47 protein-coding genes and 2 pseudogenes (2 of these 49 only partly in view) are annotated in these 56,837 nt (G+C 73.7%); 27 read left to right on the forward strand and 22 right to left on the reverse strand.

Annotated elements, in window-relative coordinates; genetic code table 11:
- Positions 1–1,665, reverse strand: partial view of an ABC transporter ATP-binding protein gene (locus tag AC5RWQ_RS17905; RefSeq protein ID WP_494283841.1) — the 5' portion only. It extends 63 nt beyond the left edge of the window; only the first 1,665 of its 1,728 coding nucleotides appear in the window; it begins with the start codon at positions 1,663–1,665; its stop codon lies beyond the left edge, outside the window.
- Positions 1,662–3,473, reverse strand: coding sequence for an ABC transporter ATP-binding protein (locus tag AC5RWQ_RS17910; RefSeq protein WP_494283842.1), 1,812 nt, complete (start codon positions 3,471–3,473; stop codon positions 1,662–1,664). Before AC5RWQ_RS17910 ends, AC5RWQ_RS17905 begins: the two co-directional genes overlap by 4 nt.
- 102 nt (positions 3,474–3,575) lie before the next feature.
- Here AC5RWQ_RS17910 and AC5RWQ_RS17915 point away from each other — a divergent pair, with 102 nt between their 5' ends.
- Together AC5RWQ_RS17915 and AC5RWQ_RS17920 are read left to right on the forward strand one after the other, a co-directional pair.
- Positions 3,576–5,285 carry a bifunctional 3'-5' exonuclease/DNA polymerase gene (locus AC5RWQ_RS17915; protein WP_494283843.1) on the forward strand — a complete coding sequence of 570 codons (1,710 nt, stop codon included), beginning with the start codon at positions 3,576–3,578 and terminating at the stop codon, positions 5,283–5,285.
- A gap of 272 nt (positions 5,286–5,557) precedes the next feature.
- Complete coding sequence (locus AC5RWQ_RS17920) at positions 5,558–6,898, forward strand: nicotinate phosphoribosyltransferase (protein ID WP_494283844.1); 1,341 nt, start codon at positions 5,558–5,560, stop codon at positions 6,896–6,898.
- Positions 6,899–6,984: 86 nt separating this feature from the next.
- Here the strand turns inward: AC5RWQ_RS17920 and AC5RWQ_RS17925 are convergent, their stop codons facing one another.
- A complete protein-coding gene (locus AC5RWQ_RS17925; protein WP_494283845.1) occupies positions 6,985–7,680 on the reverse strand; it encodes a L,D-transpeptidase family protein in 696 nt (231 codons plus the stop codon).
- 483 nt (positions 7,681–8,163) lie between these two features.
- Here AC5RWQ_RS17925 and AC5RWQ_RS17930 point away from each other — a divergent pair, with 483 nt between their 5' ends.
- Positions 8,164–8,757, forward strand: coding sequence for a nucleotidyltransferase family protein (locus AC5RWQ_RS17930; RefSeq protein WP_494283846.1), 594 nt, complete (start codon positions 8,164–8,166; stop codon positions 8,755–8,757).
- Positions 8,758–8,804: 47 nt separating this feature from the next.
- On the forward strand, positions 8,805–9,872 hold the full coding sequence (locus AC5RWQ_RS17935) for a phosphotransferase (RefSeq protein WP_494283847.1): 1,068 nt from the start codon (positions 8,805–8,807) through the stop codon (positions 9,870–9,872).
- Between the two features lie 4 nt (positions 9,873–9,876).
- Here the strand turns inward: AC5RWQ_RS17935 and AC5RWQ_RS17940 are convergent, their stop codons facing one another.
- The 6 genes from AC5RWQ_RS17940 to AC5RWQ_RS17965 all read right to left on the reverse strand — a co-directional run bounded on the left by AC5RWQ_RS17940 (position 9,877) and on the right by AC5RWQ_RS17965 (position 18,724).
- Positions 9,877–10,764 carry an amidohydrolase family protein gene (locus AC5RWQ_RS17940; protein WP_494283958.1) on the reverse strand — a complete coding sequence of 296 codons (888 nt, stop codon included), beginning with the start codon at positions 10,762–10,764 and terminating at the stop codon, positions 9,877–9,879.
- Between the two features lie 5 nt (positions 10,765–10,769).
- Positions 10,770–11,579, reverse strand: coding sequence for a metal-dependent hydrolase (locus AC5RWQ_RS17945; protein WP_494283848.1), 810 nt, complete (start codon positions 11,577–11,579; stop codon positions 10,770–10,772).
- A 101-nt stretch (positions 11,580–11,680) separates the two neighbouring features.
- Positions 11,681–13,285, reverse strand: coding sequence for a serine/threonine-protein kinase (locus tag AC5RWQ_RS17950; RefSeq protein WP_494283849.1), 1,605 nt, complete (start codon positions 13,283–13,285; stop codon positions 11,681–11,683).
- Between the two features lie 91 nt (positions 13,286–13,376).
- Positions 13,377–15,236 carry a serine/threonine-protein kinase gene (locus AC5RWQ_RS17955; protein WP_494283850.1) on the reverse strand — a complete coding sequence of 620 codons (1,860 nt, stop codon included), beginning with the start codon at positions 15,234–15,236 and terminating at the stop codon, positions 13,377–13,379.
- Between the two features lie 73 nt (positions 15,237–15,309).
- On the reverse strand, positions 15,310–16,641 hold the full coding sequence (locus AC5RWQ_RS17960; protein ID WP_494283851.1) for a glycosyltransferase family 4 protein: 1,332 nt from the start codon (positions 16,639–16,641) through the stop codon (positions 15,310–15,312).
- A gap of 142 nt (positions 16,642–16,783) precedes the next feature.
- The gene (locus AC5RWQ_RS17965; protein WP_494283852.1) at positions 16,784–18,724 is read right to left on the reverse strand and encodes an amylo-alpha-1,6-glucosidase; all 1,941 of its coding nucleotides are present in this window, start codon (positions 18,722–18,724) and stop codon (positions 16,784–16,786) included.
- Positions 18,725–18,770: 46 nt separating this feature from the next.
- Between AC5RWQ_RS17965 and AC5RWQ_RS17970 the strand changes: the two genes are divergently transcribed.
- The 5 genes from AC5RWQ_RS17970 to AC5RWQ_RS17990 all read left to right on the forward strand — a co-directional run bounded on the left by AC5RWQ_RS17970 (position 18,771) and on the right by AC5RWQ_RS17990 (position 25,028).
- On the forward strand, positions 18,771–21,479 hold the full coding sequence (locus tag AC5RWQ_RS17970) for an MGH1-like glycoside hydrolase domain-containing protein (RefSeq protein ID WP_494283853.1): 2,709 nt from the start codon (positions 18,771–18,773) through the stop codon (positions 21,477–21,479).
- Between the two features lie 99 nt (positions 21,480–21,578).
- A complete protein-coding gene (locus AC5RWQ_RS17975) occupies positions 21,579–22,277 on the forward strand; it encodes an HAD family hydrolase (RefSeq protein WP_494283854.1) in 699 nt (232 codons plus the stop codon).
- 22 nt (positions 22,278–22,299) lie between these two features.
- On the forward strand, positions 22,300–23,088 hold the full coding sequence (locus AC5RWQ_RS17980) for a DUF4184 family protein (protein WP_494283855.1): 789 nt from the start codon (positions 22,300–22,302) through the stop codon (positions 23,086–23,088).
- Between the two features lie 466 nt (positions 23,089–23,554).
- On the forward strand, positions 23,555–24,232 hold the full coding sequence (locus AC5RWQ_RS17985) for a L,D-transpeptidase family protein (RefSeq protein WP_494283856.1): 678 nt from the start codon (positions 23,555–23,557) through the stop codon (positions 24,230–24,232).
- Positions 24,233–24,320: 88 nt separating this feature from the next.
- Positions 24,321–25,028 carry an AMIN-like domain-containing (lipo)protein gene (locus AC5RWQ_RS17990; protein WP_494283857.1) on the forward strand — a complete coding sequence of 236 codons (708 nt, stop codon included), beginning with the start codon at positions 24,321–24,323 and terminating at the stop codon, positions 25,026–25,028.
- A 52-nt stretch (positions 25,029–25,080) separates the two neighbouring features.
- Here the strand turns inward: AC5RWQ_RS17990 and AC5RWQ_RS17995 are convergent, their stop codons facing one another.
- The 5 genes and pseudogenes from AC5RWQ_RS17995 to AC5RWQ_RS18015 all read right to left on the reverse strand — a co-directional run bounded on the left by AC5RWQ_RS17995 (position 25,081) and on the right by AC5RWQ_RS18015 (position 27,350).
- A complete protein-coding gene (locus AC5RWQ_RS17995) occupies positions 25,081–25,356 on the reverse strand; it encodes a hypothetical protein (RefSeq protein WP_494283858.1) in 276 nt (91 codons plus the stop codon).
- A gap of 47 nt (positions 25,357–25,403) precedes the next feature.
- Positions 25,404–25,835, reverse strand: coding sequence for a RusA family crossover junction endodeoxyribonuclease (locus AC5RWQ_RS18000; RefSeq protein ID WP_494283959.1), 432 nt, complete (start codon positions 25,833–25,835; stop codon positions 25,404–25,406).
- A 213-nt stretch (positions 25,836–26,048) separates the two neighbouring features.
- A complete protein-coding gene (locus AC5RWQ_RS18005; RefSeq protein WP_494283960.1) occupies positions 26,049–26,456 on the reverse strand; it encodes a VOC family protein in 408 nt (135 codons plus the stop codon).
- A 21-nt stretch (positions 26,457–26,477) separates the two neighbouring features.
- Positions 26,478–26,718: pseudogene (locus AC5RWQ_RS18010) on the reverse strand (VOC family protein); the annotation flags it as partial.
- A gap of 53 nt (positions 26,719–26,771) precedes the next feature.
- Positions 26,772–27,350, reverse strand: coding sequence for a DsbA family protein (locus AC5RWQ_RS18015; protein WP_494283859.1), 579 nt, complete (start codon positions 27,348–27,350; stop codon positions 26,772–26,774).
- A 229-nt stretch (positions 27,351–27,579) separates the two neighbouring features.
- On the opposite strand from AC5RWQ_RS18015, the gene AC5RWQ_RS18020 reads away from it, so the two are divergent.
- From AC5RWQ_RS18020 to AC5RWQ_RS18035, 4 genes are read left to right on the forward strand one after another with little or no spacing between them, the layout of a single operon-like run.
- Positions 27,580–28,872, forward strand: a complete 1,293-nt coding sequence (locus AC5RWQ_RS18020) for an ABC transporter substrate-binding protein (RefSeq protein ID WP_494283860.1) — start codon at positions 27,580–27,582, stop codon at positions 28,870–28,872.
- The gene (locus AC5RWQ_RS18025; RefSeq protein ID WP_494283861.1) at positions 28,869–29,864 is read left to right on the forward strand and encodes a carbohydrate ABC transporter permease; all 996 of its coding nucleotides are present in this window, start codon (positions 28,869–28,871) and stop codon (positions 29,862–29,864) included. Before AC5RWQ_RS18020 ends, AC5RWQ_RS18025 begins: the two co-directional genes overlap by 4 nt.
- Position 29,865: 1 nt before the next feature.
- Positions 29,866–30,699: a carbohydrate ABC transporter permease gene (locus tag AC5RWQ_RS18030; RefSeq protein ID WP_494283862.1), complete on the forward strand. Its 834-nt coding sequence runs from the start codon at positions 29,866–29,868 to the stop codon at positions 30,697–30,699.
- 9 nt (positions 30,700–30,708) lie between these two features.
- Positions 30,709–31,914, forward strand: coding sequence for an ABC transporter ATP-binding protein (locus AC5RWQ_RS18035; RefSeq protein ID WP_334492604.1), 1,206 nt, complete (start codon positions 30,709–30,711; stop codon positions 31,912–31,914).
- A gap of 68 nt (positions 31,915–31,982) precedes the next feature.
- Here the strand turns inward: AC5RWQ_RS18035 and AC5RWQ_RS18040 are convergent, their stop codons facing one another.
- Positions 31,983–33,044, reverse strand: coding sequence for a winged helix DNA-binding domain-containing protein (locus AC5RWQ_RS18040; RefSeq protein ID WP_494283961.1), 1,062 nt, complete (start codon positions 33,042–33,044; stop codon positions 31,983–31,985).
- 356 nt (positions 33,045–33,400) lie between these two features.
- Between AC5RWQ_RS18040 and AC5RWQ_RS18045 the strand changes: the two genes are divergently transcribed.
- The 3 genes from AC5RWQ_RS18045 to AC5RWQ_RS18055 are packed head-to-tail and all read left to right on the forward strand — an operon-like array spanning position 33,401 to position 34,971.
- Positions 33,401–33,802 (forward strand): hypothetical protein, encoded by a 402-nt coding sequence (locus AC5RWQ_RS18045; protein ID WP_494283863.1) that lies wholly within the window; start codon positions 33,401–33,403, stop codon positions 33,800–33,802.
- A 45-nt stretch (positions 33,803–33,847) separates the two neighbouring features.
- Complete coding sequence (locus AC5RWQ_RS18050) at positions 33,848–34,606, forward strand: HipA family kinase (protein ID WP_494283864.1); 759 nt, start codon at positions 33,848–33,850, stop codon at positions 34,604–34,606.
- The gene (locus tag AC5RWQ_RS18055) at positions 34,603–34,971 is read left to right on the forward strand and encodes a DUF3037 domain-containing protein (RefSeq protein WP_494283865.1); all 369 of its coding nucleotides are present in this window, start codon (positions 34,603–34,605) and stop codon (positions 34,969–34,971) included. The genes AC5RWQ_RS18050 and AC5RWQ_RS18055 overlap by 4 nt, the downstream gene beginning before the upstream one ends.
- A 178-nt stretch (positions 34,972–35,149) precedes the next feature.
- Here the strand turns inward: AC5RWQ_RS18055 and AC5RWQ_RS18060 are convergent, their stop codons facing one another.
- Entirely contained in the window at positions 35,150–35,638 is a 489-nt protein-coding gene (locus tag AC5RWQ_RS18060) for a GNAT family N-acetyltransferase (RefSeq protein ID WP_494283866.1), read from the reverse strand.
- An 85-nt stretch (positions 35,639–35,723) separates the two neighbouring features.
- Here AC5RWQ_RS18060 and wrbA point away from each other — a divergent pair, with 85 nt between their 5' ends.
- On the forward strand, positions 35,724–36,341 hold the full coding sequence (wrbA, locus tag AC5RWQ_RS18065) for an NAD(P)H:quinone oxidoreductase (protein ID WP_334492636.1): 618 nt from the start codon (positions 35,724–35,726) through the stop codon (positions 36,339–36,341).
- A gap of 78 nt (positions 36,342–36,419) precedes the next feature.
- On the opposite strand, the gene AC5RWQ_RS18070 is transcribed toward wrbA, so the two are convergent.
- On the reverse strand, positions 36,420–38,345 hold the full coding sequence (locus tag AC5RWQ_RS18070) for an anthranilate synthase family protein (RefSeq protein WP_494283867.1): 1,926 nt from the start codon (positions 38,343–38,345) through the stop codon (positions 36,420–36,422).
- Positions 38,346–38,610: 265 nt separating this feature from the next.
- Here AC5RWQ_RS18070 and AC5RWQ_RS18075 point away from each other — a divergent pair, with 265 nt between their 5' ends.
- From AC5RWQ_RS18075 to AC5RWQ_RS18085, 3 genes are all read left to right on the forward strand, one after another.
- On the forward strand, positions 38,611–40,014 hold the full coding sequence (locus tag AC5RWQ_RS18075) for an FGGY family carbohydrate kinase (RefSeq protein WP_494283868.1): 1,404 nt from the start codon (positions 38,611–38,613) through the stop codon (positions 40,012–40,014).
- Between the two features lie 99 nt (positions 40,015–40,113).
- Positions 40,114–42,660 (forward strand): sensor histidine kinase, encoded by a 2,547-nt coding sequence (locus tag AC5RWQ_RS18080; RefSeq protein ID WP_494283869.1) that lies wholly within the window; start codon positions 40,114–40,116, stop codon positions 42,658–42,660.
- Positions 42,660–43,079: a roadblock/LC7 domain-containing protein gene (locus tag AC5RWQ_RS18085; protein WP_494283870.1), complete on the forward strand. Its 420-nt coding sequence runs from the start codon at positions 42,660–42,662 to the stop codon at positions 43,077–43,079. The genes AC5RWQ_RS18080 and AC5RWQ_RS18085 overlap by 1 nt, the downstream gene beginning before the upstream one ends.
- Positions 43,080–43,123: 44 nt before the next feature.
- Here AC5RWQ_RS18085 and AC5RWQ_RS18090 read toward each other — a convergent pair whose 3' ends face one another.
- Complete coding sequence (locus tag AC5RWQ_RS18090; protein WP_494283871.1) at positions 43,124–44,635, reverse strand: GH1 family beta-glucosidase; 1,512 nt, start codon at positions 44,633–44,635, stop codon at positions 43,124–43,126.
- 868 nt (positions 44,636–45,503) lie between these two features.
- On the opposite strand from AC5RWQ_RS18090, the gene AC5RWQ_RS18095 reads away from it, so the two are divergent.
- Together AC5RWQ_RS18095 and AC5RWQ_RS18100 are read left to right on the forward strand one after the other, a co-directional pair.
- The gene (locus AC5RWQ_RS18095) at positions 45,504–48,410 is read left to right on the forward strand and encodes a glycoside hydrolase family 48 protein (RefSeq protein ID WP_494283872.1); all 2,907 of its coding nucleotides are present in this window, start codon (positions 45,504–45,506) and stop codon (positions 48,408–48,410) included.
- A 368-nt stretch (positions 48,411–48,778) separates the two neighbouring features.
- The gene (locus AC5RWQ_RS18100) at positions 48,779–49,666 is read left to right on the forward strand and encodes a phosphatase PAP2 family protein (protein WP_494283873.1); all 888 of its coding nucleotides are present in this window, start codon (positions 48,779–48,781) and stop codon (positions 49,664–49,666) included.
- On the opposite strand, the gene AC5RWQ_RS18105 is transcribed toward AC5RWQ_RS18100, so the two are convergent.
- Entirely contained in the window at positions 49,663–50,115 is a 453-nt protein-coding gene (locus AC5RWQ_RS18105) for a YbhB/YbcL family Raf kinase inhibitor-like protein (RefSeq protein WP_494283874.1), read from the reverse strand. The genes AC5RWQ_RS18100 and AC5RWQ_RS18105 overlap by 4 nt on opposite strands.
- Before the next feature lie 76 nt (positions 50,116–50,191).
- Between AC5RWQ_RS18105 and AC5RWQ_RS18110 the strand changes: the two genes are divergently transcribed.
- Positions 50,192–50,911: a maleylpyruvate isomerase N-terminal domain-containing protein gene (locus AC5RWQ_RS18110; protein WP_494283875.1), complete on the forward strand. Its 720-nt coding sequence runs from the start codon at positions 50,192–50,194 to the stop codon at positions 50,909–50,911.
- A 34-nt stretch (positions 50,912–50,945) separates the two neighbouring features.
- On the opposite strand, the gene AC5RWQ_RS18115 is transcribed toward AC5RWQ_RS18110, so the two are convergent.
- Complete coding sequence (locus AC5RWQ_RS18115) at positions 50,946–51,809, reverse strand: DUF1028 domain-containing protein (protein WP_494283876.1); 864 nt, start codon at positions 51,807–51,809, stop codon at positions 50,946–50,948.
- 43 nt (positions 51,810–51,852) lie between these two features.
- On the reverse strand, positions 51,853–53,067 hold the full coding sequence (locus AC5RWQ_RS18120; protein ID WP_494283877.1) for a low temperature requirement protein A: 1,215 nt from the start codon (positions 53,065–53,067) through the stop codon (positions 51,853–51,855).
- A gap of 154 nt (positions 53,068–53,221) precedes the next feature.
- On the opposite strand from AC5RWQ_RS18120, the gene AC5RWQ_RS18125 reads away from it, so the two are divergent.
- From AC5RWQ_RS18125 to AC5RWQ_RS18140, 4 genes and pseudogenes are all read left to right on the forward strand, one after another.
- Positions 53,222–54,196, forward strand: coding sequence for an LLM class F420-dependent oxidoreductase (locus tag AC5RWQ_RS18125; RefSeq protein WP_494283962.1), 975 nt, complete (start codon positions 53,222–53,224; stop codon positions 54,194–54,196).
- Positions 54,197–54,210: 14 nt separating this feature from the next.
- Positions 54,211–54,339: pseudogene (locus AC5RWQ_RS18130) on the forward strand (ATP-binding protein); the annotation flags it as partial.
- A 389-nt stretch (positions 54,340–54,728) separates the two neighbouring features.
- Entirely contained in the window at positions 54,729–55,328 is a 600-nt protein-coding gene (locus AC5RWQ_RS18135; protein WP_494283878.1) for an RNA polymerase sigma factor, read from the forward strand.
- Positions 55,325–56,263 (forward strand): CU044_5270 family protein, encoded by a 939-nt coding sequence (locus tag AC5RWQ_RS18140; protein ID WP_494283879.1) that lies wholly within the window; start codon positions 55,325–55,327, stop codon positions 56,261–56,263. The genes AC5RWQ_RS18135 and AC5RWQ_RS18140 overlap by 4 nt, the downstream gene beginning before the upstream one ends.
- Positions 56,264–56,341: 78 nt before the next feature.
- Here AC5RWQ_RS18140 and AC5RWQ_RS18145 read toward each other — a convergent pair whose 3' ends face one another.
- Positions 56,342–56,837 carry the 3' portion of a hypothetical protein gene (locus tag AC5RWQ_RS18145; RefSeq protein ID WP_494283880.1) on the reverse strand. 56 nt of this gene lie beyond the right edge of the window, so only the last 496 of its 552 coding nucleotides appear in the window; its start codon lies off the right edge, out of view; it ends in the stop codon at positions 56,342–56,344.

Raw genomic sequence — 56,837 nt, forward strand, 5'->3', positions numbered from 1 at the left:
GCTGCCGATCTCGGTGATCCGGCCTTCGGCCAGCACGGCGACCCGGTCCGCGTCGTGCGCGGTGTTGAGCCGGTGCGCGATCGCGATGACGGTCCGCCCGGTGAGCAGGGCAGCGAGGGCCCGCTCGGTCCGTCGTGCGGTGGTCGGATCCAGGGCCGCGGTCGCCTCGTCGAGGATCAGCGTGTGCGGGTCGGCGAGCACCAGTCGGGCCAGCGCGAGCTGTTGGGCCTCGGCCGCGCCGAGCTGCCGGGCCCCGTCGCCGAGCGCGGTGTCCAGCCCGTCGGGCAGCGCGGCGAACCAGTCGGCCCCCACCGCGGCCAGCGCGGACCGCATCCGGTCGTCGGAGGCGTCCGGGGCGGCGAAGGCGAGGTTGTCGCGGACCGAGCCGATGAAGACGTGGTGCTCCTGGGTGACCAGGGCGATCCGGCGGCGACGCTCCGCCGGGTCGAGGTCGGTGACCGGGCAGCCGCCGATGCTGACCACGCCCTGGCGGGGCGCGTCGATCCCGGCGAGCAGCCGGGCCAGGGTGGACTTGCCGGCCCCCGACGGGCCGACCACGGCCAGCCGCTCCCCGGGCCGTACCTCCAGGTCGATGCCGTGCAGGACGTCGTGCCCGGCGTACGCGAACCGCGCGCCGCGCACCACCAGCCGCTCGCCCCGCGGCGCGGCGGTCCGGCCGGGAGGTTCCGGCGGCACCAGGCCGACCCCGAGCACCCGGGCGAACGACGCGAAGCCGCGCTGCGCCTGCTCCGTCCACTGCAGCAGCCGGTCCAGCGGCTCGATCGCCTGTTGCAGGTAGAGCGCGGCGGCGACGACGGCGCCGAGCGAGACCAGCCCCCGGGAGAGCAGGTACCCCCCGACGAGCAGCACCGCGGCGACCGGCAGCGGGTAGCTGGCCTCCACCACGGAGAAGAAGACGGTACGCAGCCTGAGCGTCGCCCGGCGGGCCTGCCACACCCGGGCGATGTCCCCGGTGCCGTGCCCGATCCGCTCGTCGGCCAACCGGAGCGCCTCGACCGTGCGGGCCCCCTCGGCGGTGGCGGTCAGCGTCCCGGTCAGCTCCGCGGCGGCGGCCCCCTCGACCAGGTACGCGGGACTGGCCCGCCGCAGGTACCAGCGGGCCACCGCCCAGATCACCGGCAGCGCGGCCAGCGCCACCAGGCCGAGCAGCGGGTGCAGCAGGAAGATCGCCGCGAACAGCAGCGTCAGCTGCACCGAGGCGATGACGATGGTGGGCACCACGTCCCGGACGGTGGTCCCGACGGTGGCGACGTCGACCGAGCTGCGGGTGGCGAGCTCGCCGGAGCCGGCCCGCTCGACGACGGAGACCGGCAACCCGAGCGTGGCCCGGACGAAGTCCTCGCGCAGTTCGGCGACGGCCCGCTCGCCGAACCGGTGGCCGGTGTACTGCGCGTAGCGGGAGAGCAGCGCCTGGACCAGCACGCAGCCACCGATCGCCAGTGCCAGCCGGTCGACGGTGGCCACGCCCGTGCCCGCGGTGACCCGGTCGACGATCCGACCCAGCAGCCACGGCGGGGCGAGCCCGGCGATCGCGGCGGCGCCCTGCAACACCAGCACCACGGCGACCGCGCGTCGGTGCCGGCCGATCAGGTCCCGCAGCGCCCGGCGGACGGCGGGGCGGTCGGCCACCGGCAGCCCGCTCACCGGAGCGCCCCCTCGGCGTCGCCGGCCCGGTCCACGTCCGGGTCCGCGCTGTCCCGGGCCACCAGGCGCCGGTAGTCGGGGTCCCGGTCCAGCAGGTCGGCGTGGCTGCCGGTGGCGACGATCCGGCCGGCGCGCAGGTGAGCGACCGTGTCGGCCCGTCCCAGCAGCAGCGGCGAGGTGGCCAGCACCAGCGTGGTCCGGCCGGCCCGCGCCTCGCACAGCCGCTGCGCGATCCGGGCCTCGGTGTGCGCGTCCACCGCCGACGTCGGGTCGACGAGGATCAGCACCTCCGGCTCGGTCAGCAGCGCCCGGGCCAGCCGTACCCGTTGCCGCTGGCCGCCGGAGAGCGTCCGGGCCCGGGTGTCGAGCGGGGTGTCCAGCCCGGCCGGCAGGGCGTCGGCGACGTCCTCGGCCGACGCGGTGCGCAGGGCGGCGACGATCCGGTCGTCGTCGGTGGGCCGGGCGTCGCCGCCGGCCGGCCGGGGGAGCAGGACCTCGCGCAGCGGGCCGGCGAAGAGGTACGAGTCGTGGTCGGCGACCAGGATCCGGGCCCGCACCTCGTCCAGCGCGATCCTGGCCAGCGGCACGCCGCCCCAGGTGACGTCGCTGGCCACGTACCGGCCGAGCCGGTCGGCCAGCGCCCCGGCGGCGGCCGGGTCGTCGGCCGCCACGACGGTCAGCCGGCCGGCGCGGACGGTCAGCCCGGTCACCGGGTCGTGCAGGTCCGCGGCGCGGACCGGCGCGGCGGCGGCCTCCGCCGGCCGGGTGTCGGGCACCGTGCGAGGTCCGACGGTCCGGGGGCCGCCGACGTCGTCCGGAGCCAGCTTGAGCAGGGCGATGATCCGGCGGGCGGCGACCCGCCCCCGGATCAGCTGGTGGCTGCCCTCGAGCAGGAACCACACCGGCACGACGAGGGTCGCCACGTAGCCGTAGACCGCGACCAGTTCCCCGATGCTGATCTCGCCGCCCACCGCCATCCGGGCCGCCAACCAGACCACCGCCGCGAGGAACAACCCGGGGATGGCGACCGTCGCCGCGTCGATCCAGCTGTTCACCGCGCCGACCCGGTAGCCCTCGGCCAGCAGCTCCCGGGACCGGGCGGCGTACCGGCGGGCGAACAGGCCCCGGCCGCCGACGCCGGCGAGCACCCGCAGCCCGGCCACGATGTCGCTGGACCGGGCGGTGAGGGCGCCCTGCTGCTGCCGGTAGACCGACTCGGCCCGCTCGAGGCGGCGCAGCAGGGGCCCGACGACCAGCCCGACCGCCGGCACGCCGACCAGCACGCAGAGCGCGAGGAAGGGCGAGATCGACCAGAGCACGACGGCGATGACCCCGTACGCGACGACCGCGCCGACCCCCGGCCCGGTCAGCGTCAGGACCTGCGCCGTCCAGTCGATGTCGGAGCCGCCGACGGTGGCCACCTCGCCCGCGTCGACCCGGCGGGGCAGCGCCGCGCCGACCCGGGACACCTGCCGCAGCACGACGGCGGCCGAGCGGGCCTTCGCGTCCTCCCGGATGTAGGTCATCGTGCGGTGCCGCATGATGCCCAGGTACGACAGGCCGACGCCGGCCACCACGATCGCCGCGACCCAGAACCACAGGGCCCGGGTGTCCTTCCCGCGCAGCCCGTCGTCGACCGCGCGGGAGATCAGCCAGGGCCGGACCGACAGCCCGATCATCCAGGCCGTGCCGAGCAGACTGCCGCGCAGCACCCGCCAGGGCTGGCGGCGGACCAGCCACCAGAGATAGCGCAGCGGCCCCCGGGTGTCCGGAGTCCCGGGGTCGCGGTGGGGGATCCGTGGGGGCATCCGGACACGCTACCGAGCCGGCCGGCGGCGCACCGACCCGTTTACGCCTCGTCGTCCTCCTCCCGGCCGCCTCGGGGCGGCGCGGGACGTGCGGCGCGGCCGGTGTCACAGGGGCGAGGCAGAATCGCATCCGTGCTGGTGGCGGTGGTGTCCGACGAGCGGGGCGGGGGAGTGCTCCAGCCGCTGCGTGGGGACGGCTCGCCCGCCGGCCCGGCCGAGCCGGTCACCGACCTGGCCGCCGCGGTCGCCGCGCACGAGGCCGCCGACCGTCCGCGCTGGGTGTGGGCGTCCGGGGCGACGCTCTACCCGGCGCTGCTGCGGGCCGGGGTGCGGCTGGACCGTTGCCACGACGTCGAGCTGACCGAGGCGCTGCTGCTCGGGCACGCCGGCCGCTGGGGTGAGCCGCGCTCGCTCGCCGCCGCGTACGCCCGGCTCACCGGCGCGGCCGTGCCGCCCGACCCGCCGCCCCGGCCGCCGGCCCCGCCCGGCGACGGCCAGGGGTCGCTCTTCGAGGCCGTCCCCGGGCCGCCGGGCCCGGGCATCGAGGCGCTGGCCCGGGTGTACGCCGACCAGCTCGCCCGGGTCGCCGCGACCGCGCACCCCGGCCGGTTCCGGCTGCTGGTCGCCGCCGAGTCGGCCGGTGCGCTGATCGCGGTGGAGATGGCCGCCGCCGGCCTGCCGTGGCGCGCCGACGTGCACGACGCCATCCTCGGCGAGCTGCTCGGCGAGGCGTCCCCGGTGGGCGGGCCGCCCCGCCGGCTGGCCGAGCTGGCCGCCCTGATCGCCGACGCGTTCGGCGTTCGCCAGCTGCACACCGACTCCCCGGCGGAGCTGCTGCGGGCCTTCGCCCGGGCCGGGGTCGAGCTGCCCAACACGCGGGCCTGGGTGCTGCGCGGCGTCGACCACCCGGCGGTGCCGCTGGTGCTGGAATACAAGGAGCTCTACCGGATCTGGACGGCGCACGGCCGGGCCTGGCGGGACGCCTGGGTCTCCGACGGCCGGTTCCAGCCGGAGTACGTCCCCGGCGGGGTGGTCTCCGGGCGGTGGGCCACCCGGGGCGGCGGGGCGTTGCAGATCCCCAAGGTGATCCGGCGGGCGGTGATGGCCGACCCGGGCTGGCGGCTGGTGGTGGCCGACGCCGGCCAGTTGGAGCCCCGGGTGCTCGCCGCGGTCTCCGGCGACGCCCGGCTCGCCGCGGCGGGCGGGGCCGGCGACCTCTACGCCGCCCTCGCCCAGGACGCCTTCGCCGGTGACCGGCCCCGGGCCAAGGTGGCCCTGCTCGGCGCGATGTACGGCCAGACCGGCGGGGCGGCGCTGCCCGCGCTGGCGGTGCTCAAGCGCAGCTACCCGACCGCGTTCGGGTACGTCGAGGCGGCCGCCCGCACCGGCGAGGCGGGCGGGTTGGTCCGCTCCTGGCTGGGGCGTACCTGCCCGCCGGGGACGGCCGGCTTCACCGGCGGTGACGACGGGGCGCCCGATCCGGACCTCGGGGGCGACCCACAGTCGCCGCGGGCCCGGGCGGCCCGGTCGCGCGGCCGGTTCACCCGGAACTTCGTCATCCAGGCCACCGCGGCCGAGTGGGCGTCCACGCTGCTCGCCACGCTCCGCGGCGAGCTGGCCGGCACCGAGGCGGAGCTGGTCTTCTTCCAGCACGACGAGGTGATCGTGCACTGCCCGGCGGAGCGGGCCGAGGCGGTCGCCGAGGCGGTGACCCGGTCGGGGGCGCGGGCGTCGGCGCTGCTCTTCGGGGACACTCCGGTCCGTTTCCCGCTGGACGTGTCCATCGTCGACTGCTACGCCGACGCGACCTGAGGGCGCGCCGGCCGCCCTCGGTGTGGTGCTGCTCGTGCTGTCCCGCCGTCGCCGCAATGGCGCTTCAGACCCCGCGACCTTCGACGACGATGATGGATATGCGACCCGCTGCGCCCCTGGATCGAAGACAGTGGGAGCGTGAACCCGCAGCTGTCCGGCAACGGATGCCGTCCCGGCGCGTCCAGCGACCGCCGGTCCTCGGCTGTGCCGACGCCGCGCGGGCCCGGAGCGGGCTGGCCCGCTGATGGCGGCGGCGAGCGGGTGGGGGTGGCATGACGGGCTTGCGTACCGACCTGTACGAGCTGCGGATGGCGGCCAGCTATCTGCGCCGCGACATGGTGGACCAGGCCACGTTCAGCCTCTTCGTCCGCCGCCTGCCACCCCGGCGTGGGTTCCTGGTCGCCGCCGGGCTGGCCGAGGCGCTGGCGTTCCTGGAAGGCTTCGCGTTCGACGACGAGGAGCTGGGCTATCTGCGCGACGTCGTCGGGCTCGACCCGCCAACCCTGACGGCCCTTGCCGGGATGCGGTTCACCGGGGACGTCTGGGCCGTGCCGGAGGGCCGCGTGGTGTTCGCCGACGAGCCGCTGCTGGAGGTGACCGCGCCGATCGCCGAGGCGCAGCTGGTGGAGACCGCCGTGCTCAACCTGCTCACCTTCCACACCACGGTGGCCAGCAAAGCTGCCCGCTGCCGGCTCGCCGCCCCGGACGCGCAGCTGATCGACTTCGCGTTCCGCCGTACCCACGGGATCGAGGCCGGGGCGGGCGTGGCCCGGGCGTCGGCCATCGCCGGCTTCGCCGCGACCAGCGACGTGGAGGCCGCGAGGCGCTACGGCCTCCGACCGTCGGGAACGATGGCCCACTCGTACGTCGAGGCGTTTCCCGACGAGCGTGCCGCGTTCCGGGCGTTCGCCGCCGACTTTCCCACGAACCCGGTGTTCCTCGTCGACACCTATGACACCCCCGCCGGTGTGCGGGCCGCCGTCGACGTGGTCACCGAGCTGGGGTTGACCGGGCCGCTGGGGATCCGGCTCGACTCGGGCGATCTCGCCGCGCTGGCCCGGGAGGCGCGCGGGATCCTGGACGGCGCCGGGCTCACCCGGGCGCAGATCGTGGCCAGCGGCAGCCTGGACGAGGACGTCATCGCCGCCCTCGTCGCCCAGGGCGCGCCGATCGACGCCTACGGCGTCGGTACCCGGATGGGTGTCTCCTTCGACGCGCCCTCCCTGGACAGCGCCTACAAACTCGTCGCCTTCGGCGACCGGCCGGTGCTCAAGCTGTCGCCCGGCAAGGCCACCCTGCCGGGTCCCAAGCAGGTCTTTCGTGATCCAAGCGGGGAGAGCGGCGACGTGGTCGGGATGCGCGACGAACCGCCACCGGCCGGCCGCGAGTCGCTGCTGGTGCCGGTGATGCGCGGCGGACGCCGCCTGGACGCGGCCGATCCGGCCGGCGAGGTGCGGGCCGCCCGCCACCGGTTCGACGCGGACCTCGCCTGGCTGCCCGTCGCGGCGCGCCGGTTGGCCGACCCGATCCCGCCCACCGTCGCGGTCAGCCCCGGGCTCGCCGCGCTCCGCGACCGGGTGACCGCACAGGTGGGGAGGGGCGGCAGGTTCTGACCACGGCGTGGCGAGGCCGACGCGGGGAGCGGCACATCGTCGACGGCGGCCACCCGGGGGAGCGGGGGCCGCCGTCGTGGCGATGGTCAGCGGTAGATGTGCACCGGTACGCCGACGTAGATGGTCGACCACAGGCGGTTCATGGCCGGGATCGGCACCCGGACGCAGCCGTGGCTGGCCGGGTAGGTGGGGACGGACGTGGCGCCGTGCACCGCGTAGCCGTAGTAGAAGTAGTTCGGCCGCCACAGCAGGCCGAGCGAGCTCTCCCGCCAGCCGTCGATCCGGCGCTGGATGGTGAAGTTGCCGGTCGGCGTCGGGGTGCTGGACTTTCCGCTCGACGCGTCCAGGATCCGTACGACCGACCCCGCGCGTGCCAGGTACAGCACCTGCCTGGTCAGGTTCGTCTCCAGCGAGTAGCCGGAGTGGGTGTACTTCGGCCTGGGGATCACCGGGTGGTCCAGGGCTGCCCAGGTGTACGGCCCGACGATCCCGTCCCGGGTCAGGCCGTTCACCTTCTGGAAGGCGACGACCGCGTGGTACGTCGAGGGTCCGAAGATCCCGTCGGCGGCGCCCACGTCGTAGTGCAGCGCGGCGAGCCGCCGCTGGAGGTTGGTCACCGCGGTGCCCCGCGAACCCTGGCGCAGTACCGGCAGGGTCGTGGCCAGCGCCTGGGTGGCGAGTGATTGCGTGGCGAAGGTCGTGGCGGCCGTGGTGGAGATGCGACCGCCCGCCGACGCTGACTGGGCGGGAATGAGCAGGCTGGTGGCGACCAGGACGACCACCCCGAGAGCCTTGCCTGAGCGAGGGTGTCGTTTGGGTGTAGCGGGAACCATCGTTCCTCCCTTCGGAACTCTGTCACCTGACCGTAGTTCGCCGAGGCGATGGGCCGCTGTCCCCCATACAACAATTAGCCTTGATGCCTGAACGGGTGCTGCCGACCTGTCGTCGGTTGTTCTTCGAGGTCAGGACCATGGTGGCAGGTTCAACCGCCGCGCCGATCCCGGCAGATGCGGTGCACTGTCGGTTGTCGCACATGTCGTCGTCGGATGTGGATAGACGAACGCCCGCACGCTCGCTCCCGCCTGGGGGCGGGCCGGCGTCGTCGGGCTGCCGCGGTCTCAGCTGCGTCAATTATCCGTTTCGCCCCGACACTCATCGCCGCGGTGGTCGTTGCACCCGGTGTGCGTAGGAGGGGACGGAAGCGGCCAGCCGCTGCGGCGGTTCCCGTCAACAGTGGAGGTGGCCCGCTGAGTCGGATCGCAGGAATGATCATCGCAGCGGGCGGGGGACGCCGGATCGGCGGACCCGAGGCGCTGCTGCACCAGGGGGAGAAGCCCCTGGTGAACCAGATGATCGACACGATGACCGAGGCGGGCTGCGAGCAGATCGTGGTCGTCCTGGGCGCCGCCGCCGACCAGGTCCGGGAGACCGCCGACCTGAGCCGGGCCACGGTGGTGATCAACCGGGCCTGGGGCACCGGGGTCGGCTCCTCCATCCGGGCCGGCCTGGCCGCTCTCACCGACGAGGAGATCGAGGCGGTGGTGGTGGTGCCGGTGGACATGCCCGGCCTGACCGCCGCCGCGGTGCGCCGGGTCACCGCGCTGCCGTACCCGGACGTGCTGGTCTGCGCCACCTACGACGGGCTGCGCGGCTACCCGATGCTCTTCGGCCGCCGGCACTGGTCCGGCATCGCCACCCTGGCCAGCGCGGACGTCGGCGCCCGGCCGTACCTGCTGGCGCACAAGGACCAGATCGTCGACATCTCCTGCGACTCGGTGGCCGACGGCAGCCGGGTGGACACGCCCGAGCTGATGGCGCTCTACGGGCTCACCGTGCCGCCGCAGCGGGTCGGCGTCTGAGCCGGCGCGGGACGGCGACGGAGGGCCCGACGGGCTAGGGTCACGGCGTGCGACCCCCCGCGGACCTGCTCGAACCCGACGCGCCGGCCGAGGCGCTGACCCACAACCCGCTCAACGGGGTCACCGGCGGCATCTGGCGGACCCGGTACGCCGGCCGCCCCGCGGTGCTCAAGCTGATCACCCCGCCGGGGGCGGGCAGCGGCCCGGCGCACTGGGCCGGCAGCGACGACCCGGGGCACTGGAACTACTGGCGGCGCGAGGTCGAGGCGTACCGCAGCGGGCTGGCCACCACCGGCTGGGCCGACGCCGGCCTGACCGGGCCCGCGCCGCTGGCCGTCGAGGACCGTCCGGACGGCAGCGTGGCGCTCTGGCTGACCGAGGCGGCCGGTCGCCCGGGCACCGAGTGCACGGTGGACGACCTGCACGACGTGGCCCGACGGCTGGGCGTGGCGCACGCCGCCCGGCTCGCCGCCCCCGTCGCGGCCGTGCCGACCGCCCGCCGGCCGGCGCCGCCGGCCGGCCACGAGTGGCTGGCCCGGGACTGGCTGCGCGACTACACGCTCAGCCGGCCGGTCACCGAGCCGGTGCGGTGGGACCATCCGGTGGCCGTCGCGGCCTGGCCGGAGCCGCTCCGCGCCGGCCTGCGGACGCTCTGGCGGCGGCGGCACGACGTCCTCGCCGCCACCGACCGGCTGCCCCGCACCCTGAGCCACCACGACGTCTGGCCGACCAACCTGGTTCTCACCGACGCCGGCCCGGTGCTGCTGGACTGGTCCTTCGTCGGCCCCGGCCCGATCGGCGAGGACGCCGCCAACCTGGTCCTCGACACCTTCCTCGACGGCCTGGTCGACGTCGGGCTGCTGCCCGACGTGGCCGCCGCCGTGCTGGACGGCTACCTCGACGGGCTGCGGGGCGCCGTCGAACCGGGGACGGTCGTCCGCGCGGTCCGGGCGACCGGCGCGGCGAAGTACTTCTGGCTCGCGCCGGTGATGCTCAACCGGGCGGGCGGCGCCACCGGCCAGACCTACGACCGGCGGGACGAGGCGGCGATCTTCGCCGGCCGCCGGCCCGTGCTGGACCTGCTCGCCGCCTGGGCCGCCGACACGCTCGACTGACCGGTCAGCGCAGGTCGAACAGGGCGGCGGCGCTGTCCCAGCAGACCGCCCGCAGCCAGTCGTCGCCCAGGTCGAGCCGGGCCAACCCGGCCAACTGGGTGGCGTACGGGTAGGGGATGTTCGGGAAGTCGCTGCCCAGCAGCACCTTCCCGGCCAGGCCCAGCTCGCGCAGCCGGGGCAGCTCGTCGGCGGGGAACGGCACGAAGCGGTCGAAGAACGGGGTGAACGCCATGGTGGTGTCCAGCCGGACCCGCTCGTACCGCTCGGCGAGGTCGAGGAAGGCGGCGTAGTCGGGCGCGCCGAGGTGCGCCACGATCGCGGCCAGCCGGGGGTGCCGGTCCAGCAGCGCGGCGAAGCCCTCCGGCCCGGTGTGCGCGGTGCCGACCGGGGCGTGCCCGGCGTGCACCACCACCGGGGTCCCGGTCTCGGCGAGCAGCCCCCACACCCGGTCCAGCGCCGGGTCGGTCGGCGTGAACCCGCCGACCTGGACGTGCACCTTGAACACCCGCGCGCCCTCGGCGAGGGCGTCGGCGACGTACCGGTCGGCCCCGGGCTCGGGGAAGAAGGTCGCCGAGGGCAGGCAGCCGGGCGTGGCGCGGGCGAAGTCGAGCGTCCACCGATTCAGCTCGGCCGCCATCCCGGGCCGGTGCGGGTACGCCAGCGCGCTGAACGCCCGTACGCCCATCCGCCGCAGGTGCGCCACCCGCTCCTGGTCGCTCCACCGGTACCGGATCGGCCACTCGGTGCCGACCAGCGGCCCGGCGGCGTCGAAGTATGCCCAGACCCGGCGCAGCAGCCGGGGCGGCAGGAAGTGCACGTGCACGTCGGCCAGCCCGGGCAGGCCGAGCTCCCGCCAGAACGCGGGTACGGCGTCGTCGTCGGCGGGCGGCAGCGCGCTCACACCTCGATGTTGAAGCGGTGCAGCACCGACGGGGCCACCAGACCGACGGCGGCGAGGACGGAGAGCAGGGTGAGCGCGGTGCGCAGCACCACCACCTCCGCCTTGCTGCCGGTGCGCAGGGCGATGCTGTTGGGCAGGCCGACCATCGTCCACATCCGCCGTTTGATCGGGATGGGCCAGAGGATCGGCACGCCGGCCTTGGTGATCATGTCGCCGAGGATGTGCACGAAGCAGCCCACCCCGACGGCGAGCCCGATCATCGGGTAGCCCCGGTCGCCCGGCAGGTTGGCGAACGTGTACCAGGCGGCGCCGGCCGAGGCGAGCGTCACGATCACCCAGCCGGCGCGCTCGGCCCACTCGTCGAAGAGCCCGCGCAGGGCCAGGCCGATCATGAAGAACAGGACGCCCACCACGGCCCACTTGCCGTACGCGGTGCAGAGCGCGGTGGTGCCCCAGCCGACCAGCGCGGTGAACGGCAGGGTGTGGGTCAGCGTCCGGTGGCCGTTGTTGCGGCGCGGGTCGCGGCTGAGCTTGGTCGCGTAGTAGACGCCGAGCGAGATCTTCTCCATCACCTCGGCGATGAAGAGCGAGAAGACCCCGAAGGTCCGGGCCACGGTGGCGCCGCCCTGGTTGCGGGTCACCTTGCCGGAGAGGTCGAGGTCGGGGAAGAGCGCGCCGCCGGCGCAGACCGCCGTGCCGACCGCCAGCGCCAGCGGCGACTGGTGGTAGTCGGTGAAGTGGTCCAGCGCCCATGATCCGGTCAGCCACACGGCCGCGCCGGACAGCGCGTGGGACGGTCCCATCATGTCGCCTCGCCCCTCCCCAGGTTCTTGATCCACAAAACTACGCCACTGTGTCAGAGCGGCCTGCGAGGGGCAATCATCCGGACGGTCCACAGGGGATGATGTCAGGCGGGAACCAACCTGAAGCTCTGCCGGATCATCAGCAAGTATGTCGCGTTGACCTGCCAGTCGAACTCGTTCGTCAACCATGCGACGGTGTACGCCCGCCCCGGGGCGACGGTCAGGATCATCCGGGCGCTGTGCACCTGGTCGCCGGCGGCGGTGGTCCAGGCGCACTCCCACAGCGCGCCGCCCTGGAACATGTCCATCGGGCTGATGTCGACCCGGCGGTAGGCGGCCAACTTGCCCGCCCCGGTGAGCCGGCGCTCCTCGGTCTTCCAGTACGCCACCGGGTCGGCCGGGGCGGCGCCGGCCGCCACGCTCAGCACCCGGGCGCCGCGGGGCTCCCGGAAGCAGGTGGCCGCCCCGTCGGGGTAGCGCAGCCAGCCGATCGGGACGGCGATCTGGAAGCCGGTCGGATCCTCGTACCAGGTCCAACCGCGCACCAACCCGTACCGGACGCCGGACGGCGGGGGCGCCGACGGGACCGGGCGGGCGTCGGCGGGAGCCGGCGCGGCGCAGGGGAAGGCGCCGGGGCGGGCCACCGTCGTACCGCCGTCGGAGCCCGGCATCGACGGCGTGCCGCCCCCGCCGGTGTCCCGCAGGGCCAGCGCCACCCAGGCCGACGCGAGCAGCGTGACCGCGGCGGCGCCGGCCGCGACCAGCGTGCGGCGCCGGCCGCGCGGTGCGGCGCCGGCGGCCGGGGCCGGATCGTCCGACCGGCCGGGCGGTGGCGCGCCGTCGAGGGCCGGGACGAGGTGGCGCGGCCCTCGCCCCGCCTCCGGCAGCGCGGCGGGGTCGGGGAGCGCCGCCCGCAGCAGCGGCTCCACCTGGGCGGCCGTCAGCCGCCGCGCGGGGTCGCGCTGGAGCAGGCCGTCGAGCACCGGCCGCAGCGGCCCGGCCCGGAGCGCCGGGTCGGGCGGCTCGGTGGCCAGCGCGCTCAGCGTCGCCATCGCGCTGGCCCGGGCGTACGGGGACTGCCCCTCGACGGCGGCGTGCAGCGTGGCGCCGAGCGACCACAGGTCGGTGCGCGGGTCCGACACGCCCTCCCGGGCCCGCTCCGGGGCGACGAACTGCGGCGAGCCGAGCACCAGGCCCGGCCCGGTCATCAACCCGTCGCCGCCGTCGAAGGTGGCCAGCCCGAAGTCGGTCAGCACCACCCGCCCGTCGTCGGCGACCAGCACGTTGTGCGGCTTGACGTCGCGGTGCAGCACCCCGGCGGCGTGCGCGGCGCGCAGCGCGGCCAGCACCGCGAGCCCGATCTCGGCGACCCGGCCGGGCTCCAGCGGCCCGTCGGTGCCGAGGATCTGCTGCACCGAGCGGGACGGCACGTACTCCATCACGATCCACGGGCTGTCCCGGTCGTGCACCACGTCGTAGATGCGCACCACGTTGGGGTGGTTGAGCCGGGCCGCCGTCCGCGCCTCGCGCAGGGTCCGCAGCCGCAGTTCCTCGCGCTCGGACTCGGCCAGCCAGTTCGGCGGGACGACCTCCTTCACCGCGACGTCGCGGTGCAGCATCTCGTCGCGGGCCAGCCAGACCCGGCCCATCCCGCCGCTGCCGACCAGATCGAGCAGCCGGTACCGCCCGGCGACCAGCTGCTGCTGCACGTCGTTCCCCCTCGGCTACCCCCGGGTACACGATATCCAGGGCGGTCGGCATTCTCATCCGCAGCACGCCCGGTGCGGCGGTGGCTGCGCCTCAGGTGGGGGAGACCTGCTCCGCCCTCCGGCCGCGCAGGCTGTCCCGGGCCACGGTGAGCCGTTCCTGGGCGGCGTCCCACTGCTGGTCGGCGGTGCTCCAGCCGATCAGCCAGCCGGCGCGGTCCCCGCCGGGCAGCAGCCGCAGCGCGTGGTGCCGTTCCCGGAACGGGGTGGTCCAGCGGGACTCCCAGGCGGCCCCGCCGTCGCCGGCCGGTCCGAGCTGGAGCTTCTGGTACTCCACCAGGGTGCCGGCGGTGAGCTGCTGCTGCTCCTCGGTCCGCAGCCGGGCCACGGGGTCGGTGCCCGGGGCGACCGCCTGGACGCTGAGGGTCAGCGGTGAGCCGGGGTCGCGGAAGCAGTCCACCGCCCCCTGGCGGGAGCGCAGCCAGCCGACCGGTACGGCCACCCGGTAGCCGTCGCCGGCGTACCAGGTCCAGCCGGACGGCGGGTGGAAGCCGTCCTCGGTGGTCGTGGGCAGGACGGTGACCGGCGTGCCGGCGGCCTCGCGCCGCAGGCACGGGAACGGCGGCGGGGTCACCGGGCCGCGGCCACCGGGCGGCGGTGGCGGCCCGTCCCCGTCGGGATCGTGCCGGTCCGGGTGCTCCCCGGGCTCCCCGCTCGCCGGGATGACCAGCGTGGGTTTGCGGTCGTTGCGGGTGACGGCGAGCGCGGTGCCCACCCCGGCGACGGCGGCCACCAGCAGGGCCGTGGCGGCCAGCGCCCAGCGCCGCTCGCCCGAGGTGAGCCAGGCCAGCAGGCCGTTCCGTCCGGCGTCGTCCCGGTCCGAACCGGACCCGGCGCTCGCCCCCTGCCCGCCGCGTTCCCGCTCCGCCCCGGAGCCGGCCGTCGGCCGGCCCGAGCGGACGTCCCCGGGACCGCCGCCCGGCCCGTCGGCCCACGGGTCGGCCGAGCCCGCCGGGGCGGACCCGGGCGTCGTACCGGAGCCGCCGGGCTTCGCCGTGCCGGGCCAGGGCGGGGGAGGGGCGATCACCGCCGTGCGGGCCACCGGCAGCACGACCGTCGGTGGCTCCGAGATGGGCGCCGGCCGGGTCACCGTCTCCAGTAGCCGGTTCGCCTCGTCGTGGCCGATCCGCTGCCGGGGGTCACGGCGCAGCAGCCCCTCCAGCACGGGACGCAGCGGGCCGGCGTGCGGGGCCGGGTCCGGCGGCGAGGAGGCCAGCGCCGCGAGGGTCGCCATGGCGGTGCTGCGGGCGTACGGGGACCGCCCCTCCACCGACGCGTGCAGGGTGGCGCCGAGCGACCAGAGGTCGGCCTCCACGCTGGACACCCCCTCGGCGGCCCGTTCCGGGGCGACGAACTGGGGGGAGCCGAAGACCATGCCGGGCCGGGTCATCAGCCCGTCGCCGCCGTCGAAGACGGCCAGCCCGAAGTCGGTGAGCATGACCCGGCCGTCCTCGGCGACCAGCACGTTCTGCGGCTTCACGTCCCGGTGCAGCACCCCGGCGGTGTGCGCGGCGCGCAGCGCGGCCAGCAGCGCCAGCCCGATGTCGGCCGCCCGCACGGGGTCGAGCGGGCCGGTGGTGTCCAGGACGGTCTGCAACGACCGGGAGGCGACGTACTCCATCACGATCCACGGCCGGTCGTCGACCTGGACGACGTCGTAGAGCCGTACCACGTTGGGGTGGTTGAGCTGGGCCGCCGTCCGCGCCTCGCGCAGCGTGCGCAGCTGCAGCTCGTCGCGTTCCGACTCGGCGAGCCAGTGCGGCGGGACGACCTCCTTGACCGCCACCTCACGGTGCAGCATCTCGTCCCGGGCCCGCCACACCCGCCCCATCCCGCCCCGACCGACCAGTTCGAGCAGTCGGTACCGCCCGGCGATCGTCACCTGCTGCACCATGCTCCTCACCGTTGGCCGACGTACAACTTAGCCAATGGATCGGGGGAGACCTATCGGTCGTCGGGCCGGCGCGTCAGCAGGCCGCTCCGTCCATCGCCAGCAGGTTCCCCTCGGGGATGGTGATCCGGGACCGTCCACCCGCGAGCTGGGTGGCGGCCCGGCGGGCCTGGAAGCTGCCGTGGTCCCGGCGGGCGGCGGCGTAGACGCCCGCGGTCCGGGCGGCGATGGTGGCCCAGCCGTACCGCTCGGCGACCATGGTGCGGGCCCGGCGGGCCACCCGGCGGGCGAAGACCTCGTCGCCGAGGAGCTGGCCGACCGCGCCGGCGAGGGCTTCCGGGTCGCTGTGCGGGAAGGTCACCCCGGTGACGCCCGGTTCGACGATCTCGGCCAGCCCACCGGTGCGGGCCACCGCCAGCGGCGCCCCGGCGGCCGCCGCCTCCAGGGCGATCATGCCGAACGGCTCGTAGAGGCTGGGGATCACGGTCGCGTCGGTGGCGGCGAGCACCGCGGGGAGCTGGCTGGAGTTCATGAAACCGGCGAAGCGGACGGTCTCCCCGAGGTGCAGCCGCCGCGCCTCGGCCACCAGTTCCTCCCGGTACGGCCCGTCGCCGGCGATCACCACGCGCAACCCGGGGTGCCGGTCGCGCAGGTGCGGCACGGCGTGCACCAGGTGCTGGACGCCCTTCTCGTAGACCAGCCGGCCGGCGTACCCGATCAGCGGGCCGTCCGCGGCGAACCGGGCGCGGGCCGACGTGACCGCGCGGGGGCGGGCGTGCCAGGCCCGGTGGTCGACGCCGTTGGCGACCACGTCGACCCGGGCCGCGGGCACGTCGAAGAGCCGGGTGACCTGTTCCCGCATGTACCCGGAGCAGGCGATCACCCGGGCCGAGGCGGTGCTGATCCAGTGTTCGACGCCGTGGATGGTGCGGTTCATCTCCTCCGGCAGCCAGCCCTGGTGCCGGCCCGCCTCGGTGGCGTGGATGGTGGTGACCAGCGGCAGGTCCAGGTGGTCGGCGAGGGTGACCGCGGTGTGCGCGACCAGCCAGTCGTGGGCGTGCACGACGTCGTAGTCGCCGGACTCGGCGGCGCGCAGGGCGGTCCGGGTCAGGGTGTGGTTGAACGCCATCGTCCAGGCCAGCAGTGAGCCGGTGGCCAGCGGAAAGGTGACCGGGTCCTCCGGCGCCCGCAGGATCCGCACCCCGTCGGCGTACTCCTCCAGGGGTGCGCCGTCGGCGTGCCGGGTGACGACGGTGACCTCGTGACCGGCGGCGGCCAGGGCGACCGAGAGGGCGTGTACGTGCCGGCCGAGGCCGCCGACCAGCACGGGTGGGTATTCCCAGGAGAGGATGAGCACCCGCTGGTGCCGGGCGGGGTGGATGTCGATCACGTCGGCGTCAGGTGACATGCGGCCCCCTTTGAGTTGGTCCCGGGCGCGCGCCGATCGACACCCGTGCAGGGTGCCTCCGTGTCGCCCGAGGTCGGAGCCCATCCTGCCCGGGGTCGGATAACCAGCGGAGACACCGTCGTTGCCGGTGTGTAACGCGTGCCTATCCGACCCGTCGGACGCGCAGCAGTTCGGCCACCGACCAGGCCTGGAAGGGGCAGCCGGTGGCGGCGTGCGGCGCGCTGCCGTCGGCCGTCTCGCTGACCGACCCTAGGCCAAACTCCCCCAAATGGCCCTCAAGTCCAACCAAAAGGTCATCGGTGGGCAGCCCGGCCTTCCGGTACGCCTCGACGAACGGCCCCACCAGCCACGGCCAGACGGTCCCCTGGTGGTACGCCCCGTCCCGCTCCGCCGGCCCGCCCCGGTGCCGGGGCGTGAACTCGGGTGAGTCCGGGGAGAGGCTGCGCGGGCCCAGCGGGGTGAACAGCCCCGCCGCCACCCGGCGCAGCGCGGCCGGGTCCGGCTCCAGCGGGGCGAACGGCAGCGACCAGGCCAGCAGCTGGTTCGGCCGGAGCAGGTCGTCGTCGTGGTGCGCCGCCCCGCCCAGCGGGTAGGCCGGCGCCGGCGCGTCCACCACGTCGTGCAGCCAGCCCGTCGGCGCCGGGAACCGCTTGCGGAACGCGTCCCGGGCCCGGTCGTGCAGCCGCCACAGCTCGCCCGCGTCCCGCCCGGCCAGCTCGGTCAGCTCGGCCATCCCGGCCAGCCCGTTCACCCAGAGCGCGTTGACCTCCACCGGCTTGCCGGTACGCGGAGTCACCGGCACCCCGTACACCCGGGCGTCCATCCAGGTCAGCGCGGTGCCCGGGGTGCCGCCCTGAGTGATCAGCCCGTCCACCGGGTCGACGGCGATGCCGTACCGGGTGCCGGCCACGTGTGACTCGACCACCCCCTGCAGCGCCGGCAGCAGCTCGTCGCCGAGGTCGGTGTCGCCAGTGACCGTCACGTGCCGGCTCACCGCGTGCAGGAACCACAGCGTCGCGTCGACGGTGTTGTACTCCACCCGGCCGGTGTCGGCGGTGTTCGCCAGCATCCCCTCCGACAGCGTCGCCGCGTACGAACGGAGCAGCTCGCGCCCCTCGTCGGCCCGGTTGGTGCAGAGGAACAACCCCTCGTACGAGGTCATCGTGTCCCGCGACCAGGCGCCGAACCACGGGTAGCCGGCCACCACGTCCGGGCCGGCCGGGGCGCGCACCACGAACGCGTCGGCGGCCAGCGTCACGGTGGCCTGCACCGGGTCGGCCGGCTTCGCCGCGGCCACCACCGCCCGATGCCGTCGCCGGGCCGCCGCGACCACCTCCGTCGCCGGTGGCGGCGGATCGGCCAGGTCACCGGCCCAGGCCAGCACCTCGACGGTGTCGCCCGGGCGGTCCAGCGCGCCGGCGAACCGGCCCGCGTACCAGAGGTCCTCCTCCGGGTGCAGCCCGCGCGCGGCCTCCTCCCGGTGGTACGCGCCACGCCACCACTGCCCCGCGGGCGTCCAGTCCGGGCCGGCCAGCCGGAACGCCCCCTCGACCACCGCGCCGCCGTCCACCGGCTCCAGCCGGGGCGTCGGCCCGTCGGCGTGCCGCTCCCCGTGCGCGTCCCGCCAGGTGGTTGCCGCGGCCAGCGCCAACCGGACCGGGCCGCCGGCGACCAGCCGGTGCACCACCGCCACGCCGGGCCGGCCGTACGTCATGGCCAGCTCCCGCTCGATCACCACGTCACCGATCCGCCACCGCCAGCGCGGCAGGCCGTCGACCAGCTCGAAGCGCTCCAGCAGCTCGTAGCCGCGCGGGTCCACCACGCCCGAGGACCACTCGTGCGCGCCCAGCCGGACGGTGGCCCCCGAGGGCAGCGTCACCGCCGGGTCCAGGCTGACCAGACCCACCGTCCGGGACGCCGGCGTCGCGCCGGCCACCACCAGCAGCCCGTGGTAGCGGCGGGTCCGCAACCCGCTGACGGTGCCCATGGCGTACCCGCCGAGGCCGTCGGTGAGCAGCCACTCGCGGGTCGCCCCAGCGGCCAGCTCGCCGCAGACCTGGGGGCCGAAACCGATCTCGATCAACTAACTTTCCTCCTGCGGCGGCGGGGTGGAACACGCCACGACGACAATGACCCCTGTGGTGAAGCACCCGGGCGGCGTCGAAGATGTGCACGTGTTCACCGACAGATCGCCCTCCGACGCACCGTCCCCCGACGCCGAGCGGCTCCGGCTCGCCCAGGCAGATGCCGGGGAGCAGGACTGGCGCGCATGGGGTCCCTATCTGTCCGAGCGGGCGTGGGGGACGGTACGGGAGGACTACAGCGAGCACGGGACGGCGTGGGACTACTTCCCCCACGACCACGCGCGGTCCAGAGCCTACCGGTGGAACGAGGACGGTATGGCGGGCGTCTGCGACGACCGGCAGACCTTCTGCTTCGCCCTCGCGCTCTGGAACGGCGAGGACCCGATCCTCAAGGAGCGGATGTTCGGCCTCGGCGGCGACGGCGGCAACCACGGCGAGGACGTCAAGGAGTACTGGTGGTACGAGGACTCCACCCCGACCCACTCCTGGATGCGCTGGCGCTACCACTACCCGCAGGCCGCCTTCCCGTACGACGAGCTGGTCGCCGTGAACGCGCTGCGTGGCCGCGACGACACCGAGTACGAGCTGGTCGACACCGGGATCTTCGACGACGACCGGTACTGGGCGGTCACCGTCGACTACGCCAAGGCCTCGCCGACCGACATGTGCATGGTGGTCACCGTGGCCAACCGGGGTGACCGGGACGCCACCCTGCACGTGCTGCCCACCCTCTGGTTCCGCAACACCTGGGCCTGGGGGCTGCCCGGCACGGACCGGGTGCCCCGGCTGGTCGGCGAGGGCTCCCGACTGCTCGGCGAGCACCGGGTGCTGGGCCAGCTCCTGCTCGAGGGCGACGGCGAGCCGACCCCGCTGCTCTGCGACAACGACACCAACGCCGAGCGGCTCTGGGGGCTGCCGGGACGCTCGGCGTACCCGAAGGACGGGATCAACGACCACGTGGTGGCCGGCGCGGACACGGTCAACCCGGACCGGGAGGGCACCAAGGGCGCGCTGCACTACGTGCTGGACGTGCCGGCGGGCGGCCGGCGGCAGATCAGGCTGCGGCTGACCCGGACGGCGCCGCCGCCCGGCGGGACGGTCCCGCCCCCGGCGGACCTCGGCGACGGCTTCGACGCGGTGGTCTGGGCCCGGCGGGCCGAGGCGAACCGGTTCTTCGCCGACGTCATCCCCGCCGCGGCCAGCGCCGACGAGGCCCTGGTGGCCCGGCAGGCGATCGCCGGCCTGATGTGGGGCAAGCAGTTCTACCACTTCGACGTCAAGCGGTGGCTGGAGGGCGATCCGGGCTCGGCGCCGCCGCCGGCCGGGCGCCGGCACGGGCGCAACAGCGCCTGGTGGCACATGAACAGCTTCGACGTGATCTCCATGCCCGACCCCTGGGAGTATCCCTGGTACGCGGCCTGGGACCTGGCCTTCCACTGCGTCAGCATCGCCCGGGTCGACCCGGGCTTCGCCAAGGAGCAGCTGCTGCTCCTGCTCCGCGAGTGGTACCTGCACCCCAACGGCCAGATCCCGGCGTACGAGTGGGCGTTCGGTGACGTGAACCCGCCGGTGCACGCCTGGGCCGCGCTCAAGGTGTTCGAGATCGACGGCTCCACCGACCACGCGTTCCTGGCCCGGGTGATGCACAAGCTGCTGCTCAACTTCACCTGGTGGGTCAACCGCAAGGACACCGGCGGCAACAACGTCTTCGAGGGCGGCTTCCTCGGGCTGGACAACGTCGGCCCGTTCGACCGCTCGGCGGCCCTGCCGGTGGCCGGGGTGCTGGAGCAGTCCGACGGCACCGGCTGGATGGCGATGTACGCGCTCAACATGCTGGACATGGCGATCGTGCTGGCCGAGCACGACCGGGCGTACGTGGACACCGCCACCAAGTTCTTCGAGCACTTCGCGTACATCGCCGCCGCCGCGTACGAGCAGGGCCTCTGGGACGACGAGGACGCCTTCTTCTACGACGTGCTGCGGCTGGCCGACGGCAGCCAGGTGCCGCTGAAGGTGCGCTCGGTGGTCGGGCTGCTGCCGCTGGCGGCCACCACCCGGCTCACCGCGAAGACCCTGCAACGCCTGCCTGAGCTGGGCGCCCGGCTGCGCTGGTTCCTCACCCACCGTCCCGAGTACGCCGACGTGATCGGCGCCCGCCGGCTCGGCCCGGACGGCCGGCAGCAGCGGCTGTTCTCCATGGTCGGCCCCGAGCAGGTGACCCGGCTGCTGGCCCGGATGCTGGACACCGACGAGTTCCTCTCCGAGTACGGCCTGCGGACGCTCAGCCGCGCGCACCTGGACAAGCCCTTCGCGGTGACCCTCGGCGGCCAGGAGTTCTGCGTCGGCTACGAGCCGGCCGAGTCGACCAGTGGCCTGTTCGGCGGCAACTCCAACTGGCGCGGCCCGATCTGGATGCCGACGAACTTCTTGCTGATCAGCGCGCTGCGCGACTACGCCGCGTTCTTCGGCGACGACCTCCAGGTGGAGTACCCGACCCGGTCCGGCCGCAAGTGCACCCTCGACGAGATCGCCGACGACCTCTCCGTCCGGCTGATCTCGCTCTTCACCCGGGACGGCTGGGGGCGACGCCCGATCTACGGCGCCGCGCAGCTCTTCCAGACCCACCCGGACTGGCGGGACCTGATCTCCTTCCCGGAGTACTTCCACGGCGACAACGGCGCCGGGCTGGGGGCGTGGCACCAGACCGGGTGGACCGCGCTGGTCGCCGACCTGATCCTCACCCTGCGCCGGTGACCGGCCCCGGCGCCCGTCGCCGGGCCCGCCGAAACCGGGATGTGGCGGGTCGCCGCGGCGCAGTAACGTGGCCGGGCCGGCCGACCTGGGGAGGGACCGATGGCACAGCGTACGGACACCAAGGTGCTCGTCTTCGACGCCGACGACACGCTCTGGGAGAACAACGTCGTCTTCGAGCGGGTGATCGACGACTTCCTGGCGTGGCTGGACCACCCGACCCTGGACCGGGTCGAGATCCGGGCCGTGCTGGACGACATCGAGCGGGCCAACGCGGTCGTGCACGGGTACGGCAGCAAGGTCTTCCTGCGCAGCCTGGGGGAGTGCCTGGAGCGGCTGCGCGCCCGCCCGGCCACCGAGCGGGAGCGACGGGAGATCGACGCGCTGGCCGCCGCGCTCGTCGCCCACCAGGTCGAGCTGATGCCCGGGGTCGCCGACACCCTCGCCACCCTCGCCGGCCGGTACGACCTGCTGCTGCTGACCAAGGGCGACCACGAGGAGCAGCAGCGCAAGCTCGACGCCTGCGGGCTGCTGCACCACTTCCGCGCCGCGCACGTGGTGCGGGAGAAGGACGCGGACACCTACCGGTGGCTGGCCGCCGAGCACGGCTTCGACCCGGCCGTCGCCTGGATGGTCGGCAACTCCCCGAAGTCCGACGTCCTCCCGGCCCGGGCGGCCGGGATGCGGGCGGTGTTCATCCCGAACGACAACACCTGGGTGCTGGAGCACGACGAGGTGGACCCGGACGACGAGGGCGTGCTGCGGCTGGCCGGCTTCCCCGACCTGCTCCGACACTTCTGACCGGCCCGGTAACGTCCGGTTCGTGCCGCTGACGTTTCCCTCCCACCTGGCGCCGGTCCTGCCGCTGAAGCTGTGGCGACCGCACTGGTTCGACGGGGTGGCGCTGGCCACCGGCGCGGTCGCGCCGGACGTGGCGTACCTGGTCACCGGCACCCGGCTGGACCTCGGCGCCCGGACGCACACGGTGGGCGGGCTGATCTGGTGGTGCCTGCCGGTGGCGCTCTGCTACGCCTGGGTCGTCCGGCGCACGGTGGCCGGCATCGCCGTGCACCTGCCCGGGGCCCGGCTGTTCGGCTGGTTGGACCACGCCGCGCTGGGCGCCGTCCGCCACCCCTGGCCGGTGACCGTCTGCTCCGCGCTGATCGGGGCGGCCAGCCACGTCGCCTGGGACCGGGTGACCCACACCGACGGCTGGCTGCGGGCCCTGGGGGTGGACTTTCCCGCGGCCACCGGGATGTACTGGTGGTTCTTCGCCGACCTGATGAGCACCGCGGTCGGCGGGCTGTTCGTGGTGGCCCTCGCGGTGTGGGCCGCCCGCCGGGGAGAGATCTTCTCCGGCGTACGGCCGCCCGTGCCGCCGACCCGGCCGGTGGCCTTCTGGGGCGTGGCGCTGACGGTCATCGCCGTCGGGGCGACCCTGCTGCCGGTGCTGCCCGCCGCCACGGTGCCGGCCCCCGCCGGGGTGCGGATGCTGCACCTGGCGGCGCTCGCGTTGATCGCCGGCGGGTGGGCGGCGAGCCCTCCGTCGGCCGGGCCGGAAGACGATGGGTGGACGGGTCGCCTCGAGGAGAACCAGCGTCGCGCCGGCTGAGCGCGTTACGTCGAACTGCCGCAATTCAGGATTGCCGTCAATCACATTAATCCGGCTGCGGAAATGCTTGTCCGATGCTGCTCGGGATGCCTAATCTGGCCCCGCGTTCACGGCTCTTCGGGGTGAGTCGGGAACGCGCCGAAGTCCGGTAGTTGGGCACCGTGGAGCTGAGTGCAGGCGGGCCGGCTCGCCGTGCTGGGCCCGGCGTGGGCGGCGTGCCACGCCCGCCGCGCTCGCACAGGCGAATTCCGCTACCACGCCGGACGGCTGGCGGTCAGGACCGGGGAGTTGCGGACCCGGTCCTGACCCGCCATCCCGCCAAGGGAAATCGATCTGCCTTCTCCACCGTTCCGGTAAAGCGTCAGCCACGGCTCCGGTGTTACATCGACCCGCCGTAATTGTGGCGGGAGATCCGTCACCATTTCCGGGACGTCACGAAACTGGTTCGGGTGCGATCATCTCCGGAATGGAGACGACACCCTCGACCGGGCGGGACCGGCCGCTCCCGCCGCCCAACCGGGCCTCCCGGCTGACCACCCTCCCCGCCGAGACCGGCCAGGTCGTCATCGTCACCGGCGACAGCTACAGCACGACGTACGCGACGCTGGAGACGTTCCACCGGGCCGGCGGGCACTGGGTCGCCGTCTCGCCGCCGCTGCCCGCGCGGATCGGCGCGAAGGGGTTCAGCGACAACCACGTCGAGGGGGTGGCCACCACGCCCACCGGGGTGTACGCCTTCGGCCCCACCATGTACGGCATCGGCGCGAACCCGGGCGTGAGCTTCCCGTACCACCAGGTCGTGCAGTACGACTGGTGGAACGAGAACCCCAACTCGGCGGCCTACAACACCTTCCAGCACACCACCACCAACCCGGGCGGCTACAGCGAGGCGCTGTGGCAGGAGGTCCCGGCGTACACCCACTTCGCGGTGATCACCTACAACATGCCGCCGAACGTGGCGACGCCGGTCCCGAACGCGGGCAGCGGCATCTTCCTGCACGAGTACAGCACCGCCGCCGGCAACCCGACCGCCGGCTGCGTCAGCATGTCGCACGCCAACCTGGTGTCGGTGCTGAAGTGGCTGGACCCGGCCCGCGCGCCGCGGATCGTGATGTGCCCGGCGCAGAACCTCGGCCGGTACTGACCGGGCCGGCCGGGATGCGGCGGGCGGTCCTGCCGGCAGGGGACCATCGCCTCTGATCCGGAGCCGCTCGCTGGCGCCAGACTGAGGTATGACACGTCAGCGCGTACCACTGCTCGCCAGCCTGGTCGTGCTGCTCCTGGCTGCCTGCACGACCGGCCAAGACGGCGCGACGCCCGCGTCCCCGACGACGACCGTGCCCTCCGCGGGCACCAGCGCCACCGGGCCCGCCACCACCGGCCCGGCCACCACCGGACCTGCCACCACCGGACCGTCCGCCACCCGGACCGCTGCGCCGGGGGGCTGGCACGTCACCTACGGCTGGGCGGTGCCCACCAGCGCCGCCCGGGTCGGCCACGTCGTCCGCCCCCCGGTCAACCCACCGCCGGGGGAGCCGCTACCGGTCCTCGTCGAGGTGCGGGTCGGCGACCACCCGGACGAGAACTTCAGCCGGATCACCTTCGCCTTCCGCGGCCCGACCCCCAGCTACGAGGTGGCGTACGTGGCCCGGGTGGAGCAGGACGGCAGCGGCGCGCCGGTCGACCTGCCGGGTACGGCCTTCCTCGCCGTCCGGTTCTCGCCCGCCCAGGCGCACGACAGCAGCGGCGCCGGTACGGCGAGCACGCCGCCCCGCGCCGTGGGCTACCCGACGCTGCGCGGTTGGGCGCCGGCCGGTGACTTCGAGGGCCACCTCAGCTTCGGGCTGGGACTGTCGCGCGGCGGGCTGCCGGTGCGGCTGGGGGAGTCCACCCGGCCCGACGGCACCCACGTCGTCTCGGTGGACGTCCGCCGGAGCTGACAGGCACCGACCGCGCCGGCCTCAGCGCCGGCGCGGTCGGATGTCGCGTGCCTCAGGAGGCCCCGCCACGGACGATCGCCACCGCCACCCGGCAGAACTCGTCCATGTCCGGGTTGAACCCGGCGGCGATGTCCGGGTGCAGCCCGGCGCGGGTCTCGTCGAGCAGCCGCTGGCAGACCTGCTCGACCGGCTCGCCCGCGTAGCTGGCGCGGATCCGTTCGGTGGCCGCCTGCAGGGCCGACGTCAGCTGCTCCTCCAACGGGCCGCGCAGCTTCTGCTGCACAGGGTCCAGCCCGCTCGGGTCGAGCGTGACATGTGGCTCCGACATCGGCGCTCCCTTCGTCGGCGTCCGCGGTACCCCACCACGGGCGTCGGTCAAACCCCGGCGGGTACGGCGGCCACCCGCACCTGGTACGAGAAGTCCTCCGCGGGCTCCTCCACGTACGACAGCCGGCGGATCTGCCGGTCGTCGTCGTAGAGCGCGACGTCGACCAGGACACCGAGGTGGGCCAGGCCGATGTTGGCCACCCGTTTCTTGTCCTGGAGCACCGCACACACGCCGCCCAGCAGGGTGCTGGCGTCCGAGGTGCGGTGCCCGGGCGGGCAGCGCAGGATCAGGTCGACCTCGACGGGCCCGGTCAGCGGCGTCCAGCCGGTGTGCTGGGCCGCGGCACAGGCCGCCTGGAGCAGCGCGCGGACCCTCGTCGCCTGCCGGTGCCCGGCGGCGAAGATGGACAGCGCTTCGGTCTTGACCGGTGGCAGGCCGCTCACCTCGAACGTCAGGGCGAGAGCGCGGGTGTCCTGCACCACGGCAGCACCTCCTCGTTGGGGACGATCCTGCCCAACCGGTGGACCGGCAGAGGGGAGTTCCCGCGAGAACCAACCGATCGGGCGGGCCGGGCTGGCCGGAGGCGTATCGACAACGGCGGCGACGCGCTGGCTTGCGGAGCTCATCAAACGCTAATGGACGCGGCGGGCCCTGGGTAGCCCGCCACGCTCACCAGGTGGGATGGTGGCCGATCAGGCCGACGGTCGCGGCGCGAAGGCGCAGAACTCGTTGCCCTCCGGGTCGGCCAGCACCCACCAGTTGGTATCGGCCGTCGGCTCGCGCAGCAGGGTCGCCCCGGCGGCGATCAGCGCGGTGGCGTCCGGGCCGGTCAGGTCGACGTCCCAGTGCACCCGGTTCTTGACCCGCTTGCGCTCCGGCACCGGGTCGAAGACCCAGTAGTCCCATCCAAAGCCGGCCGCCCCGACCACCGAGGCGTACCCCTCCTCGGTGGTCTCCACCGTGCCGCCGACCACCCCGGCCCACCAGGTGGCCTGGCGGACCGGGTCGGCGCTGTCGACCACCAGCTCGAACGGGCCGGGCCGGGTGCCCTCCCGGGGCGCGAACACGCAGAACTGGTTGCCCTCCGGGTCGGCCAGCACCCACCAGCTGACCTCGGCGTCCGGCTCGCGGACCAGCCGCGCGCCCGCGGCCAGCGGCGCCGCCGGATCCGGACCGGCCAGGCGCAGGTCGAGGTGGACGCGGGTCTTGCCGGTGCGTGGCCGAGTTGACCCAGATCGACTCCGGGCCGGCCCCACCCGGCCGGGGATCGACCCGGAAGTCCCCGTCGCCGGTGTCGACCACCTCCCCGCCCAGGATCCGGGCCCAGAAGTCGGCCAGCGAGCGGGCGTCGGCGGCGTCCATGCAGAGGTCCTTGAAACGCGCGATCACCCGGACATCATGCCGGCTGCACCGGCTCAGCGGCGACCACGCTTGATCTCGTGGAAGGAGGGCATCCGCAGCAGCGGCACCAGCGAGTCCCAGAGGACCAGCGCGTCGTCGGTCCCCGGCACCTCGGTCACGATCGGCCCGTGGATGCCGCGTTCGGCGCCGGGCACCACCAGCACCGGCGAGCCGATGTCCGGCCCGGCGGACGCGTACGACAGGGCGTGCGAGGCACGTACCGCCTCGTCCCAACGCTCGTCGTCGAGGGCCGCCGCCGCGTCGCCCAGGCCGGCGGCCTCGACGGCCGCGGTCACGGCCCCGGCGGAGAGCGGGTTGCCCGCGTCGTGGGTGCGCGCGCCCAGCTCGGTGTAGAAACGGCCGGCATCGTCGGCGCGGCCCTCCGCACGCAGGGCCTCCACCAGCCGCAGCGCCCGGCTCGACGCGGTCATCGCGTCGGCGAACTGCGGTGGCACATTGCCCTCGTTGAGGATCGACAGGCTGAACGCCCGCCACTCGACGCTCAGCCCACGAGCCTCGGCGACGGCGACCAGCCAGCGCGAGGTGCGCCAGGTCCACGGGCAGGCGGGATCGAAGAAGAAGGTGGCATCCATCGGCCGAGCCTAGGGGGCCGCCGGCCGTCCCGCAGCGGTGTGATCCACACCACATCGCCGGTCGCCCATCACGTTTCGTGTCCGGAAGGTTTCGCGACGTCCCAGCTCGGGCACTGTTGGCCGCACGAAACGCCCGGGCGGTACGGATTTCCGCCGGTTCCCGGGTCGTTCCGCCGTGCACCGGGGCACGGGTGCCTTCTCCCCGGTTTCGCCGAGGAAGGGGAGGGCGATGACGACAGACCCCGAAGCGGTCCGACATCGGCGTGGGCCCGGTGCCCGGGTCGGGGCGGCGCTCGCCGCGCTGGCCCTGGTCGCGCCGCTGGCCGCGTGCGGTACCGACGGTGGTGGCGGCGGCACGCCGACGATCAACCTGTATTACCCGCCGGAGCAGAACCTGCAGAAGGTGGTCGACGACTGCAACAGCCAGGCCCAGGGGCGCTACAAGATCGTCTACCGGGTGCTGCCCCGGCAGGCCGACGACCAGCGGGTGCAGCTGGTCCGCCGGCTCGCCGCCCAGGACACCGGGATGGACGTGCTCGGCCTCGACGTCACCTGGACCCAGGAGTTCGCCAGCGCGGACTGGATCCGCGAGTGGACGGGTCAGGACAAGGCCGAGGCGGAGCAGGGAACGCTGCCCGGCCCGCTGGAGACGGCCCGCTACGAGGACAAGCTCTACGCCGCCCCGAAGAACACGAACGTGCAGCTGCTCTGGTACCGCAGCGACCTGGTGCAGCAGGCGCCGAAGACCTGGGACGACATGATCAAGGCGGCTCAGGACCTCAAGGGGCAGAGCAAGCCGTACCAGGTGCTCACCATGGGCGCCCAGTACGAGGGCCTGGTTGTCCTCTACAACACCCTCGCGGAGAGCGCCGGCGGCAAGATCCTCAGCGACGACGGCAAGCAGGCCGTGATGGACGCCGGCACCGTCAAGGCGCTCGACCAGCTCAAGCGGTTCGCCACGTCTGGCGTGACGTCGCCGTCGTTCAGCAACGCCATCGAGGACCCGGTCCGGCTGGAGTTCCAGTCCGGCACCGGCGCCTTCCAGGTCAACTGGCCCTTCGTCTACCCGGCGTTGCAGGAGGCCGACCCGGAGTTGGCCAAGAAGGTCAAGTGGGCCCGGGTGCCCGGCGTGGACGCGAACACCCCGAGCAAGGTCACCATCGGCGGGGTGAACATGGCGGTCAGCACGTACTCCAAGCACCCGACCGAGAGCTTCGAGGCGGCCCGCTGCATCCGCAACGAGAAGAACCAGAAGTTCTCGGCGATCAACGACGGCGTCCCGCCGACCATCGAGAAGGTCTACGACGACCCGGAGATGGCCGAGGCGTACCCGATGAAGCAGACCATCCTCGAGGAGCTCAAGGAGCCGGCGGTGCGACCGCTGACCCCGGCGTACCAGAGCATCTCGACGGTGATGTCGGCGATCCTCTCGCCGCCCTCGGCGATCAGGCCGGAGCAGACCGCCGACGAGCTGCGCGACGCCATCTCCGACGCCCTCCAGTCCAAGGGGGTCCTCCCATGAGCATCAACGCCACTCCCGCCGGCGCGGACGTCGCCGCCGAGGCCGAGCGCCCCGGCGGACGGCACGCGGCGGTGCCGGCCCAGCGGACCGGCCGCCGGGGCCGGGCCCCGCTGAGCGAGAACAAGAAGGCCGAGCGTCGGCTGGGCTGGCTGCTCTGCGCCCCGGCCGCGCTGGTCATGGTGCTGGTCACCGCGTACCCGATCCTCTACTCGATCTGGCTCTCGCTCCAGCGCTTCGATCTGCGCTTCCCCGACCAGCGCGAGTTCATCGGGCTGGAGAACTACGCGACCGTGCTGACCAACCAGTTCTGGTGGACGGCGTTCGGCGTCACCATGCTGATCACGGTGGTCACCGTCGCGATCGAGCTGGCGCTCGGCATGGGACTGGCGCTGATCATGCACCGGACCCTGGTCGGCCGGGGGATCGTCCGCACCGCGGCGCTGATCCCGTACGGCATCGTCACGGTCGTCGCCGCCTTCTCCTGGCGGTACGCCTGGACCCCCGGCACCGGCTACCTCGCGAACCTCTTCGACGGCAGCGCGCCGCTGACCGAGCGGGCCAGCTCGCTGGCGATCATCATGCTGGCCGAGATCTGGAAGACCACGCCGTTCATGGCGCTGCTGCTGATGGCCGGGCTGGCGCTGGTCCCGGAGGACCTGCTCAAGGCCGCCTCCACCGACGGGGCGACCGCCTGGCAGCGGTTCACCAAGGTGATGTTGCCGGTGATGAAGCCGGCCATCCTGGTCGCGCTCCTGTTCCGCACGCTCGACGCGTTCCGGGTCTTCGACAACATCTTCGTGCTGACCGCGGGCGGCAACGAGACCTCGTCGGTGTCGATGCTCGCCTACAACAACCTGATCCGGGGTCTCAACCTCGGCATCGGCTCGACGATGTCGGTGCTGATCTTCATCACCGTGGCGATCATCGCCTTCGTCTTCGTGAAGCTGTTCGGTACCGCTGCCCCGGGCAGCGACGACGGGGAGAGGCGCTGACATGGCCACCGAAACCACCAGGGCGAAGCTGCGCTGGGGGGTGCTGGACCTCGTCGTCGTGGTCTTCGCGCTGATCCCGGTGCTCTGGATCGCCTCGCTGTCCTTCAAGACCCCGGCCACCCTCGCCGACGGAAAGTTCTGGCCGCGGGAGTGGACGCTGGACAACTACCGGACGATCTTCGACACCGACCAGTTCGTCCGGGCCCTGGCCAACTCGATCGGCATCGCGCTCATCGCCACCCTCATCGCGGTGGTGCTCGGCGCGATGGCCGCGTACGCGATCTCCCGGCTGGACTTCCCCGGCAAGAAGCTGCTGGTCGGGGTCTCCCTGCTGATCGCGATGTTCCCGCAGGTGTCGCTGGTGTCGCCGCTGTTCGAGATCGAGCGGCAGCTCGGCCTCTTCGACACCTGGCCGGGACTGATCCTGCCGTACATCACCTTCGCGCTGCCGCTGGCGATCTACACGCTGTCGGCGTTCTTCAAGCAGATCCCGTGGGACCTGGAGAAGGCCGCGAAGATGGACGGCGCCACCCAGGGCCAGGCGTTCCGGCGGGTCATCGCCCCGCTGGCCGCACCGGGGCTGTTCACCACGGCGATCCTGGTCTTCATCTTCTGCTGGAACGACTTCCTCTTCGCCATCACGCTCACCTCGACCGAGCGGGCCCGCACGGTCCCGGTGGCGCTGTCGTTCTTCACCGGCGAGTCGCAGTTCGAGGACCCCACCGGGGCGATCTGCGCCGCCGCCGTGGTGATCACCATTCCGATCATCCTGTTCGTGCTCTTCTTCCAGCGCCGCATCGTCTCCGGCCTGACCTCCGGCGCAGTCAAGGGATAGGTGGTAGTCGTGGCTGACATCGTGCTCGACAAGGTGAGCAAGCGGTTCCCGGACGGAACCGTGGCGGTGCAGGACATCGATCTGGAGATCGGTGACGGCGAGTTCGTCATCCTGGTTGGCCCCTCGGGCTGCGGGAAGTCCACCACCCTCAACATGATCGCCGGGCTGGAGGACATCAGCTCCGGCGAGCTGCGGATCGCGGGGCAGCGGGTCAACGACAAGGCCCCCCGGGACCGGGACATCGCCATGGTCTTCCAGTCGTACGCGCTCTACCCGAACATGACCGTCCGGGAGAACATGGCCTTCCCGCTGCGGCTGGCGAAGATGGACAAGGCCGCCATCGACCAGAAGGTCGAGGAGGCGGCGAAGGTCCTGGAGCTGACCGCCCTGCTGGACCGCAAGCCGGCCAACCTCTCCGGCGGCCAGCGCCAGCGGGTGGCGATGGGTCGGGCGATCGTGCGGCAGCCCAAAGCCTTCCTGATGGACGAGCCGCTGTCCAACCTGGACGCCAAGCTGCGGGTGCAGATGCGTACGGTGGTGTCCCGGCTGCAGAAGCAGCTCGGCACCACCACGGTCTACGTGACCCACGACCAGACCGAGGCGATGACCCTCGGCGACCGCGTGGTGATCATGCGAGGCGGCGCGATCCAGCAGGTCGGCCCGCCGCAGGAGCTCTACGACCACCCGCGCAACCTCTTCGTGGCCGGATTCATCGGCTCGCCGTCGATGAACTTCCTGCACGCTGCGGTGGAGGACGGCCGGCTGCGGACCGCGCTCGGCGACGTGCCGATCGGCGAGCGGATCCGCCGCGAGCTGGAGGCCGGCGACGCGCCCCGCGAGCTGATCCTCGGCATCCGCCCGGAGCACTTCGAGGACGCGGAGCTCGTCGACGATGACACCCGCCGCCGGGGCCTGGAGTTCGAGGCGCCGGTGGAGATCGTGGAGTCGATGGGCTCGGACAAGTACGTCTACTTCACCATCGAAGGGCAGAAGGCCACCGCCGCCGAGCTGGAGGAGCTGGCCGCGGACGCCGGGGCCGACTTCAGCGGCGGCGGCGCCAGCCTGGTGACCCGGCTGTCGGCGGAGTCGCCGGTGGCCGAGGGCCAGAACCGGCGGGTCTGGTTCAACCTCGAGAAGATCCACCTGTTCGACCCGTCCACCGGGCGGAACCTGACACTGCACGAGGGCCGCTCGGCGGGCGCGCTCGCCGACTGACCGTAATCGACGCGAAGGGCTGGTGGCCGGGCGCCACCAGCCATTCGCGCGTCTGCCACCGGGGGGCGTCACCAGGAGTGGCGAAGGGGCATGCCGAGGAAGTGGGCGTAACCGTCCAGGGCCGCCGTGACCCGGCTCCGCAGCGCGGCGTCGAAATCGACGAGCGGTTGCACCGTCACGACCGCCCGGGCCCGGCCGATGGTCCGCGTCCAGGTGCCGACCACCCGCCCGCCGCGCACCACCGTGGAGCGGAAGACGCCGTTGTTGCCGGGCACCACCGCCTGCCGGTGGGCCGGATCGAGCATCAGCGTGCGGTCCTTGTAGCCGAGCAGGTACTCGTCGAAGCCGGGCAGGGTGAGCACGTCGTCGAGGGCGGCGCGGGGGGCGTCGAGCAGGGCCGGGTCGAGCAGCGCCTCCACCCCGTCGACCCGGACGACGGCCAGGTCGTCGCCGGCGATCGCGATGGCCCGCTTCGCGTCGGCGGCGGTCAGCCCGGTCCAGCCGGCGAAGTCCTGCCGGGTGGTGGGCCCGTGGCCGCGGAAGTAGCGCCGGGCCAGGATGGCAAGCGCCTCGTCGCGCTCCGGGCGGTGCGGGTCGGGGACCCACTCGTCGAGCCGGGCGAAGGTCTGCTCGGTGCCGACGTGCGGGGCGATGCAGGTGACGCCGCGCTGGCTGGCGTACCAGAGCAGGTGGTAGCCGCGCTGCCCGGTCGTCTCGATGCCGGCCGCGGTGAGCGCGGCCAGACACTCGGCCCGGGTGAGCCGGCCGCCGCCGTGGAGCGCCGCGCCGAGCACGTCGGCCGCCCGGTCGGCCTCGACGTCGGTCAGCCCCAGCGCGGCCCGGCGGGCCGCCACCCCGGCCAGCGCGCGCACCCCGGTCAGCGCCAGCATCCAGTGCGCGTCCCGCGACGGTAGGAGGTGCACGGTGCCCCGCATCGGCCAGGTCCGCAGCGCCTCCCGACGCTCCAGCGCGGCCCGCACGTCGGCCTGGGTCCGCCCGGGCAGCCGGACGCCCAGCGACCACAGCCCGCTCGCCGCGTCCTGGGCCTGCATCGCGCCGAACCACTCGACCACGCCGGCGACGCCCCCGGGACGCGCCACCGGGTGTGGACGCAGCAGCAGGCTCGTCATCCGCAGCGCGAGCGCCTCGTCGCCGGTCAGCTCCGTCACGGGCAGCCCCTCCGTCCGGGTGTCCCGGCCAGCCTAGGGGAGCCCTGTGACAGTCCATCCGCGACAGCGCCGGGCGGACGGGCTCGCGCCCGTCCGCCCGGCGTCCACGACCGGGGTCGCGGAAGGCCGCGTCAGCGGCGTCGCCGTGCCGGTTCCGGCACCTGCGCGTCGACCTGCTCCCGGTGCACCTGGGCGTCGACCGGCTGCTCCTCGACCACCTCGTCCTTGGTCAGGCGCACCCGTTCGGGAACGCATAGGTGCTGAGACAACGGGGATGCGAGCGAGTCCCACCGTCGCGAGGAATGCGAGGTAACGACATGACCGCAGCCAGAGAGCCCGCCGGGGGCGCCGGCAGGCCGGGCGTCCACCCGGTGGGCGCCGGGGCCGGCGGCACCCGCGCCAAGACCAGCGCGGCGGCGACCTTCGCCCTGGTGTTCGGGGTGGCCGCCCTGCTCAGCGTGCTGACCGCCATCCTCGCCTGGATCGGCCTGGTGCTCGGCATCATCGGCGTGGTGCTGGGGGTGGTGGGACTGAAGATGAGCCGCCGGCCGGGGGTGACCGGGCGCGGCGTGGCGATCGGCGGGCTGGTGCTCAGCGCGCTCGCCGTGCTGCTCGGGCTGGCCCTCGCCGCCGGCATCACCACGTTCGTCAACAACCAGGGCGCGGTGGACCGCCTCCAGCAGCAGGTGGACGACCTGCGGGACAAGCTCAACGACTGACGCCCGACGGGGGCCGTTGCGGTGGCCGTGGCTAGGGTGGGTTACGTGCTCCGTCAGGTCACCGGCATCCGGTACGTCACCCCGCTGCGCGAGGGTGGCTCGCTGCCCGGCGTTGTGGAGGCGGACGACCTCGGCACCTACGTGGCGAAGTTCTCCGGGGCGGGGCAGGGCCCCAAGGCGCTGGTCGCCGAGGTGATCTGCGGCGAGCTGGGCCGGCGGCTCGGGCTGGCCGTACCCCGGCTGGTGGTGCTCGACATCGACCCGGTGATCGGTCGGGCGGAGCCCGACGAGGAGGTGCAGGAGCTGCTGCGCAACAGTGGCGGCCCCAACCTCGGCATGGACTTCCTGCCCGGGGCGCTCGGCTACGATCCGGTCGCGCACCCGGTGGACGCGGCGCTCGCCTCCCGGGTGCTCTGGTTCGACGCGTACACCGAGAACGTCGACCGGAGCTGGCGCAACCCGAACCTGCTGGTCTGGCACCGCGAGCTCTGGCTGATCGATCACGGCGCGACGCTCTACTTCCACCACAACTGGCCGCGCGCCGAGGCGGCGGTGGGCCGGGCCTACCGGGCCGACGACCACGTCCTCGGCCCGTTCGCCACCGAGCTGGCCGCCGCGGCCGCGGAGCTGTCCCCGCGGATCACCCGGGAACTGCTCACCGAGGTGTTGGCACTGGTCCCGGAGGCCTGGTTGACCGGCCCCGACTTCGACTCCGCCGACGCGGCCCGCGCCGCGTACGTCGAGCACCTGGTCCGCCGGGCGGATCGCGCCGCGGAGTGGCTGCCGGCGGGTGGTGCGGCATGAGGATCCCCTTCGAGTACGCGGTGATCCGGCTGATGCCCCGGGTCGAGCGGGGTGAGCTGATCAACGTCGGGGTGCTGCTCTACTGCCAGCAGCGGGACTTCCTCGGCGCGCGTACCCATCTGGACGCCGCGCGGGCCCGCGCGCTCGCCCCGGACCTGGACCTGCTGGAGGTCGCCGCGGCGCTGGGCTCCTGGGACCGGACCTGCGGCGGGGACGGGCCGGCGCACCGGATGAGCCTCGGTGAGCGGTTCCGTTGGCTGGCCGCGCCGCGCAGCACGATGATCCAGGCCGGGCCGGTGCACACCGGGCTGACCGCGGATCCGGCAGCCGACCTGGACCGGTTGGTCGACACCCTGGTTCGCTGAGGCGGACCCCGATCGCGCTACGCCGGCGGTGCCGGCGGAGCGCGATCCCCCGAACAGGCCCCCCGCTGCCGGCGGTCCCCGCCGCCGGCACCAGTGCGACCAGGATCCCGCCCGCACCCCGTCGCGGTGCCGCTGCGGCGGGGAACTTGCGCAAATCTTGAGCAGTCGGCGGAGCCGTTCAGAGCCGCCGGTGCATCACCAGCAGGTCCACCAGCCCCTCGCTGGGGTGGCGGAAGGCCTCCGGCACCCGGCCGACCACCTCGAAGCCGAGCGACCGCCACAGCGCGACGGCCCGGGTGTTCGTCGCCACCACCGCGTTGAACTGCATCGCCCGGTAGCCGTCGGCGCGGGCCAGGTCGAGCACGTGGTCGCCGAGCGCCCGGCCGACGCCCCGGCCGGCCGCGGCCGGCGCCACCATGAAGCTCGCGTTGGCCACGTGGTCGCCCGGGCCGGCCTGGTTGGGCACCAGCTTCGCCGACCCGAGGACCGTGCCGTCCGGGTCGACCGCGACCACGGTCCGCCCGGGCGGCGCCACCAGCCACTGCCGGCGGGCCCGCTCCTCGTCGACGTCGCGCGGCCAGGTGTAGGTCTCCCCGGCGGCGACGATGTCGCGCAGGAAGGGCCAGATGCCGGGCCAGTCGGCGTCGGTGGCCGTCCTGATCTCCACCGGCCGAGCATGCCACGGCCGCCGTTTGACGCGACAAGTAACGGGTAGTCGCCGGAGCTGATCCGAAATGAGGAGGAACATGACGATGGACGGCCAGGTCAAGGTAGCGGTCATCTACTACAGCGCGACCGGTATCACCTACCAGATGGCGCAGGCGGCGTGCGAGGCCGCCGGCGAGGCGGGTGCCGAGGTGCGCCTGCGGAAGGTACGCGAGCTGGCGCCGGAGGAGGCGATCCGGTCGAACTCCGGCTGGCAGGCCCACCACCTGGAGACGCAGGACGTGATGGAGGCCCAGCTCGACGACCTCTCCTGGGCCGACGTGGTGATCTTCGGCTCGCCCACCCGGTACGGCATGATCGCCGCCCAGCTCAAGCAGTTCATCGACACCAGCGGCCCGCTCTGGGCCCAGGGCGCCCTGGCCAACAAGATCTACGCCGGGTTCACCTCGACGGCCACCTCCCACGGTGGCCAGGAGTCGACCCTGCTGTCGATGTTCACGATCTTCTACCACTGGGGCGGGATCGTGGTGACCCCCGGCTACACCGACCCGAGCCAGTTCACCGCGGGCAACCCGTACGGCGCGTCGCACACCAGCAACAACGGCGAGACCGCGCCGGACGACATCGCCCTCAAGGCCACCGCGCTGACCGCCCGCCGGGCGGTGCAGATGGGCGCCGCGTTCAAGAAGGGCATGGCCTCCTGACCTCTGCCCGTGCCAAAGGGGCGACCGGCGGTCGGGCGGAGGCTCTCGACCCGTCCGGACCACCGGTCGCCCTCCGCCCTACCCCCGATCCGGGGAAGCATGCGCCGCCAGCGGTCGGGCCGGGTCCGCCAGCAGGTGCCCGAGCAGGTCCGCCAGGACCGCCATGCCGTCCCGGCTGAGCACCGACTCGGGGTGGAACTGCACCCCGGCGACGCCCCGCCCGCGCAGCGCGTGCACCGCCCCGTCGGCCGGGTCGCGGGCCAGCTCCACCGGGCCGTACGGGGTGCCGACCCGGTCCGCGCCGGCCCGGGCGGTGAAGGTGGAGTAGAAGCCCACCCGCCGGGGCGTGCCGAAGACCGGCACCTCCCGCTGCAACCCCTGGTACGGCGCATCCCGGCGGTGCAGCGGCAGGCCCAGCAGCCCGCAGAGCAGCTGGTGGCCGAGGCAGACCGCCAGCGTCGGCAGGCCCGCGTCGAGCCGCCCGGCCAGCAGCGCCCGCAGCGCCGCCATCTTCGGCTCGGCCACCCGGTTCGGGTCGCCCGGGCCGGGTCCCACCACCACCAGGTCGTACCCGTCCACCGGGCCCGGGTTCCGCCACGGCCGGACGTCCACGGCCAGGCCGAGCGCCCCGAGCTGGTGGGCGAGCATCCCGGTGAAGGTGTCCTCGCCGTCCACGATGAGCGCCCGCCGGCCGGTCAGCCCGGTCAGGACGGTCGCCCCGGGCGCCCGCTGGTCCAGCCAGAACCGGGCCAGCGGGGTGTTCCGGTCGGCGAGCAGCGCGCGTACCTCGGGGTCGTCGGCGAGGCGTACCGCCGGACCGGCGCCGGCCGCCGGCGCCTGCGGGCCCAGGCCGAGCGCGGCGAGCACCCCGGCGGCCTTGGCGTGCGTCTCGGCGACCTCGCCCGCCGCGCTGGAGTGCCGCACCAGGGTCGCCCCGACCGGCACCCGCAGCTCCCCGGCGGGGGAGATCTCCGCCGTCCGGATCAGGATGGGCGCATCCAGCGTCTGCCGCCCCTGCGCGTCGCGGCCCAGCAGGGCCAGCACCCCCGAGTAGTAGCGTCGCCCGGTCCGCTCGTGCCGGGCGATCACCCGGCAGGCGTTCTCCATCGGGCTGCCGGTCACCGTGGGGGCGAACATCGTCTCCCGCAGCACCTCCCGCACGTCCCGGGAGCCGCGCCCGGCCAGCAGGTACTCGGTGTGCGCCAGGTGCGCCATCTCCTTCAGGTACGGCCCGACGACCTGGCCGCCGTGCTCGGCGACGGTGGCCATCATCTTCAGCTCCTCGTCGAGGACCATGTACAGCTCCTCGACCTCCTTGGGGTCGCGCAGGAAGCGCAGCAGCTCGTCCCGATCGGCGGCGGCGCCGGTGTGCCGGAAGGTGCCGCTGATCGGGTTCATCATCACCAGCCCGTCGTCGACGCTGACGTGCCGTTCCGGGCTCGCCCCGACCAGGATGCGGGTCCCGGTGTGGACCAGGAACGTCCAGTACGCGCCCCGCTCGCCGCCCAGCAGCCGGCGCAGCGCGGCCAGCCCGGCCCGCAGCGGCGGGCCCTGCACGGTGGCCCGCAGGGTGCGGTGGATGACGAAGTTGGCCCCCTCGCCGCGCCCGATCTCCTCGGCCAGCACCCGCTCGACGATGCCCGCGTACTCGTCGTCGCCGACGTCGAAGCCGGCGCCGGTGGTGGCCACCGGCGCGTCCGGCAGGGCGTCGAGCGCGTCGGCCAGGGCGATCCGGTCGTGCCCGGTGATCTCCAGGTACTCCAGCGGCGTGCCGTCGTCGCGGCAGTCGAAGCCCCGTTCGGTGATCTGCCGGTACGGCACCAGGGCCAGCGTGCCGGGCCCGGCGGCGACGTCCGGGACGGGCAGGTCGGCCAGCCGGGCGGCGACGCGTACCGGACCGGTGAAGAGGTCCAGGTGGTCGGCGCCCTCGCGGCGGACGAGCGCGAACGGGCCGGGATCGGCGCCGCGGGCCACGGCGGCGAGCAGGTCGAGCGGGCGGGTCATCGGGTCTCCTCCGGGGCCGTGCCGACCGGCGGGGCGGCCCGGGAGCCGGGAGAGACCGGCGGCCGCCTCGTCGGGCGGCCGCGTGGGTGAAGCTACGCGCGGGGAGTGGCCGCCGGGTCGGCGGGCCACCAGCAGGACAGATGCGCGAGCATGCAGACACCCTACGCGGGCCTCGCCCGGCGCGGAAGCGGTTGCCCGACACCGGTGCCGCGGCGCCCGCCGATCGAGGCTTCGCCGGCCCGGTTGCCGGGTACCGTGACCGGCGATGAACATTCTCGCTCTCGACCTGGGAACCTCCTCGGTACGCGGACTGGTGCTCGACGCCGACGCCGCACCGCTGCCGGGGGCGCTGGCCCGGCGCAAGGTGCGGCTGAGCGTTGACGACGAGGGCGCCGGCACCCTCGACGCCGCCGGCTACCTGGCCTGCCTCGTGGAGTGCGTGGACGAGCTGGCAGCGGCGGGCCGCCTGCGCGACGTGGCCCTGGTCGCGGTCTCCGCGCAGTGGCACTCGATGGTGCCGCTCGACGGCGCGGGCACCCCGCTCGGGCCGGTGCTGACCTGGATGGACACCCGGCCGGAGCCGCCGGCCGGAGCGCCGGGCCCGGCCGAGCCGGACGCCTTCCACCAGCGCACCGGGGCCTGGTGGCACCGCTGCTACTGGTCGGTCCGGCTGCCCTGGCTGCGGGCGCGCGCCGGGACCCCGCCCGCGCGGTTCGCCGGCCTGGTCGAGTACGTCCTCGGCGAGCTGCTCACCGCCGCGCCGATGTCGGTGTCGATGGCGTCCGGCACCGGGCTGCTCGACCTGCGCACCCTGGAGTGGGACGCCGAGGCCTGCGAGCTGGCCGGCACCCGCCCGGGCGAGCTGCCTGAGCTGGCCCCGATGGACTGGCGCGGCCGGCTGCGACCCGAGCACGCCCGGCGCTGGCCGCAGCTGGCCGGCGCGGACTGGTCGGCGCCGGTCGGCGACGGGGCCGCCTCCAACGTCGGCTCCGGCTGCGTCAACGCCCGGCGGGCCGCGGTGACCGTGGGCACCTCCGCGGCGGTGCGCCTGGTGCAGCGGGTCCCCGCCGGTCAGGAGCTGCCGCCGTTGCCCGAGGAGCTCTGGCGCTACCGGGTGGACCACCAGCACGTCGTCACCGGCGCCGCCTACTCCTGCGGCGGCAACCTGTTCGCCTGGGCCAAGCGGGAGCTGCGGCTGCCCGAGCGGGCCGAACTGGAGGCCGCGCTGGCCCGGATCCCGCCGGACGGCGGCGTCCCGACCAATCCCCGGCTCGGCGGTGACCGGCCGCCCGGCCTGGCGCCGGCCGGAGCCGGGGAGCTGAGCGGCCTGAGCTTCGCCAACACGGCGGTGGACATGCTGGCTGGCCTGATGACCGGCCTGTGCCGGATGGTCGCCGATGACCTGGTGGTGCTGGAGTCCACGGTGGACCTCCCGGTCGAGGTGGTGCTGGGCGGGGGAGCGATGAGCGCCTCGGCGTGGTGGCGCTCGGCCTTCGCGGCGGCGCTCGCCCCCCGGCCGGTACGCCACCGGGCGGAACCGGAGATCGGTGCCACCGGCGCCGCGCTGGTGGCGTTGGGCCGGGTCGCCGAGGCGGGTCGGCTCGTCGACAGCGGACCCACGGCGCAGGACACACCGCCGGCCGCCGCCGGGCGCCGCGCGACCTCCTGACCGTTCGCTCAGGCCATCCCGTTGACACAGCTCCCGGGCCTGGTTGGATGGAGCCCGCTCCCCGACGAAGGTGAGCGGGGGACCGAGGAGGCAGGTGTGGTGGCAGCTCCCGAACTGGACCGGGACGCGGAGTCGCACCGCCGCAACCGGTTCGATGAGACGGTGATGCCGCATCGGCGGCGGTCGCCGATGCGGTTGCGGGACTGGCGGATGCGGACCAAGCTCGCCACCGTCCTGGTCATCCCGACGGTGGCCTTCCTGGTGCTGGCCGGGGTGCAGACCACGGGCCTGGTGGGGCGGACCACGGCACTGAGCGACTTCGCCCGGCAGGTCGGCATCGGCCGGCAGATCACCACCGCGATCGACCGCCTCCAGCAGGAGCGGGACCGGTCGGCGGGTGAACTGGCCGACCTGCGCCGGGCCGACCGGAGCGCCGACCGGGACGCGGCGGCCGCCGCGCTGAAGCCGTTGCAGGCCGCCACCGACCAGGCCTTCGGTGAGCTGCGCACGGCCGCCGGGCCGCTGGCCGACGCCGACGCGGCCTGGCGGGTCGCGTACGCCGAGGCGCTGGAGGCGTACGACCAGGTGGTCTACATCCGGGCGGCGATCCCGCCGGCGGTGCTCAACAGCGACACCATCCTCAGCAACTACCACCGCAGCGTCGAGGCGCTGCTCAAGCTGCTGGCCGAGCCGACGCCGGGGGAGGAGCACCCGGAGTTGACCGACGCGGTGCTGCGGTACGTGCAGCTCGCCCGGGTCAAGGAATTGTCGTCCCGCATCCGCGGCCAGCTCTACCAGGCCTCCCGTGTCGGCCGGTACGACATCGACGACCCGATCACCCTGGCCGACCTGCGGGCCCAGCAGCTCGCCGCGCTGGGCGCCTTCCGGGTCGCCGCGAGCGACCGGCAGGTCGAGCTCTACGACCGCACGTCGCGCGACGCCGCCTTCGTCACGGCCGCCAAGCTGGAGGAGAAGAGCCTGCCAAGCGGGACCGCCCAGCCGGCGGTGCTGCCGGCGCCGCAGTGGTGGGCGGCCAGCGAGGACCGGCAGGAGCTGCTGCGCCAGCTGGAGACGCAGGTGCTCGACGACGCGGTGGCCCAGGCCGACGAGGTCAGCGGCGACCAGCTGCGGGCCACCCTGCTGGTGGTCGGCGGCATCCTGGTGGTGCTGGGGCTGGCTGTCCTGCTGGCGTTGCTGATCGGCCGGTCCATCGCCAACTCCATGCAGCTGCTGCGCGGCCAGGCCCTGCGGATCGCGCAGATCGAGCTGCCGCACGCCCTGGACCGGCTCCGGGCGGTCAACGGCGGCGTGCCCACCATCGACGTGGCGCCCGCGGTGGTCCGCTCGCTCGACGAGATCGGTGAGCTGGCCGAGGCGTTCGTCGCGGTGCACCGCAGCGCGGTCAGCGTCGCGGTCGAACAGGCGGAGACCCGCCGTACCGTGAACGCGATGTTCGTCAACCTGGCCCGGCGCAGCCAGGTGCTGGTGGAACGGCAGCTGGAGCTGCTCGACGACCTGGAACGGGAGGAGGCCGACCCGGACCAGCTGGAGAACCTGTTCAAGCTGGACCACCTGGCCGCCCGGATGCGCCGTAACGACGAGAGCCTGCTGGTGCTGGCCGGCACCGAGTCCACCCGGCGGTGGAACCGACCGGTGGGTCTCGGCGCGGTGCTGCTCGCCGCGAGCGCCGAGATCGAGCAGTACCAGCGGGTCCGCCACGAGTCGGTGGCCGACCTGCACGTGGTGGGGCACGCTGTCGGCGAGCTGGTGCACATGCTGGCCGAGCTGCTGGAGAACGCCACCGCGTTCTCCCGGCCGGACACCCTGGTCCGGGTGACCGCCCGGGCCGAGGGGGGCGGGGCGCTGGTGGAGATCGTCGACCAGGGGCTCGGCATGAGTCCGACCGCCCTGGAACAGGCCAACGCCGTGCTGGCGGCCCCGCCGGCGGCGGACGTCTCCGCGTCCGAGCGGATGGGTCTGTTCGTGGTCAGCCACCTCGCCGCCCGGCACGGTGTCCGGGTCCGCCTGGCCGGCGCGGGTGAGGGCCTGATGGCCCGGGTTCTGCTCCCGGCCGCGCTGCTCGCCCAGGCCCCGGCGCCGGGGCTGGACCAGCCGGCCTCGCTGCGGATGCTCACCACGGCGGTCGCCGGGGCCACCCGGCCCGGCGCGCCGGCCCGCCCGGCCGTGCCAATGCAGCGGGCCGAGCTGCCGGTGGCCGGCCGGCGGCCCGATCCGACGCCGCCGCCCGCCGCGCCCCGCCCGCTGGCGGTCCGCGCGGAGGACGTGCTGAGTACCGCCGGGCCCGACCCGGTGGCGACCGGCGGTGGTTGGTGGTCCCGGCAGGGACCAGCGCCGGACGCGCCGGTGTCCACCGCGGGCACGACGCCCGTGCCGCCGCCGATGCCGGTGACGGCCGGCACCAACGACCGGGGTCTGCCGGTACGGGTGCCGATGGCCCAGCTCTCCGCGGTCACCGAGCCGGCGCGCCCCGAGGCGGCGGGGCCGGCCCGGGTCGACCCGGACCCGGAGGCGGTCGGTGGGATGCTGTCCCGGCTCTACAGCGGCGTGCGCCGCGCGGAGGCCGAGGAAACGACGGAGATAACCTTGCCGCCGGCCGGTGTACGCAGTGAAGGGGGACGACAGTGATGACGTTGAGCCAGGAGGCGCGGGACCTGAGCTGGCTGGTCAACGCGTTCGCGGAGCGGGTGCCGGGGGTGGCCCACGCGGTGGTCGTCTCCTCGGACGGATTGCTGGTGGCGACCTCGGCCCACCTGCCCCGTGACCACGCGGACAAGTTGGCCGCGGTGACCTCCGGCCTGATGAGCATCACCGCCGGCGCGGCGCAGATGTTCGACGGGGACGTGGTGAAGCAGACGGTCGTCGAGATGGGCCGTGGCTACTTCCTGGTCATGCAGATCCGCGACGGTTCGATCCTGGCCACCCTGGCCGGGTCGGACGCCGACATCGGCGTGGTGGGCTACGAGATGGCCCGGCTGGCCAAGCAGGCCGGCGAGATGCTGACCCCGGCGCTGCGCGCGGAGTTGCAGCAGGCGCTGCCGCGCTGACCTCGGCCGGGCCGGACCGCCCCCACGCGGTCCGGCCGGTGGCTCTACAGCCCGTTGGCCCGGATCACCTGCCGGTACCAGTGCGCGCTGCGCTTGGGGACGCGGCGCTGGGTCGGGTAGTCCACGTAGATCAGTCCCCAGCGCTGGTCGTACCCTTCGGCCCACTCGAAGTTGTCCAGTAGCGACCAGACGTGGTAGCTCTCCAGCGGCACGCCGTCGGCGATCGCCCGGTGGGCGGCGGCGAGGTGGTCCCGCAGGAAGGCGATCCGGCCGGCGTCGTCCACGGTGCCGTCCGCGTCGAGGGTGTCCGGGCAGGGCAGGCCGTTCTCGGTGACGGTGATCGGGATACGGCCGTAGTCGCGGGTGACCCGGGTCAGGATGTCGTACATCCCGTCCGGATAGATCTGCTGCCACTCCGCCTCGGAGGTGGGCCAGCGCTGGACGGTGCCGCCGGCGGCGGTGACGTAGATCGGCGTGTAGTACTGCACGGCCAGCAGGTCGACCGGGCTGGAGATCACCTCCAGGTCGCCGTCCCGGATGCCGCGGGCCATCCGGCTGGTCGGGCCGAGGTCGGCCAGGACGTCCGTCGGGTACGCGCCCTTGAGGACGGAATCCAGGTAGAGGCGGTTCTCGTACCCGTCGTAGAGCCGGGTGGCGGCGGCGGCCTCGGCGGTGTCGTCGGCCGGGTAGCAGGGGTGCAGGTTGAGCGCCGGGCCGATCCGGGCGGCGGAACCGGTGGCACGCAGCGCGCGGACGGCCAGGCCGTGGGCGAGCTGGAGGTGGTGGGCGACCAGGTACGCGGCGTCCGGGTCCTGTCGGCCGGGCGCGTGGTGCCCCCAGAGGTAGCCGTTCTGCACCACGGTCTTGGGCTCGTTGACGGTCAGCCAGACCGGCACCTGGTCGCCGAGGCCACGGAAGACGGCGTCGGCGTAGTCGGCGAAGCGGTGCGCGGTGTCCCGGTTCTCCCACCCGCCGGCGTCCTGGAGCGCCTGCGGCAGGTCCCAGTGGAACAGGGTGACCATCGGGGCGATGCCGCGCTCGTGCAGGCCGTCGACGAGCCGGCGGTAGAAGTCCAGTCCCCGCTGGTTGGGCGCGCCGGTGCCGTCGGCCTGGATCCGGGGCCAGGAGACGGAGAAGCGGTAGCTGCGCAGCCCGAGGTCGCGCATCAGGTCGAGGTCGGCGGCCCAGCGGTGGTAGTGGTCCGCGGCCACGTCGCCGGTGTCGCCGTTGCGGGTGCGGCCGGGCGTACGGCTGAAGGTGTCCCAGATCGACTCGCCCCGGCCGTCCTCCTTGGCGGCGCCCTCGATCTGGTACGCCGAGGTGGCGGCGCCCCAGCCGAAGCCGGCCGGAAAGCGCAGCCCGGCCGGGGCGGGGTCGGCGGTCGGCTCGTCGGCCGGCGGGCCGTCGCAGCCGGCGGCCAGGCTGCCGGCTGCGGCCACGGCGGCTCCGCGGCCGGCGGCGGTGGCGCCGGCGCCGGCGCCACCGCCGCCGGTGGCGGTGGCGGTGGCGGAGAGCGCGGCGCGGCGCAGTAGACGCCGTCGGGTCAGGATCGACATGGAAGTTCTCCTCAGGGTGCGGCCACCCCGACGGCCGGGAGCGCTCCCAGCGCAGGCGTGCGACGGGCCGGACCGCCGAAGGGGTAGACCGTCAGCCTAGAGGGCCGCGCGGGGGCAGCCGGGATGGGGGAAGCAGTGGGGGCGGCCGTCACCGGGCCGGGCGGGCCGGCCGTTCGGACGCGGATAGCGCGCGAGGCCGGCCGGACGGCGCGCCGCGCCTGTCCCGTCGGCCTCTTTTTCCGTCGAGTACGGGGGTTTAGTGTGGGGACGGGGGAGGGCAACCCCCGCCCCCACCTTCAGTGCACACACGCACGTGTGGAATTGGCGTTCGGCCGTGCGTGTCGCGCGGGAGCCGGGCCACGCGAGTGGCTCTGGTTCCACCTCCCTCCGTGCTGGGTGGGTGTCGGCTGGCGACGGCGTCCGGGCTGGCCCGTCGTCAGCCCCATGGCTGGTGTCCGTGATCGGGCGACCACGGTCGATCTCTTTGGTGCATCTCCGTCGATGGAAGCGCTCCCATCGGCGATGTTGCGACTGTAACGCCCGTCACGCCTTTGTGAAAGCCCCTAAACGAGATCGAAACATGGCTCTGCGTCGAGCTGGGACGCTTGTCGTGGGAGCGCTTCCATGGCACCTGTCGATTCGACGCAGTGGAGCCAGCTGGCGCGAGCGTGGGTCGCCGAGGGCATCCGGGTCTCCCGGACGGCACCCCGGGGAGACGGCATCCGTGCTGCCCCGCAGCACACCGGCCGTCCCCGACCGACCACCTTTCCCGAGCGCCTCCGTCCCCCCGCGTACCCCTGCATTCCGCGTGGAGGTGCTCCGCCGGGGCCCGTACGGCCCCGGCCCGGTCCGAGGAGACACCGCGCACATGAGACTCTGGGCAAGACGTCGCCGCACGGCGATGCTCGCCGCCGCCACCCTCGCCGTCGGTGGAGTGGCCCTGCCGGCCGGCGCCGCACAGGCCGCCCCCGCCTGCGACGTGGTCTACGCGACCAATGACTGGAACACCGGATTCACCGCCAACGTCACCATCAAGAACCTGGGCGACGCGGTCAACGCCTGGACCCTGAAGTTCGCCTTCCCGAACAGCTCCCAGCGGGTCACCCAGGGCTGGTCGGCGAGGTGGAGCCAGACCGGCAGCGAGGTCACCGCGACCAACGAGTCGTGGAACGGCAGCCTCGGCACCGGCGCCTCCACCACGATCGGCTTCAACGGCGCCTACTCCGGCAGCAACCCCAAGCCCACCGCCTTCACCCTCAACGGGGTCGCCTGCAACGGCACCCCCGCCAACCAGCCGCCGACGGTCTCCCTCGGCCTGCCGGCCGGCCCCTTCGAGGCGCCCGCCGACGTGCCGTTGACCGCGACCGCCAGCGACCCCGACGGGACGATCGCGAAGGTCGAGTTCTACCGCAACGGGCTGCTGGTCAATACCGACACCGGCGCACCGTACGGCTACACCCTGGAGGACCTGCCCGCCGGCAGCTACACCGTGCAGGCCAAGGCGTACGACAACGCCAACGGCATCGCGGTGGCGGAGAAGTCCTTCACCGTCAGCCCGGCCTCCGGCCCGGTGCTGGTGGCCACCCCGTCCGCGGTGAGCGTCAGCGAGGGCGGCACCACCTCGGTCAACCTGAAGCTCAGCGCGGCCCCCGCCGCGAACGTGCCGGTCACCCTGACCCGCACCGGCGACACCGACCTCACCGTCTCGCCGACCTCGGTGACGCTGACCCCGACGAACTGGAACACCGGGGTGAACGTCACGGTCGCCGCGGCCGAGGACGTGGACACCCTCGGCGGCACCGCCACCGTCACCGCCTCGGCCACCGGCCTCGCCCCGTTGGCGATCACCGCCACCGAGGTCGACAACGACGTGCCGGGTGGGGACAACGCGTACATCAAGCGGTTCCTCGACCAGTACGGCAAGATCAAGAACTCCGGGTACTTCAGCCCGGAGGGCGTGCCGTACCACTCGGTCGAGACGCTGATCGTCGAGGCGCCCGACCACGGCCACGAGACCACCTCGGAGGCGTTCAGCTTCTGGCTCTGGCTGGAGGCCCAGTACGGCCGGGTCACCGAGAACTGGGCCCCGTTCAACAACGCCTGGACGGTGATGGAGAAATACATAATTCCGTCGCACGCCGACCAGCCGACGGCCGGGGCTCCGGGTACGGCCCAGTACGCCGCCGAGTACAACCTGCCCAGCCAGTACCCGTCGCAGCTCCAGCCGTCGGTGCCGGTCGGCCAGGACCCGCTCCGCTCCGAACTGCAGAGCACCTACGGCACCGGCGACATCTACGGCATGCACTGGCTGATGGACGTCGACAACACCTACGGCTTCGGCCACTGCGGTGACGGCACCACCCGGCCCGCGTACATCAACACGTTCCAGCGGGGCACCCAGGAGTCGGTGTGGGAGACCATCCCGCAGCCGTCCTGCGACACCTTCGCCCACGGCGGCCAGTACGGCTACCTGGATCTGTTCGTCAAGGAGGGCAGCGCGCCGGCCAAGCAGTGGAAGTACACCAACGCCCCCGACGCCGACGCCCGCGCCGTGCAGGCCGCCTACTGGGCGCTGACCTGGGCCAAGGCCCAGGGCAAGCAGGCCGACGTGGCGGCCACCGTGGCCAAGGCCGCCAAGATGGGTGACTACCTGCGCTACGCGATGTTCGACAAGTACTTCAAGAAGATCGGCAACTGCGTCGGCGCGAGCACCTGCCCGGCCGGCAGCGGCAAGGACTCGGCGCACTACCTGATGTCCTGGTACTACGCCTGGGGCGGCGCGTACGACCCCACGCAGAACTGGTCCTGGCGGATCGGCTCCAGCCACAACCACTTCGGCTACCAGAACCCCCTCGCCGCGTGGGCGCTGACCAACGTGCCGGAGCTCAAGCCAAAGTCGCCGACCGCGGTCGCCGACTGGCAGAAGAGCTTCGACCGGCAGTTGGAGTTCTACACCTGGCTCCAGTCCGCCGAGGGCGGCATCGCCGGCGGCGCCACCAACAGCTGGGACGGCAGCTACGCCCTGCCGCCGGCCGGCACCGCCACCTTCTACGGCATGTTCTACGACGTCGACCCCGTCTACAACGACCCCCCGTCCAACCAGTGGTTCGGCATGCAGGCCTGGTCGATGCAGCGCATCGCCGAGCTGTACCTGCAGACCGGCAACGCCAAGGCCAAGGCGCTGCTCGACAAGTGGGTGCCGTGGGCCATCGCCAACACCACGGTCGGCGCCAACTGGTCCATCCCGTCGGACCTGAAGTGGACCGGCCAGCCCAACAACTGGGACCCGGCCAACCCGCAGGCAAATACCGGCCTGCACGTCACGGTGACGGTGAAGAGCCAGGACGTCGGCGTCGCCGCCGCCTACGCCCGGACCCTGATCGCGTACGCGGCGAAGTCCGGGAACGTGGCGGCCAAGGACACCGCCAAGGGCCTGCTCGACGCGCTCTACGCGGCCAGCGACACCAAGGGCGTGTCGACCACCGAGAAGCGCGGCGACTACCAGCGCTTCGACGACGTCTACACCGCCGCCGACGGCCAGGGCCTCTACGTCCCGGCCGGCTGGACCGGGAAGATGCCCAACGGCGACGCCATCGCCGCCGGCAAGAGCTTCCTCGACATCCGGTCGTTCTACAAGAACGACCCCGACTGGCCGAAGGTGCAGGCCTACCTGAACGGCGGCGCGGAGCCGGCGTTCAACTACCACCGGTTCTGGGCGCAGGCGGACGTGGCCATGGCGTACGCCGACTACGGCAACCTCTTCCCGAACGGGTGAGCTGACCCTTCCGGGTGGGTGGCGCGACGTCACCCACCCGGAGGCCGACCGGGCCCGGGGGAGCGGGCCGCCCGGTCGGCGGGCGACCTGACGCCCACGGTCAGGTCGGGGATGGGTCGGTCGTCCGGCCGACGCAGCGGACCGACCGGCCCACCCCACCGCCCGCGCCCGCGCCGACGCGGAAAAGCCGCGAAAAAAGAGGGCCTCGCGGGATCACACGACGTCGCGCGACGGAGTACCGTATTTCTCGGAGAGGCCGCTCCCCCCGTGGCGGCCTCTCCCTTTACGTTTGCGGCGAATCCCGGGCCCGCCGCGGCCGGGACGCGGGTACGACCCAGTGAGCGACGTGCCGCCCCGACCGCTACGGTGTGCGGGTGCGCGCGATGGCAAGGGGTTGGACCGCGGTCTGGTTGGTCGTTCTGGCTCTGGCCCAGGCGGCCGCGCTCGTCGTGCTGTGGCGGTTCGCGGTGCACAGCGGCACGGGCCAGTGGCTGGACACCGTCGCCCTGACGGGAAACCGAATCGGCCAGGACCGGATCGACGGGCCGGTGAACCGGATCCTCAACGCGATGTCGATCGTGTCGCTGGTGGCCACCACCGTGGTGATCGGCTTCATCGCGCTGATCCGGGGCCGCAAGGCGCTGGCCCTCGCGGCGACCCTGCTGATAGCCGGCGCCAACGTCAGCACCCAGGTGCTCAAGCACCTGATCGAGCGGCCCGCACTCGGCATCGACCCGGAACGCGACGCGGTCGGCAACAGCCTGCCCAGCGGCCACGCCACCATCGCCGCCTCGGTGGCGCTCGCGCTGATCCTGGTGCTCCCCGCCAAGGTCCGCCCGCTCGGCGCGTTCCTCGGCGTCGCGTACGCCGCCGCCGCCGGGGTGGCCACCCTCTCCGCCGGCTGGCACCGGCCCAGCGACTCGGTCGCCGCCTTCCTGATCGTCGGCGTGTGGGCGGCGCTGGCCGGGTTCCTGCTCCTGCTCTTCCAGCATCAACAGGCGCTGGTCACCTCCGCCGACGCGCACCGGGTCGCCGCAGCCGTGCTCGGCGGCGGCGGGCTGCTCGCGGTCCTCGGCTGCGCACTGGCCCTGTCCTGGCTGCTCGACCAGCAGCAGGTGCCGGTGGACGAACTGGGCCGCCGCCCCCTCCTCGTCGGGTACGCGGGCAGCGCCGCCGGCATCGCCGGCACGATGGGCGTGGTGGCGGCGCTGTTGCTGCTCTCGGTGCACCGCCTGGTGCCCAGGGTCAAGGGCTAGCGCCGGTAGGTGCCCACCATGGTGCCGCTGGCCAGTTCCCGGCCGGCCAGCGCGGCGTGCACGTCGGCGGCCTGCGGCGCGTCGGCCAGATCCAGCGGGCGTTCCAGGGCGTAGAGCCGGAAGAAGTACCGGTGCGCCTCCTCGCCCTGGGGCGGGTGCGGGCCACTCCAGCCGGTGGTGCCGAAGGCGTTGGGCCACTCCCGCCCGCCGGCCGGGACCGTGCCCTCGGCCACCCCGTCGGACGATGGGGAGATCCCGGTGACCAGCCAGTGCAGGAACGGACTCCGCCCGGCGTCCGGGTCCTCCACCAGCAGGAGCAGCTCGGTGGCCGACTCCGGCACGTCCGACCACTCCAGCGGCGGTGAGGCGTTCCCGCCGTCCCGGGAGAAGCGCCCCGGCAGCAGGTCGTGGTCGTTGAACGCGGTGCTGCGCAGCATGATTCCGGCCATCTCTCGCCCGCCCCTCTCGTCGGCCCGGCGCGTACCCGGGTGCGGGACGCTGAAACCGCGTGAGAGGGTACGAGCCGTGGAACGGGTATGGACGGCGTTTCGGGACGAGTGCGCCCAGCTGGACGGTGTGCTGCGCACCCTGACCGTGGGGGACCTGGACCGCCGGACCCCCTGCCCGCCCTGGGCGGTACGCGACCTCGTCGCGCACGTCCGCACCGGCGCCGGACGCCTGGTCGACATGATCGCCGCACCCGCCCCGCCCCGCGCCGAGGTGGACGCGGCCGACTACTTCGGCGCGGCGAAGTTCACCCCCGAGGTCGACGCCGCCCGCATCGACGCCGCCCGCATCGAGGCCGGCCGCCGGGAGGCCCGGGTCGCGGGCACCGCTCGGGGCTCCCGCGAGGCGGCGGCCCGGGAGCCCGGGGAGGTGGCCGCCGCCTTCGCCGCCGCCTGGCGGGCCACCGACGCGGCGGTCGGCGGGCAGCCGGCCGACCGGGTGGTGCGTACCCGGCACGGCGACGCGATGACGCTGGCCGATTTCCTGGTCACCCGGGTGGTGGAGGTGGGCGTGCACGGCCTCGATCTGGCGGTGGCCCTCGACCGGGAACCCTGGCTCACCCCGGCGGCGGCGGAGGTGATCGTCGAACTGCTCGCGGGCGGGCGGCCGGTCCCCGCCGGACTCGGCGCGGACCCGCTCACCCTGGTCCGCAAGGCCACCGGCCGGACGCCGCTGACCACCTCCGAGCGGGCCCAGGCCGAGGCGGCCGGCTTCCGCTGGCTCGCCTTCGGCGGCTGACCCGCCGCCCGTCCGCTCGCGCCCGGGCGTGGGGTCAGGGGGCCGGGCGGGGCGCGGGGACGTGCGGGACGCTGCCGCGCAGGTGGGCCAGGACGATCGGGTCGATCCGTCCCGGGACCAGCCGCTCCTCCAGGTTCTCCACGCCGGCCCAGGACGCCAGCGCGTCGTCCAGACCGGCCCCGCCGACCGGGTGCCCGACGGCGGCCAGCAGCCCGGCCACCTCGTCGGCGAGCGGCCCGGCCAGGTCCAGCAGCGTCTCCGGATCCGGCTTGCCGAAGAGCAGCGTGTGCATGTCGAGCAGCCGGCCCAGCTCGGTGACCGGGTCCGGGTGGTCGTCCACCCGCAGGTCCACCAGGTTGTCGCCGGTGCCCGCGTACCCGCCGCGGCGCTGGACCACCAGGATGCCGGCGCTCTGCCGACCACGCCGGTCGCCCCCGGCCCGGTCGCCGGCGTGCAGCGCGGCGAGCAGCCGCTGGGGGAAGGCCAGCGCTTCCCCGCCCAGCCAGGCGTCGCGGACGGCGTCGACGACGTGCGGGCCGGCGAGGATGTTGCCCTGCACCGCCCAGCCGTCGCCGGCCTGGCCGCCCGCCCAGTCGTGGCAGCGCGGGCCGGTCCAGGTGGCGCCGACCCCGGTGGCCCCGACGACGCCGAGCTGGCGGTCGTCGCGGCCCGGATCGGCGGCGACGAGGCCGGCCACCACGTCCGCGGCGGCCACGCCGCTGCGCAACAGGGCCAGCCCCTGCGGGCCGTAGGCGAGGTTGACGTGGGCCTGGGTGGCGATCGCGCCGACCTCGGCCTCGGCGGCCGGTACCAGCGCACCGGCGGCGAGGAACTTGCTGGCGACCGCGACGCCGTGCAGCAGGCCGTCGGCGGAACGGGCCACGATGGAGAAGGTCACCCGTGGAGGTTAACGCCGCGCGCCGGAAGCGGACGCCCCGCGGTCAGAAGGGCGGCGCGGCCGGCTCGGGCGGCGCGCCCCGGGCCCGGCGGGCGTCCGCCACCGCCACCGCCGCCAGCACGACCACCACCACCGCCCCGGCGATCACCGGCGCGTGGTGCACCAGCACCGGCGCCGGGGCCAGCAGCACCAGGATGGCGACCCAGCGCGACGGCGACACCCGGGCGAAGACCTCGTACTCGAAGCGGGCCCGACCGGCCAGGTAGAGCGCCGGGCCGCCGACGGTCATCGCCAGCCACGGCCACTCGTTGTGGCCCAACGGATGCTCGATCGCCAGCTCGTAACCGATCGCGGTGCCGACCAGGCCGAGCACCATCACCAGATGGGTGTCCGCGGCGGACCGGGCGATGTTCGCCGGGTGGGCCGCCTTCATCACCGCCTCGCCGAGGATCTGCCCGGCCCGCTGCACGTAGATCCGCCACAGCAGCACCGACGTCGCGATCGCGACAGCGAACGCCCCGGTGCGGGCCGCGCCGTACGGGCCGCCGTTGAGGGTGAGCCCGGCGACCAGGATGGTCTCGCCGAGCGCGATGAGGAAGAACTGCTGGTACCGCTCGGCCAGGTGCTCCCCGGCGACCTGCCACTTGCTCACCGTCGACCGGCCCAGCCCGGGCACCGGCCAGCCGAGTCGGGCCGCCAGGTACTCGATCAGCAGGGCCAGACTCCAGAGCACCACCCGCGGATTGGTCGGCAGCACCGCACCGGCCAGCCAGAACAGCCCGCTGAAGCTGAACACGATCAGCATCCGCAGCTTGAGCCGCCGGTACTCCTGTGGAGCGAGGAACACCAGCAGCAACAGCGGGCGGGTCACCTGCACCACCACGTACGCCACCGCGAACGCCACCCCGGCGGCGCTGAAGGCGCGGGTGACCGCCACCCCCATCACCATGCTCCCCACCAGCGCGGTGATCACGATGAGCTGCAACCCCAGGTGGTACGGGTCGTACCGGCTGGTGGTCCAGGCGGTGCCCTGCCACACCGCCCAGAGCGCCAGGAGCAGCAGCAGCGTCTTGCCGCCCCCGGTCACCGGCGCCCAGCCCTCACTGCCCCCCGGCTCCACCGCCAGGTCCTCGAACGCGCGGGCGCCGACCCGGGTGAGCACGAAGACGTAGACCAGGTCGAAGAAGAGCTCGAGGAACGTCGCCCGCGAGGGGTCGCCGCCCGCCGGCAGGAGGCCCCTGCGCCCGCCGGTCGTCATGGTCGCCCCGCCCCGGCGTCGGCCCAGCTCACCTGGCAGTCGTAACACCTCGGGCCGCCGCCGCGGCCCGGAACGGGCGATCCGCGGCACCCGCCGCGTCTTGTCGGGGACCGTCGGAGCGGGCACGATCGACCGGGTGACGAACCGATGGGGCATGACCGTGCCGCTGGGCGGGGTCCCGCTCGCCGACCACGCCGCGGTCTACGCGGCCCTCGACCGGGCCGGCTTCACCGACGTCTGGTCGTCCGAGGTCAACGGCGCCGACGCGTTCACGCCGCTCGCCCTGGCCGCTGCCTGGCAGCCGCGGCTACAGCTGGGCACCGCGATCACCCCGGTCTTCACCCGGGGCCCCGGGCTGCTGGCGATGAGCGCCGCCGCGCTCGCCGAGGCCGCGCCGGGGCGGTTCCGCCTCGGCATCGGCGCCTCCTCGCCCGTGGTGGTGCGGGACTGGAACGCTGTGGCCTTCACCGAGCCGTTCCGGCGTACCCGGGACGTGCTGCGCTTCCTCAAGGCCGCGCTGGGCGGACAGACCGTCGACGGCGCGTTCGACACCTTCGCCGTACGCCGGTTCACCCTGGAACGGCCGCCGGCCGTACCCCCGGCGGTGCTGCTGGCCGCCCTGCGCCCGGGGATGCTCCGGCTCGCCGCGGCCGAGGCCGACGGGGTGATCCTCAACTGGCTCGCCGCCGACGACGTGCCGAAGGCCGTCGCCGAGCTGGGCGGCCGCGGCCCCGACTTCGAGGTGGTCGCCCGGATCTTCGTCTGCCCGACCGAGGACGCCGGCTACGCCCGCACCCTCGGCCGCCGGCTGATCACCAGCTACCTCACCGTCCCCGCGTACGCCGAGTTCCACCGCTGGCTTGGCCGGGAGAGCACGCTCGGCCCGATGTGGGCGGCCTGGGCGGCGGGGGACCGGCGGGGAGCCGGCGCGGCCGTGCCCGACGAGGTGGTCGACGCGCTGGTGCTGCACGGCTCGCCCGAGCACTGCCGCGCCGAGGTGCTCCGCTACGCCGAGGCCGGAGTGGACGTGCCGGTGCTCGCGCTGCTGCCCACCCCGGAACTCACCTCCGGCGGCGCCGCCGCGCTCGGCGCGCTGATCGGCCGGCTCGGCCTCGGCCAGGGGAGCTGAGATGAACCTGACCCGTCGTCGCCGCAGCCATGATCGACCGCCTCGTCCACCACGCCGAAGTCATCTCGATGAAGGGCGACAGCTACCGACTCAAAGACCGCGACCTCGGCCGCGTCCCCGCAGCGGACAAGACCAACGACTAAAAGATCAACCAAACCGAGGTGGTCCAGTTTCAGCCGGACCACGGTGGGCCGTGGTCACGGTTGAGGCGGCGTTGACACGATCGGCCTGTAGGTAGGAATCAGCGAAAAATCTACGACAACGCTGGTCAACCCGGTTCCGGCACAAGCGGCACCGGGTTGAACCAGCGTTGTCGCTGATTTCGGGGGAGAACTACGGCTGGGCGACGGAGACACCTGCCACGGCACCGAGCAGGTCGACAGCGCTGCCAACCCGGTGACACGCCCAGCCAGCGACTCCACGCCGTCTCTCGCTTGCGTGAACTCGAAGGGGCCCGGGTGGCGATACATGGGTGAGGAGCCGGCAGGTGTAGAGGGGGTCTGCATGGGGCGAGCTGACAGGAGTGCCGAACATGATGGTTGACCAGCAGCTCGTCGCCGAGCAGAAAACCGATGCGTGGTATGTGAAGGCATCTCTGGCTAACCATTCCATGTTCACGGTTCTCTACGACCGGCACGCAGCGGCGTTGTACCGATACGCCCACGGGCGCGTTGGCGCCGATGTCGTAGACGACGTGGTGTCCGAGACGTTCTTGGTCGCCTTCCGGCGCCGGCACCGCTACGACGTGTCTCGGCCCGATGCGCGACCGTGGCTGTTCGGCATCCTGACCAAGGAGATCTCGCACTATCGGCGGCGGGAACGCGGGCACTACCGGGCTATGGCTCGATGCGGCCCGATCGACGTCGTACCAGATGCCGCGGAACAGGCGGTGGCTGGCGCAGCAGCTCACGCGCTACGTGCACGCCTGGCTCGAGCCTTGTCCGACCTGCCAGCCAGAGATCGCGACGTTTTGTTGCTCATCGCTTGGGGTGGGCTCAGCTACGAGGAGACCGCCCATGCGATCGGCATCCCCGTCGGAACCGTGCGGTCACGGCTGAACCGTGCCCGCCGCAAAGTCAGCAGCGCGCTCGGCGGCGACGACCCGACGCGGGCGGTAGAGGAGTCGATGTGAACAACCGGCAAATGATCGACGAGGTCAGAACCCTGCTCGAACCAGTGGAGCCGCCACCGCATCTGCGAGGGCAGGTCAGCAGCATGATCGCTGGCTCAGCGAGACCAGTGCGGCCGCGATTCCGCAGACTCGCGACGGTCGGTGTCGCAGCCACGACCGGGGCGCTCGCTCTGCTGATCGGCTCGGTGGTCAGCCTCGATGGAAAACCGCCCGCCGCCAGCGCCCAGGCAGCGGACATCCTTCACCGGGCCGCAGACGCCGCTCGGGCCGACCAGACTCCGGTCCCGCGGGGGGACCAGTTCATCCTGACCACGACGAAAGGATTCGCACCCGACGGTGGCCATCCCGCGACGACCCTCACCCGCTCCTGGATGTCTGTTGACGGAGCCCATGATGGCCTGATCCGGGTCAGCGACCCGCCGGCCGGCGGCCGGCACTCCACCGTGATCCCGGGGTGCCGGAACGGGCGGGCCGCGGAATGGGCGCCAGACGGCAGCCTGCTGAGCTCGACCCGGCCGTGCACCCCAGAGCCGGCCTACCTGAAGAAGCTGCCAACCGATGCCACCAGGATGTTGGACTATCTGCGGCGGATGAACGGCGGCACCACGGCAAGCAACGAAGAGACGTTCGCCAACGTGGGAGTGCTGATCCGGCGGGGATACCTGCCCGCACAGTCGCGAGCGGCGCTGTACGAGGCGGCGACGAAAATCCCCGGAGTGGTCGCCTCTGACACCATGACGGACGCTGCGGGCCGCTCCGGGATCGGCGTGTCCCTCTCCGGGGACATCGACCGCTACGACCTCATCTTTGAGCCGCGGACCTACCGGTTCCTCGGCTGGCAAGTCGTGGCGACGACCGAGAACGCTGTCCCGCAGTCCCGACGCGAGGTGATCTTGGAGGTAACGGTCGTCGACCGTGCCGGTCAGATGCCGTAGCGCCGCAGGCTGGGCGTCGACAGCGAGCAGGGGGGTGGCCGCCGGAAAAGTGGCCACCCCCCTGCTCGCAAGTGATTCTTACGGGAAGTACTGGAACGGGCTGGTACCACCGCCGATCGACGAGCCGTTGTTGTTGAAGGTGTCGACGAGGGTGTAGCCGTACCCGCTACCGGAGGTGGTGAAGGTGGCGACCGGGTAGTGGCCGGTGTGGTCGGTCAGGACGGTGTACTGGTAGTAGTACGAGCCCTTGTAGGTGATGTACAGGCGGGCGGTGCCGTTGGACACGACGCCGCTCCAGGAGTTGACGTAGAAGTCACCCTTCAGCTGGCTCGTGCTCTGGCTCCAGCTGATGCAGACGCCCAAGCCCGCGGTGTTCTTGCAGCCGCCTCCGCTCGCCATCGGCGTCACCGAGTTCTCCAGTTCGGCGGCGAGCTTGAGAGCTCTCTTCGAAGGAGGCGGCGGGTTCTTCTCCACCCAGTAGGTGACGTTGTCGCCCGGCACCACCGGCCCGTTGCCTTTGGCGGACACGACGTGGCTGTTAGAAGCCCCCGTTGTCATGCCGCTGGCGGACGCG

The organism is Micromonospora sp. BS32 (assembly GCF_059089345.1).

What these genes read in the sequence shown, in the direction of transcription:
- AC5RWQ_RS18125 (WP_494283962.1), top strand. Translation starts at nt 53,222, where the DNA reads ATGACCGTGCCGCTGGGCGGGGTCCCGCTCGCCGACCACGCCGCGGTC.
- wrbA (WP_334492636.1), top strand. Translation starts at nt 35,724, where the DNA reads ATGGACGGCCAGGTCAAGGTAGCGGTCATCTACTACAGCGCGACCGGT.
- AC5RWQ_RS18085 (WP_494283870.1), top strand. Translation starts at nt 42,660, where the DNA reads ATGACGTTGAGCCAGGAGGCGCGGGACCTGAGCTGGCTGGTCAACGCG.
- AC5RWQ_RS18030 (WP_494283862.1), top strand. Translation starts at nt 29,866, where the DNA reads ATGGCCACCGAAACCACCAGGGCGAAGCTGCGCTGGGGGGTGCTGGAC.
- AC5RWQ_RS17975 (WP_494283854.1), top strand. Translation starts at nt 21,579, where the DNA reads ATGGCACAGCGTACGGACACCAAGGTGCTCGTCTTCGACGCCGACGAC.
- AC5RWQ_RS17920 (WP_494283844.1), top strand. Translation starts at nt 5,558, where the DNA reads ATGACGGGCTTGCGTACCGACCTGTACGAGCTGCGGATGGCGGCCAGC.
- AC5RWQ_RS17930 (WP_494283846.1), top strand. Translation starts at nt 8,164, where the DNA reads ATGATCATCGCAGCGGGCGGGGGACGCCGGATCGGCGGACCCGAGGCG.
- AC5RWQ_RS17990 (WP_494283857.1), top strand. Translation starts at nt 24,321, where the DNA reads ATGACACGTCAGCGCGTACCACTGCTCGCCAGCCTGGTCGTGCTGCTC.
- AC5RWQ_RS17995 (WP_494283858.1), bottom strand. Translation starts at nt 25,356, where the DNA reads ATGTCGGAGCCACATGTCACGCTCGACCCGAGCGGGCTGGACCCTGTG.
- AC5RWQ_RS17960 (WP_494283851.1), bottom strand. Translation starts at nt 16,641, where the DNA reads ATGTCACCTGACGCCGACGTGATCGACATCCACCCCGCCCGGCACCAG.
- AC5RWQ_RS17970 (WP_494283853.1), top strand. Translation starts at nt 18,771, where the DNA reads ATGACCCCTGTGGTGAAGCACCCGGGCGGCGTCGAAGATGTGCACGTG.
- AC5RWQ_RS17910 (WP_494283842.1), bottom strand. Translation starts at nt 3,473, where the DNA reads ATGCCCCCACGGATCCCCCACCGCGACCCCGGGACTCCGGACACCCGG.
- AC5RWQ_RS18120 (WP_494283877.1), bottom strand. Translation starts at nt 53,067, where the DNA reads ATGACGACCGGCGGGCGCAGGGGCCTCCTGCCGGCGGGCGGCGACCCC.
- AC5RWQ_RS18025 (WP_494283861.1), top strand. Translation starts at nt 28,869, where the DNA reads ATGAGCATCAACGCCACTCCCGCCGGCGCGGACGTCGCCGCCGAGGCC.
- AC5RWQ_RS18095 (WP_494283872.1), top strand. Translation starts at nt 45,504, where the DNA reads ATGAGACTCTGGGCAAGACGTCGCCGCACGGCGATGCTCGCCGCCGCC.
- AC5RWQ_RS18135 (WP_494283878.1), top strand. Translation starts at nt 54,729, where the DNA reads ATGATGGTTGACCAGCAGCTCGTCGCCGAGCAGAAAACCGATGCGTGG.
- AC5RWQ_RS18055 (WP_494283865.1), top strand. Translation starts at nt 34,603, where the DNA reads ATGAGGATCCCCTTCGAGTACGCGGTGATCCGGCTGATGCCCCGGGTC.
- AC5RWQ_RS18040 (WP_494283961.1), bottom strand. Translation starts at nt 33,044, where the DNA reads ATGACGAGCCTGCTGCTGCGTCCACACCCGGTGGCGCGTCCCGGGGGC.
- AC5RWQ_RS18020 (WP_494283860.1), top strand. Translation starts at nt 27,580, where the DNA reads ATGACGACAGACCCCGAAGCGGTCCGACATCGGCGTGGGCCCGGTGCC.
- AC5RWQ_RS18070 (WP_494283867.1), bottom strand. Translation starts at nt 38,345, where the DNA reads ATGACCCGCCCGCTCGACCTGCTCGCCGCCGTGGCCCGCGGCGCCGAT.
- AC5RWQ_RS18090 (WP_494283871.1), bottom strand. Translation starts at nt 44,635, where the DNA reads ATGTCGATCCTGACCCGACGGCGTCTACTGCGCCGCGCCGCGCTCTCC.
- AC5RWQ_RS18045 (WP_494283863.1), top strand. Translation starts at nt 33,401, where the DNA reads ATGACCGCAGCCAGAGAGCCCGCCGGGGGCGCCGGCAGGCCGGGCGTC.
- AC5RWQ_RS18075 (WP_494283868.1), top strand. Translation starts at nt 38,611, where the DNA reads ATGAACATTCTCGCTCTCGACCTGGGAACCTCCTCGGTACGCGGACTG.
- AC5RWQ_RS17945 (WP_494283848.1), bottom strand. Translation starts at nt 11,579, where the DNA reads ATGATGGGACCGTCCCACGCGCTGTCCGGCGCGGCCGTGTGGCTGACC.
- AC5RWQ_RS17985 (WP_494283856.1), top strand. Translation starts at nt 23,555, where the DNA reads ATGGAGACGACACCCTCGACCGGGCGGGACCGGCCGCTCCCGCCGCCC.
- AC5RWQ_RS18105 (WP_494283874.1), bottom strand. Translation starts at nt 50,115, where the DNA reads ATGGCCGGAATCATGCTGCGCAGCACCGCGTTCAACGACCACGACCTG.
- AC5RWQ_RS18015 (WP_494283859.1), bottom strand. Translation starts at nt 27,350, where the DNA reads ATGGATGCCACCTTCTTCTTCGATCCCGCCTGCCCGTGGACCTGGCGC.
- AC5RWQ_RS17955 (WP_494283850.1), bottom strand. Translation starts at nt 15,236, where the DNA reads ATGGTGCAGCAGGTGACGATCGCCGGGCGGTACCGACTGCTCGAACTG.